This window comes from Yinghuangia sp. YIM S09857, assembly GCF_051388915.1.
GTDB lineage: Bacteria > Actinomycetota > Actinomycetes > Streptomycetales > Streptomycetaceae > Yinghuangia.
Genome location: NZ_JBPKBH010000020.1, coordinates 36,202 through 79,629, shown reverse-complemented (window position 1 = coordinate 79,629; position 43,428 = coordinate 36,202). Strand labels below are relative to the sequence as shown.

Here is a 43,428-nt window from a genome sequence, read left to right as displayed (position 1 = left end):
CCCCCCCCCCACTTGCGTGCGGCGGTGGGGCGGCGGGGCCGCCTCAGTACCTGCGGTCCACCACCGCCCCGGTCGCCGCCGTCCACACGATGTACCCGCCCTGGAAGTTCGACCGCCGCCCGCCCGGCACCGCGAACTCGTCGCTGGTCGGGAACCCGAGGTAGGACCGCTCCGCGCCGCGTGCCGTCCACCGGGTCTGGATCAGCCCGTGCACCTCGTGCGCGCCGGACGGGGGCGACCAGTGGACGACGCCGCCCTCGAACGCGTTGTAGCGGCCCCGGCCGTCCGACGTGGGCGCCTCGTCGGTGGTGGGGAAGCCGAGGAGGCCGCCGTCCCAGCCGAACTGGCCGTACTTCGTGAAGATGGCCCCGTACACGCTGTGCGCGCCCGTCGAGGGCTTCCAGTAGATCGCGCCGTTCTGGAAGTTGTTGTAACGGCCCACCCCGCTGCGGGTGGTGCCCTCGTCGGTCGTCGGGTAGCCGTTCGGCCCCAGCTCCCAGCCCATGGCCGCCCATCGGGTCCGGATCGCCCCGTAGACCAGGTGCGCGCCGGTGCCGGGCGTCCAGTACGACGAGGCGCCGTTCGCGAAGTGGCTGAACCGCCCGATGCCGTCGGGGGTGCGCGTCTCGTCGGTGACCGGCGCGCCGAACACCGGGGCGCCGCCGCCCGCAAGGTAGTTCGTGAGGATCATGCCGTGCACCTCGTGCACGCCCGCCGCCGGTGTCCAGTAGGCCCGCCCGCCGGTGAAGTCCCGGTACCGCAGCGCGGCGTCGCCGGTCTCCGGCCCGGTCGGGGCGCCGAGGAGCGTGCGGAAGCCGGCGTCCGCCGCGTACCGCCGGTCGATCGGCGTCCGGTAGGTCGTGGTCAGCGTGACGTCGCCGTCCGGCATCACCAACTCGCGCGACCGGGGCGCGCCGTCGGTCCACGACGCGAACGTCGCGACCCCGTCGACCGCGACCTCGGGGGCGATCACCGTGACGCGCGCCCCGACCGTGAGCGGGACGCTGCGCACCGGCATCGCGTTGACCGTCACCGCGGCGGGCGTCTTCCCCGCGATCGTCAGTGTGCGGAGTTTGGGCTTGGCCGTGTAGGTGGTGCGGGCGACGACCCCGTCCGCGTCCGTGGCGGTCGCGGTGATGACCAGGCTGGTGTTGTCGCCGTGGTCGGTGAACGGCTCCGCGTACGCCGGACCGTCGTACGACGTACCGACGTGGTCGTGGCAGTACGGGCCGCTGCAATGCAGGATCGTCGACGTCCAGCGGATCGCGAGCGGACCGCTCTCGACGTCGGTCGCCGTCGCGCTCAGGCGCACCGGATCGCCGACCTTGAACACCGTTCCCGGCGGCGGCGCGGTGAGCGTCAGCACCGGGGCGTTGTTCGCCGGGACGACGGTGACGTCCGCGGTGTCGGCGGCACCGGAGGGGTCGCGCACGGTCAGCCGGGCGGTCAGCGGGCTGGTGCCTGGCGCCGCGTACGTGTGGTTCACGCGCATTCCGGTCGCGGTCGTACCGTCGCCGAAGTCCCAGGTGTAGGTGAGCGGGTCGCCGTCCAGGTCGGTCGATCCGCCGCCGTCGAAGGTCACCGTGCGGGTGGCGGCGTCAGTGGTCGTGGCCGCCTGGGCGGTGGGCGCCCGGTTGCCCGGGGCGTAGACGAGGCGGCGCATCTTGGCGCCGACGATGTCGGCGTACACGATGTCGCCGTTGACCGCGGTGCCGAACTTGACCGGGGCGCCGATGCCGGAGCCGAAGCCGCCGGGCTCGGGGGCGCGGGTGAGGTTGCCGGCCGCGTCGTACCTGAGCGTGTAGAGGCGGTTGGAGCTGTAGTCGCCGAAGAAGTACGCGCCGCGGTAGGCCGCGGGGTAGCTACTGCCGGTGTAGACGACTCCGCCGGTGACGGCGGTGCCCTGCGGGCCGTGCACGTACGTCCACAGCGGCTTGGCGCCGCCGACGCCGCGGCAGGCCGCCAGGTCGGTGTACCCGGGTGCGGCGGCGTCGCCCTCGCGGCACGGCCAGCCGTAGTTGGAGCCGGGCCGGATCAGGTTGACCTCTTCCCAGGTGAAGTAGCCGACGTCGCCGAGCAGCGGGGCGCCGGTGGCGGGGTCGAGGCTGAAGCGGAAGGGGCTGCGGAAGCCGTACGCGTAGGTCCGGCTGCGCCACGACGAGGGGTTCGCCGCATCGTAGAAGGGGTTGTCCGGCACGCCGCGCCCGTCCGGGTACATGTGGATCAGCTTGCCGTAGCCGGTGGTGAGGTCCTGCGCGCGGAAGGCGAGCGGATCCACGAAGCGGTAGTCGGCGCTGTCGCCGATCGACACCCACAGCGTGCCGTCGGGAGCGGCCACGATCGTGGTGATGGTGTGCGTGTGCGAGTTGGCGACCAGGTCGATGAGGATGCGCGGGCCGGTGAGCCCGGTCGGCTCCCCCGTACCGGCGACCGTCCATGCCTCCAGGCGCAGGTGCCACACGCCGCCGACGGTGACGACGCGCGAGGTGTAGATCGTGCGCGAGGTGCCGTAGTCGTGCGCGACGGCCAGGCCGACGAGACCGAGGTCCTGTTCGGTCTCCACGTCGAGCTGGGCGACGGTACGCGCGGTGCCGGCCGCGGAGACCCACGCGATGCGGCCGTTCTTGCCGGTGGTGAAGTAGCCGCCGTCGGGCGTCCAGGCGAAGTCGGTGAGCAGTTCCGATTGGCCGGTGGGCATGTCGCGCAACTGGAACCCGGCCGGCAGCGCGGGCGCCGCCGAGGCGGTGCCGCCTCCCCTGAGGACGACGAGGGGGATGGCGAGGAGCGCCGCGAGCAGGAAGGTGAGGACGGTGTTTCCGGGTCGTCCACCGGATATTCGGCCGGTCTTTTCGTCCATGGAGGCCCCCAGTAAGGACATACGCCTGCGTAGTGCGTATGACGCTCCTGGTGGGGCGCAGGGTTGTGCTGGTCCGGGCGGTTTCGCCGGTACGCGCCGGTAGCGGCTGCCGGCCGGTGGCGGGTTCGGTCAGCCGACGGGCACGGATCGGGCCGTCACATGGGACGCTGCCGCCGCCGTATGCCGGGCGGCGTTGCGGCGGTGCAGGGCGCCCACCCAGTCCGCCGCCGCCTCCGCCTGCCGCATCGCGCTCGGGGCGACGCCTGGATTGCGGATCAACTCCCGTACACCATGGTCCAGTTGGGTTCGCCAGGCGCCGAACAGAACGGTCGCGCTCTGGAACGCGGTCGGGACGGAGTGACCGTACTCCCGCATGAGCACCGCCACGAGCGACAGGCGCCGGCCCGTCTCGACGGCGTGCGGGTAACCGGCCAGATCCTCGTCCACCCCGTTGAGCAGAGCGGCGAGTTCGCCGAGCGGCGGTACGCCTTCCGCCTCCCGCCCGCCGGGTCCGCCGGGTCCGCCGGGTCCGCCGAGCGCGGGATCGAGGCGGTGCAGCACGGTGAGCGTCGGCACGGTCGTACGGTCGGCCCGGTTGTCGAGGAACTCGGCCAGGCCCGGCGGCGTGTCGGCGGACAACCACTGCTGCTCGCGGCAGGCGGCCGCGGTGTGCCGGGCCAGCGCGTCCGCGAGTTCGGGCAACAGGGCGGCACCGTCGGCCGCGACGATGCGCTCGTGGATGTCGGTGAGGGCGAAGTGCAGCGCGTCGGCGCCCGTCGTACAGCCGTCCTCAAGCACGGAGACGAGGGAGGCGCTGTAGTCGGCGTCCCATCCGGCGGTCTCCGCGCGGTCGGCGAGTACCGCGAGCCAGGTCGCGAACAGCGCTCCGATGCGCAGCACGCCCACGGGAGCGTCGCGCATCACCTCGGCCACCGGGGCCACCGGGCGCGTACGGTCCACTTCACCGCCGTCGGCCGCCGCGTGCAGTCCGGTGCGCTGCGCCCACGCGCGCGCCTCGACCGCCACCGTCTCCGCCGCGGGATGCGGCGCAACGCGCGGACACCGCGCGCCCACATGCGCCATCGCCTCGGCGACCAACGACTCGACGTCGCCCCGAGGCACGTTCAGGCCCTTCTTGCACTGATGGCCGGCTTCATGGCCAATGCCCTGCCACAGCTACGCGCCCCCGAAACAACCCAAGCCAAGGACACACTCGTCCGGCCCAACCCGCGCCATCCCCCAAGACGCCAACCGGGCGACCCTGCTCCCCCACCCCAACTCGCACTCGTTCCTCAAAGCCGCGCCAAAACCTCCTCCACCGCCCGAGCCACGGCAGCCTCCGAACCTTCCCGATCCTCCCCCTCCCCCAGGACCGCGTCGGGGAGTTCCGCCGCCCAGGTGACGGCGGCGGCGGGGAGGTCGCCGTACAGGTGCGGGAACAGCTCGCCGCCGCGCGACGGTTCCCAGCGCAGGCCGTCGCCGAGCCGGTCGGCGTCCACCGCCAGGAGCGTGAGCCCGGTACGTCCGCCGAAGTGGCGGCGCGCCGTCCCACCCAGCTGCGAGGCCGTCGAGAAGTGGATGAAGCCGTCCTCGCGATCGACCTCCGATCCGCCGAACACCCCGGCGGCTTCGGCGGATTCCCACTCCCGGGTGGACAGCAGTTTGTAGATCAACGAAGGGTCCATGAACGGAGCGTACGGCGTATGGTTCGGCCATGGCTTTCGACCCTGCGGAGACCGAGCGCGAGTTGGCGCGGCTCGGTGCGGCGAAGTATCTGCTCCTCACGACCTACCGCAAGGATGGCAGCCCCGTGCCGACACCCGTATGGGTGGCACGGGACGGGCAGACCCTCGTGGTCTGGACCCGCACCGTCACGGCCAAGGTGCGCCGACTGCGCCGCGACCCCCGAGTCGAGTTGGCCGAGTGCACCTTCAAGGGCGCCCCCCTGGGCTCCGGCATCGCCGGCACCGGCCGAGTCCTCGACGACCCGGCCGACTGCGACAAGGTCCGTGCCCTGATCAAGAAGAAGTACGGCCTCACCGGCTGGCTGACCGTACAGAACAGCGTCCTATGGCGAGGCCGATCCGGAACCTTGGGCATCGAGCTGACCCTCACCCCCTAACCCCACCTGCCCCCACAACAATCGTCACCCCCCGGCGCGCGGCCGCCCCCCTCCGACCGCGCGCCACACCCCCCAAAGACGCCAGCCGCTCCAAGGCCCCATTCTTGAGCGGACACACAAGACCAGCGTCGCGCAGATCATCAGGATTGCCGCGGTTCGCCTGCCGCATCCCGGAAAGCCACGGTCAGGGCGGTCACGGGCGTCAAGTCCTGACCACGCTCCGGGGGGACGACCCACCGCAGCGCCTCCCCCGCAACGCTGCCGACCCAGACACCGGCAAGGCGCCCCGGTTGTCGATGTACCGGCACCAGCCGCGCACTTGCGCATCCGGGGCACCGCCGACGGTGCGACACCACGCGTCCTCCGACCCCGGGCCGACCAACCACGCCCGGCGCCGGGAGCGCGCAGCAAGGCGTACCGCCGTTGGGAACCTATTGGGTGAGTTCTTCGTGGATGGCGGTGGCGAAGGTGTCGACGTCGGATTCTGTGGTGTCGAAGGCGGTCATCCAGCGGACTTCGCCGGTGGATTCGTCCCAGGTGTAGAAGCGGAAGCGCTTCTGGAGGCGTTCGGTCGCCTCGGCGGGGAGGGTGGCGAAGACGGCGTTGGAGCGGACGGGGCGGGTGAGGGTGACGCCGGGGATGGTGCCGACGGCTTCGGCGAGGCGGGTGGCCATGGCGTTGGCGTGGGAGGCGTTGCGGAGCCAGAGGTCGCCGGCGAGGAGGGCCTCGAACTGGACGGAGACGAAGCGCATCTTGGACGCGAGCTGCATGGAGAGTTTGCGGAGGTAGTCGACGCCGCGTACCGCGTCCGGGTTGAGGACGACGACCGCCTCACCGAACATGAGGCCGCTCTTGGTGCCGCCGAAGGACATGATGTCGACGCCCGCGTCGGTGCTCAGGGCGCGCAGCGGTACGTCGAGGGAGGCGGCCGCGTTGGCCAGTCTCGCGCCGTCGAGGTGGACGAGCATGCCGTGGTCGTGCGCGTGGCGGCAGATCTCCGCGATCTCGTCGGGCGTGTAGACGGTGCCGAGTTCGGTGCTCTCGGCGATGGACACCACGCGGGGCTGCGCGCGGTGCTGGTCGCCCCAGCCCCAGGCCTGACGGTCGATCAGGTCGGGGGTGAGGCGTCCGTCCTCGGTCGGCACGGTGAGGAGCTTGAGGCCCGCGACCTTCTCGGGGGCGCCGCATTCGTCGACGTGGATGTGCGCGCTCTCGGCGCAGATGACGGACTCCCAGCGGCCGGTGACCGCCTGGAGCGCGACGACGTTGGCGCCGGTGCCGTTGAAGACGGGGTACGTCTGGGCACTCGGGCCGAAGTGCGCCCGGAACACGTCCTGGAGGTACGCGGTGTAGGCGTCCTCGCCGTACGCGACCTGGTGGCCTTCGTTGGCGAGGGCGATGGCCGCGAGGATCTCCGGGTGCACGCCCGCGTAGTTGTCGCTCGCGAAGCCGCGGGCGGCGGGGTCGTGACGGCGGCGGGCGTCGGTCCGCCCGAAGGGCGCGGTGTCGGTCCGCCCGAAGGGCGCGGCGGCGGTGCGGTTCGGGGTCCGCGCGCCGGGAGTCGCACGAGGCGCTGCACCGGGAGTCGTACCGGGAGTCGCACCAGGGGTCACTGCGTCAGGCACAAGCGCTGTCCGTTCACGTCGTCGGTGGGCCGGTCCCACAGGGCGGCGATTTCTTCGGCGAGGTCGGCCACGTCGGTGTAGCCGGGGAACTTGGCGTCGGGACGCTCGACCCGCAGCAGCGGCCACACGAGCGCCTTCACGACGAGGATCGCCGCCGCCGGGCCGTCCAGGGGTTCGGCGCCCACGCCGTCGCCCGCGGGGCCGTCCACGGCGCGGTCCTTGCGGAGTCGGCGGAACGAGTCGGCCATCGCGAGGGTCCACGCCTCGGCCGCGGCCTTCGCGGCGGCGTACCCCGCGTTCCCGGCCGTCGGCTTGGCCGCCGCGGTCGCGGAGATCAGCACGAAGCGGCCGTGCTGGGCGCGCGCCAGCGCGTCGTGGAAGGCGAGCGAGGTGTTCTGGACGGTACGCACCAGCAGACGGTGCAGGAACTCCCAGTCCTCCAGCGTGTTGTCGGAGAAGTCCTTGCCTCCGCGCCAACCACCCACCAGGTGCACCAGGCCGTCCACGCGCCCGTGCCGCTCCTCGATCTCGTCGGCCCACGCCCGCGTCGCCGCCGGGTCGGTCAGGTCGACGCTCGTGCCGTGCGCCCGCCCCCGCGGCGCCAGCGCGACGGCCTCGTCGAGCCGGTCCCGGGCGGCGTCTGCGGCCTCGACGACCGCGCCGGCCCGGGAGAGCCGCCGTACGGCCGCCTGCCCGGCAGGTCCGCCGGCGCCGGCCACCGCGATCACGGAGCCCTCGGGCAGCAGTCGGAATCCGTCGGGGGTCATCGGTCGGTACCTCCCACGATGCCCCGAGTGGATGCGATGACGTCGGCGAGCCTGCGCCGCAGGCCCTCGTAGAACATGCTCAGCGGGAACTCGTCGGGCAGGACGGCGTCGACGAGGTGTTTGGGCGGCCCGTCCAGCGGCAGCGCGTCCGGCCCCTTGGCCCAGGTGGAGCCGGGGTGCGCGGGGACGTACGCCGTCACCAGCTCGTAGGCGGCCATCCAGTGCGCGACGCGCGAGCGGTCCACACCGCGACGGTACAGCTCGTCGACCTCGTCGCCGAGCGCGATCACGGCGGCGGTGACCTTGTCCCAGCCGACGGTGAGTTTGCCGTCGTGCCACTCGACGACCCCCGCGCGGTGGAGGTACGCGAACAGGAGCTGCCCGCCGAGCCCGTCGTAGTTGCGTACGCGCCCACCCGTCACCGGGAAGCGGAACAGCCGGTCGAACAGCACCGCGTACTGCACGTGCCGCGCGGTCGTGATGCCGACGCCCTGCCGCTCCAGCGCGACCGCCTCGCGGAACGCCGTGAGGTCGCAGCGCAGTTCCTCCAGCGCGTACATCCAGAACGGCATGCGCTGCTTGATCATGAAGGGGTCGAACGGCAGGTGGCCGCGGCCGTGCGTGCGGTCGTGGATGAGGTCCCACAGCACGAACGCTTCCTGCGCGAGTCCCTGATCGTCAATCAACTCGGTGGCGTCCTCGGGCAGTTCGAGACCGAGGCTGTCGGACGCGGCGCGCGTGACGCGGCGGAACCGGGCCGCCTCGCGGTCGCAGAAGATGCCGCCCCAGGTGAAGCGCGGGACTTCGCGCACCGCGATGGTCTCGGGGAAGAGCACGGCCGAGTCGGTGCCGTAGCCGTCGGTGAAGTCGACGAAGGCGATCGGCACGAACATCGGGTTGTCGTACTGCGTGGACTCCAGCGCGGCGAGCCATTCCGGCCACACGACGCGGACCAGGACGGCCTCGAAGTTGCGGTCCGGGTTGCCGTTCTGGGTGTACATGGGGAAGACGACAAGGTGCTCCAGGCCGTCGCGGCGGTCCAGTTCGGGCCGGAAGGCGAGGAGCGCGTCGAGGAAGTCGGGCACCGCGAAGCCGCCTTCGGCCCAGCGCCCGAGGTCTCGGACGACCGCGTCGAGGTACGCCGCGTCGTGTGGCAGCACCCCGGACAGCTCCACGACGGCGCCGCTGATCTCCGCGGCCAGCTCGTGCGCGCGGCCCAGATCCTGCGCCGTCCCGTCGATCGAGCCGTCCGCGGACTGCATCGCGCGCAGCTCGGCGACCGCCACCTTGAGGCGCGGCCATGCGGAGTGTGTCGCCGCGGATCCCGTCGGGGCGGGCCGGACGGTTGTTGCTGTGACCATGACACCCCTCGTAAGCACATCGACAGATTGTCGTCAAGGAATCATAAATCCGAAGATTCTTCGGTTTCAAGTCGCTATAACGGATAATTCTCTTGCCAAAGCCGCCTGCGACAGTCAAGGCGAAGCAATACCCCCGATGCGGCCGGGCCTTGCGCACCCGAACACCTGACGACTTCTTGACGACTACTTACAGTGAACGGGCCGCACGGCCGCCCCGCGCGCGCTAGGCAGCCGTGGGAGTGAACAGCGCACTCGCGGTCACCGGACGCAGCCCTCGCCCCCGCAGCCCGTCGAGGAGTGCGGGCAGTGCCGCAGTCGTGCCGTCGTGCCCAAAGTGCAGGCTGACCACGTCCCCCGCCGCCACCTGGTCGAGCACGTTGCGCACCACGGCTGCCGGGCCCGGCTCGGTGTGGTCGCGCGAGTCGAGGCTGTACGCGAGGCACGTCGGATACCCGGCGCGGGCGGCCTGCGCCTTCACGACGGCGTTGGCGTACTGCGTCTGCGATGGCCGGAACCAGCGCCCGCGCGAGCCGGTCAGGGCGGTCAGCCGGTCGGCGCACGCGGCGATCTCGCGGTACGCGGTCTCCGCGTCCATAGCGAGCATGTCGAGGTGGTGCTCGCTGTGGTTGCCCAACTCGTGCCCGCCCGCGAGCACCCGGCCGGCCATCGCCGGGTACTCCCCCAGCCAGGTGCCGACCGCGAGCACGGTGATCCCGACGCGTGCCCGCTCCACCACCGCCAGCAGCCGCTCCACTCCGGCCGGGTCGCCCTGGCCGTGGAACGTGAGAGCCACCTCCGGCCGCCCGGTGGCGGCCCGGGCCACCTCGGGGGGCATGGCGGCGGGCAGGGGCGGGAGGTCGTGCGGGCCGGGGGCGTCAGCCGCGGCGGGCGGCGGGGCGGAGGTGCCGGGGTGCGGAGCGGCAGGGTGCGGGGCGGCGGCCGAGCGTACGGAGTCCGGCGTACCGGACGCCGCCCCGCCGCCCCGCCCGGCGGCGGGGTCGCCGGACCCGCACCCGGCCGCGACAACCCCGGCAGCCGCGGCCGCAGCACCCTTGATCAGACTCCGTCGGTCGACACCCATGCCGGAACGCTAGGCGCCCCGCGCGGCCCGGCCCCCGCGACACGGCCTGCCCCGGCGCGCAGATCAGCCGAACGAGTCCACGGCCGTCACTGCCCACCGCCGCGCCGCGGGGTCCATCGCCGACGCGGTTGCCGAGCCTGCCGCCACCGGGGGCGTTCGGATCGACGGCGTGAAACCCAAGAATGTCTGCACATCCCCGTCGGGTTGCCTGCGGGCCGTGGTGCGTGTGCTCGCAGGGCGCGGCCCGCGGCTCGGCCTGGGTTTGGCTTGGATTTGGCCTGTGTTTGGCTTGGGAGGCCGTCAGAGCCCGGCGGCAAGGGTCGTAACGCCGCGGGCGGGCGTGCCACTTGGGAAGGCCGTCAAGGCCCGGTGGCATACCACGGACCGCGCGCCCGGCGGGGCTGCGACAACACGACCCGGCGCCGGCGTGCACCCGCAGGGCTCGTCGAGCAGTGGAGCGTCAGCCGTCGACGTCCAGCGCCGTCCCGTACAGCCGCGCCGCCTTGAGGCGGATCACCACGCGCCGTTCGGCCACCTGCTGGGCGAAGAAGTCCGCGGGATCGGCCGGACGGGCCGCATCCGGGAGCATCGCGAGCAGTTCGCGCCCGATCTCGTCCCCGGGGACCGAGGACGGCCCGGACACCTCTGCCTCGCCCTCCGCGACCGCGAACTTCCAGTGGTCGTCGGTGGATACGTGTACCGCGGCGCGCGGGTCGGCGCGGATCTGACGGACCTTCACGCGGTCTGCGGTCGTGGAGAAGCGGACGATCCGCGCGTCCGGGTCCCAGGCGTACAGCATCGTGGTCAGGTGCGGGTGGCCGTCGCGCCGGACGGTGGCCAGCGTGCCGAACTGCCGCTGGGCGAGCAGCGCGGAGAGCGCATCGTCGGCCAACGCGCGTGGGGCGGGGCCGCCTTGATCATCAGTCATACCGACCGGCAACCGCCCGCCGCCGGGGGCTATTCCGGCCGTCCGGAACGCGCGGGGCCGATCGTCTTCTCGAACCAGTGGTGCGCGTACGGCTCGTCGTTGAACGCCGGGACGTCCCGGAAGCCGAACGAACGGTAGAGGCCGATCGCGGCGGTCAGCGTCTTGTTGGTGTCCAGGCGCAGGACGTCGCGGCCCTCGCGCACGGCGCGCTCCTCCAACTCCGCGAGGAACCGGCGTCCCAGGCCCAGACCGCGCGCCTGCGGGGCGACCCACATGCGCTTGATCTCGGCGGGGGCGTCGGCGGGCAGTTTGAGGCCCGCGCAGCCGATGGCCACGCCGCGCAGCCGGGCGATCACGAAGACGCCTTTGGGCGACCGGAGTTCGCCGGCGTCGGGGAGCAGACTGCGGTCCGGGTCGAAGCCGGTGTCGAAGCGTTCACCGAGTTCGGCGAAGTACCGGCCGAGGCAGACGTGGGCGTCCGGGTGGTCCGGGTCGACGTCGTCCAGGACGACCGTCGCGGCGGTCAGGAGCCGGTCGACCTCGGCCATCGCATCGACGAGCCGGGCGCGCTGGGCCGGGTTGAGCGGGCGCAGCAGCGAGGCCGCGAGGGCGTCGCTTCGGACGTCCAGTGCGGCGCGCTCGGCCCGGCCCGCGTCGGTGAGGCGGACGGTGCGCACGCGCCGGTCCCGCGGGTGCGGCGAGACGGACACCAGGCCGTCCGCCTCCAGCGACCGCAGGAGGCGGCTCACGTACCCGGAGTCGAGGCCGAGTCGTTCGCGCAGGCGGCGTACGTCCTGCCCCGCCTCGCCGACCTCCCACAGCAGCCGCGCCTCCCCGATCGGCCGGCCCCGACCCAGGTACTCGTCGTGCAGTACGCCCACGCGCTCGGTGACGGTGCGGTTGAAGCGCCTGACCTGATCGATCTGCTCGCCGTCCATTCTCTGACTCTAGTCAGAGAATGGACGGAAGGCATCCCCGTCCCGCCTCCTTCCGTCACCGAAACCGCGCCAGAGCCGGCGCGCACGCCAAAACGGGCGCCCGCTGCCAGACCGGCGCCTTTACGCCGGCGATGCCCGGCGTGTTGTGCCGGGCGAGCAGGCCCGAGAGGATCGCGGCGTCACCAGGCCGGTGCCTTCACATTGGCGATGCCGAGAGTGTTCGTGCCGGGAAGCAGCCCCGAGAGGATCGCGGCCGTCAGCAACGGGACGTTGAGCTCGATCAGCCGGTCGATCTCCGCCGGACCGAGCACCCGCCAAGGTGCGGAGGCGAGTTCGTCCGTGCGGCGCTCGATCCGGTCGCGCAGTTCGCGGCCCTTGTCGGTCGCCGCGCCGTCCGCGTCCACCATCCCCCGAGCCCGCAGCCGGTCCGCGGCGGCCTGCCATTCCTCGTCGCTCCACTGGCGGCTCGCGAACGTCTCGACCGGCGCGGCGCCGATGGCCGCGAACGACACCAGCGCCTCGCACCCGTCGAGATCGTGGTCGACGAGGCTCGCGATGTGACCGTCTCCGCGGTGCTCGCGCAGCAGCGAGATCGCCTGCCACAGGACCAGGTGCGGCTCGTCGGGCCACGGCAGGTCGGCCGTCGCGGCGGCGAGCGGGCGGCCGACCGTGTCCGCGGACTCGGCGGCGCGGCGTACCAGCGCGGCGAGCTCCGCCAGCCCCGGCGTGTCCAACTCGTCGGGCATCATCGCCCGGTACATCCGGTCCACACCGCGCAGCCGGGCTTCCAGGACCCGCGCGGGCTCGGCGACGTGCCACGCCGACTGGACGTGCTCGGCCACCATCGCGGGGCTGAAGCTGTAGAACGCCGCGGTGACGAGGCACGGGCCCGCGGCACCGAGCGGGGCGGCGCGGAAGGGGAAGTACGCCGGCCAGCGCGTCTCGGTGGCGTAGCCGAGCCCGGCCGCCTCCTCGAACACCTCGGGGGCGTAGAAGAACGGGGCGAACACCGGTTCGAGCTGGTGCCAGAGCCGCCGCGCGGACTGCCAGTAGTAGACGTCGTCGGTCATGCGGTGGGCCTCGCAACGGGAGAGTGCCGGGGATGGTCCGGGGCCGGTCGCCCGTGACCGATTCTGCAACCTGATGCGGCGGCGGCATCCGAACACACACACGCGTATGTCCACAAAACGCGGACTCCCCGCGCCGGAGGCGCAGTGGGCGCGGCGCCGAGGCCGTGCGCTCGGGTGCCGGGCCCGGGTGCGGCAGTCAGGCCCCGAGCCCGGGTGCGGCAGTCAGGTGCCGGGCCCGGGTGCGGCAGCTCAGGTTCCCGGGGCCGCCGCCTCAAGCTCGGCGACGCTGCCGGACATGATGGTCCGCACGTGCTCGGTGATGTGCTCGGCGGGCCAGTCCCACCAGGCCACCGCGAGCAGGCGCTCGACGTCGTCCTCACTGAAGCGGGTGCGGATGACGCGCGCCGGGTTGCCGCCGACGATGCCGTAGTCGGGGACGTCGGCGGTGACCACCGACCCCGAGGCGATGATCGCGCCGTGGCCGATCCGCACGCCGGGCATCACCATCGTGTTGTAACCGAACCACACGTCGTTGCCGACGACGGTGTCCCCCCGGTCGGGCAGGCCCGTGAGCAGGTCGAAGCGCTCGGCCCAGGAACCGCCCATGGTCGGGAACGGGAACGTCGAGGGGCCGTCCATGCGGTGGTTGGCGCCGTTCATGATGAAGCGCACGCCGGTCCCCAGCGCGCAGAACCTGCCGATGACGAGCTTCTCCGGGCCGTAGTGGTACAGCACGTTGCGCGTCTCGAACGCTGTGGGGTCGTCCGGGTCGTCGTAATAGGAGTACTCGCCCACCTCGATCAGCGGGGACGTCACCAGGGGCTTGAGCAGCACCACCCGCGGCTGCCCCGGCATCGGGTGGAGTTGCGTCGGGTCGGCGGGCACGGGCACGGCGGTGGATCCTCTTCGGTGGTACGGGGTGGGTTCGGTTCTGATGATCACCGTACTGCGGCCGCGGGCGAGCCCACCTCGGGATTTCCGCCGCCTCGGCTTTTGCCCGCTCGACTTCCGCCGCCTCGGGTCCCGGCGCCCCGAACCGGCGCCCCAGGCCCGGCGCCCCGAACCCTGCACCCGCGGTCAGAGGCCGTACGTCTTGGCGATGATCTCCCGCTGGATCTCGCTCGTGCCCCCGTAGATGGTCGAGACGACCGTCGCCCGGACGTGCCGCTCCATGTCGTACTCCGTCGCGTAGCCGTAACCGCCCATCATCTGCATGCCCTCCAGGGCGATGCGCTTGGCCGTCTCGGTCACCTTCAGCTTGACCATCGACGCCTCGCGCGGCAGCAGCCGTGCCGGGTCCTGGTCGACCTTCGCGGCCACCGAGTAGACCAGCAGCTCGCAGCACTCCAGTTCGGTAGCCAGGTCGGCTATGCGGTGTGCGAGCGCCTGGAAGCTGCCGATCGGACGACCGAACTGCTCGCGCCCGCGCACGTATTCGAGGGTGTCGTCGAAAGCGCGCCGGGCGGTGCCGAGCATCATCGCGGCCAGGATGAGGCGTTCGGTGTTGAGACCGCCCATGAGCTGGCGCCAGGCGTGGTCGACCTCGCCGACGACGGCGTCCGCCGGGAGCTCGACGTCGGTGAAGAACAGGTCGTTGACCTCGCTGCCGCCCATGGTGTCGATGCCGCGGACGTCCAACCCCGTTACCCCGGCCGGTACGTGAAACATCGTCAGGCCCTCGTGCTTGTCGCCGCCGGTCCCGGTCCGGGCGATCAGCAGGATCGAGTCCGCGAAGTGCGCGTTGGAGCACCAGGTCTTCTGCCCGTTGACGCGCCAGCCCTCCGAGGTGCGTTCGGCCCGGCAGGTGAGCGCGCCGACGTCGGAACCCGCGCCCGGCTCGGACATCGAGATCGAGAGCACAGCGCCGTCGCAATAGCGCTTCAGCACCGCCTCGCGCTGGGCCGCGCTGCCGAAGCGCTGGTAGACGCCCGCGGTGATGCGGGACGGCCCGTGCCCGCCGATCGGGGCCATGCCGTACGCCGTCTCCTCCAGGAACAGGCAGGCGTCCACCATGCCCCCGCCGGCACCGCCGAACTCCTCGGGCAGGCCCACGCCGACCCAGCCGAGCCCGGCCATCTTGCGGTACAGCGCGTCGTCGTGGGTACGCGTGCCTCCGCCGGTCAACTCGCGCCTTCGTTCGCGCGAGCCGCACTCGCGACGCACGAAGTCCCTTATGGCGTCGACAAACGCCTGCTGCTCTCCGGTGATGGTGCGTGCCATGATCGCCCCCTGGTCGCCGTCGGCCGTACAAAGATACATTCGGCGTTGACTTGTGTCATCGTGCCGCGGACGATGAATGCGTGGGTCCGACGTGGGCCCGAAGTTCACCCGACTTGGGCCCGACGGACCGTCAGAGCACATGCTGAACAAGGAAGTTGGTGGCCATGCAGGACGATGCCGCCCCGCGGCGCGGGTCCGAGGTGTGGCGCCGCTTCGGTGACATACGCGGACTCGGGCTGACCGCCCACGTCCTGGCGATGCAGATCGCGCACCCGGTGGTCGGCGCCGGGGTGGTCGACCACTCCGACTACCGGAGCGACCCGTACGGCCGCTTCAACCGCACGTACCTCTCCATCACGACCGTCGTCTACGGCGGCCCCACGCGCTCGGCCGCCGAGGCCGAACGGCTCCGGATGCTGCACCGCCGCATCCGGGGGACGGATGAACACGGCCGGAAGTACCACGCATTGGACCCCGGGGCGTACGCCTGGGTCCACCTGACCCTCGTCAAGGCGGTCGCCGACGCGCACGCCATGTTCGGGCGGCCCATGACCCGCACCGAACTGGCCGTCTACTACGCCGAGAACATCCGCCTGGGACGCCTTCTCGCTGTGCGCGCCCAGGACATGCCACCGACCTGGCCGGAATTCCTCGACTACTACGACGACATGGTTGAACACACCCTCGAAAACACGCGGGCGCTCCGCGAGTTCCTGGACACGCTGCGCCGCCCTGCCAAACCGAAGGCGCTGCGCCGCCTCCCCGACGAGCGCTGGCGCCAACTGACCGGCCCCACCGCCCGCATCACCTACCTGACCACCGTCGCCGCGCTCCCCGAAACCCTGCGCAAGCGCTGCGACCTGCACCTGACGCCGGAGGAGCGCCGCGAGGTCGAACGTTTCGCCCGGCGCGTCCGCACCGCCACCGGCCTCATCCCGGCCCCGGCCCGCCGGGCGCCGGCGGTCCTGGTGCCGCGCATCCACCCGCTGCTGCCCGGGCAGCGCACGCGAGCCGACGCATCAGGCCGCAGTACCATCGGGAGCCGATGAACACCTCGCGCACCGCCGTTCTCGCCGACGCGCTCGCGGCGGGCGACTCACCGGACCCCACCACCGAGCGCATCCTCGACGCGGCACGCGACCAGTTCGCGACCTTCGGCCTGCGCCGCTCCACGGTCGAGGACGTCGCGCGCCGCGCGCGGGTCGGGCGGGTCACCGTCTACCGGCGCTTCGACACCAAGAACACCCTCGTCGAAGCCGTGCTGGTACGCGAATGCCGGCGCTTCCTCGCGGCGTTCGACGCCGAGGTGGCGGCGCTGCCGACGATGGAGGAACGCATCGTCGCGGGGTTCGTGGTGGCGCTGCGGGACGCGCGGACGGCGCTGATCGGCCGTCTGATCCAGTTGGAGCCGGAGACCGCGCTGCCCTTTCTGACGACGCGCGGCGGTCCGATCCTGGGGGTGATCCGCGACTACCTCGCCGCGTCGTTCGGGCGGGCGCCGGACGCCACCGCGGTCGACGCGGAGGAGGGCGCGCAGGTGGCGGAGATCTTCGTACGGCTGACGGTGTCGTTCCTGCTCACTCCGCAGAGCATCGTGCCGGTCGACGACGAGGCGCAGGCCCGCGAGTTCGCCCGGCGGTTCCTGGCGCCGATGGTGACCGGACCGGCGAACGGCCGGGCCCGGCCGGGTAGAAGGACCGGCAAGCGGTCCGGCGACTGAAGCCGCGTCGAATCCGCGGTCGGATCCGCGGGTCGGGTCCGCGGGTCGGGTCCGCGGGTCGGATCAGGGGGTCGGATCCGGGGCTGGGATCCGGGGTCGGATCCGAGATCGGATCTGCGGTGCCGCTCGCTTCAAGGCTGCGCACCGATCTGCCGCAGGCCAAACGTTCCGCCTCCGCGGGCGTCCGGCCGAGGCGTCGTGAAGGCCCGTCGGAAGCTGCGGCGGCACGTCCGCTTTCCTCCTGGAATCCCCCTGAATTGCCGTGCGGAGAAGGGGTTCTCCCGCTCAGCGGCAGGGTCCTGATCATCCGTAGGATCCTCCCCCGTGATGACATCCAAGAAACGAAGGATCGCGGCAGGGTTGGGGGCCCTGCTCATGGCCGCCGCCCTGGGCGGGGCGACCCCCGCCGCCGCCGACCCCGACAACGGGCCCGGCACCGCGCCGCCGCCCAAAGTGGACCTGGTCCTCGACCTGAGCGGGTCGATGAACCAGAACGACGCGGGCGGCGAGACCCGGATCGCGGCCGCGAAGAAGGCGTTCAACGAGATTCTGGACTCGCTGCCGGACGACGCGCTGGTCGGCCTGCGGGTGCTGGGGCAGGGGAACCCCGGGAACAACAAGGCCGCCGGCTGCCAGGAGACGATGCAGCTCGCGCCGGTCGGCAAGCCGGACAAGGCGGCCATGAAGACCGCCGTCGCGGCGCAGCGGCCGACCACCGGCTGGACACCCATCGGCCTCGCCCTCAACAAGGCCGCCGAGGACCTGGGCAAGGAGCAGGGCAGCCGCCGCATCATCCTCATCACGGACGGCGAGGACTCCTGCGCGCCGCCCGACCCGTGCGACGTGGCAAGGCAGTTGGCCGCACAGGGCCTCAACTTGGTGATCGACACGCTCGGCCTGGTACCGGACGACAAGACCCGCAAGCAGCTCACCTGCATCGCCAACGCCACCGGCGGGACGTACACCTCCGCCAACAACGCCCAGGAACTGTCGGAGCGCGTCACGCAGTTGGTCGACCGCGCCGTGGAGAAGGCCGAAGAGGTCACCATCCCCACGGTCGTGCACGGCAGTCCGAACGGCTGCGCCGACGCCCCGCTGCTGGGCCCGGGGGTCTACAACGACCGCGAGGAGTTCGCGCAGCACCTCTGGTACAAGGTCCCGCAGTTGCCGGGCCAGGAGTTGCGCGCTTCGGCGACGGTCGGCATAGACCGTCCGGTCGCCCGCGACTACGACGTCACCATCACGGCGGTGACCGAGGACGGGCGTGACCTCGCCCGGCACACGGACGCCGGCAGCGGACGCATGGACGCCCAATCGGCCGGCCTGCGCTACTCGTTGCCACTCAAGGGCGACGACGACCCGGAGCCGAAGGACGCGAAGATCACCTGCCTGATGGTGAGCACGGCGTTCCACGGCGGACCGGGCGCCGCGCAGAGCCCGGGCATGCCGGTCGAGTTGCTGATCGACCTGGTGAAGGCGTCGGACGCGCAGGCGGCCGACACCCACGGCCTGGGCCGCGGCTGGATCTTCCTCGGCGTGCTGGCCGGCGTCGGCCTGGTGGCGGGTCTCCTGTTCGGCTGGATCGTCCGCTTCTTCGCGGGCATGCGGAGGGCTGTGTGATGCGTAACCCGAACAACTCCACCTCTGCCGAACGGCGTTCCCGCCGAGCGAGCACGCGCCGCGCCCGCGTGCTCGGACTCGCCTCCCTGGCCGCGGCGTTCGCGCTGACCGGCGGTCCCGCGGTGGCGGCGACCGACGACCCCTCGCCCGGCGGCTCGGGTTCCGGACCGGGCAACGGCACGTCCGCGACCAACGTCCTGCCCGGCACGTCGTTCCTGACGGCCGGGAAGATGGAGGCCGACACGTCGACGACGACCTCGGGTTCCGTGGGCGAGTACATGTACTGGTCGTTCCCCGCGCTCGCCGAGCAGGACGTGGCCGCCAAGGTGACGCTGACGCTGCCGAACGACCTGAGCTCGGCGACCACTTGGCGCGTCGACGTCTTCGACGGCATACGGCGGCACCAGCCGTGCGCCTCCGGGCGTCCGCAGGTCTCGGCGCCGCCGCCCGAGACCGAGGTGCGGATCGACTGCGGGCCGCGCACCATCCGCCCGTGGTCCGAGGCGTGGTCGGCGGATCCGCTGCCGGGCACTTACTACGTGCGCGTCTCCGCCCTGGAGTTCGACGAGAAGGACGTCGGCCGCAAGATAGGGGTCAAGCTGGAGCTGTCCGCCAAGGGCGGCGGCGACTCGGGGCCGGACGCGGGCCAGGACGACGCGCTCAAGGCGCCGCTCGTGCCGGTCACTCAGGCGGGCAAGCCGCTCCAGCCGGGGCAGGTCGCGGAGACCCGCAAGGTGACGTTGGCCGGGTTCGACAGCGGCGACGACGCGTGGCTGTCGGGTACGACGGGCCGGTGGGTCTGGACGTCCGCGGGCGGCGTCGTCGCGATGCTGCTCGGCGTCGGCGGCTACCTGTTCTCCCGTCACCCGCGGCGCTGGTTCCGGTAGTCGACGGCACGAGGTAGCTAGACGCCCGGGCGGGAGGCCACTTCGGCCTTCCGCCCGGGCGTCCTTTCGTCCGGCCCGCGCCCGGACGTCTCCGCGCACTCAGATGTCGCCGGATTCGCGCACTCCCCCGCGCTGCGCGAACTCCAGGAATGTGCGCGCCTGCCGGCCGGTCGCCTCGGCGGTGTGCACGAGCGCGACCGCCCGCAGCAGCGGGGGGTCGAACGAGCGGACCACCGCGGACTCGCCGAACACCCCGAGGGCGATGTCGCGGTACCAGAGCATCGAGCCCTCGCCGTTGAGCACCGAGGCGATCCAGTGCACACGGTCGTCGGTCTCCACGACCGCCACCGGACGCACCCACAGGCTGGCGAACATGGCCTCCATCTCGGAGCGCCGCCCGCTGCCGCGCGTCGGCATGGCCATGCGCAGCCCGTCGAGCATGGACCACGGCATCGGGTCGGGCAGTTCCTCGGACGGCGGCGAGACGAGGACGACTTCGTGCTCGGCGAGGCGGTGCGAGCGCAGGTCCTGCGGCAACGGGGCGTCGACGAGGCCGAGCGCGCTCAAACCGCTGCGGACCGACTCGAAGACGTCCTCGCGGCTGAGGCAGCGTACGACGTCCACCGAGACCCCGGGGGTCTCCGCCTCGAACGCCGGGACGATGCGGCCGGTCAGGTCGACGGCGAGGGTGTGCGTGGTGGCGATGCGCAGGCCGTTGACCCGGGCCGCCTCGGCGGCGCGGCCGACGTCCTCGATGGCGCCGACGGTGTCGAGGACGGTGCGGGCCAGCCGGACGACGCGCTTGCCCTCCGCGGTGAGACCCACGCTGCGTCCCTCGCGGACCAGGAGTTCGCCGCCGAGCTCGTGCTCCAGCGCCTTCAGGGCGCGGGAGAGCGCCGACTGCGCGACATAGAGGGCTTCGGCCGCCGCCGTCATGGTGCCGTGGTCGGCGACCGCTATCAGGTAGCGCAACTGCTGAAGAGTCACATGTCGCAGATTAACGCGTCGTCCTCGCCGACAAACAGGTTTCCGGGAATTCACCGAATATTTGCGGAGCGGCCGCCCGGTTCCGTACGGTGGCCCGCGACGGACGCCGGGTAATCGTCGGCAGGCGATAAACGGCACGCATTTTGGGCAACGAACCATGCCCGGAATGCATAGATCACCGGGCGGTTCGGGATGGCCGGCGGCCTGCGGCGGTGCGCTGCCGCAACGCCGCCCGACTCGCGACATACGCATGCGTATGGTCGCCCTCGCGTTTGCCCTGGTCAGAACGTGTTCTAGTGCGAATGCCCTGGTGGGACTCGGGTATCCGGTCCGACCGAGGTGGTCGCGGGGCGGTCGGCCCCGGTCCGGCGGGTGGTTGCGGACGGGGTCGCGGGACCGCCCTTGACAGCCCCGGACGCCGCCCGCACGATACTTCGTGCCGATCCGACGAAAACGATTCCGGTTAATCCGCGCACCATCCAGAAATGCCACCGCACCATGCACACCGTGTTTATCTCGGGGTGCCCGGTGTTTGTTTGAGCGCTGTTTTTCCCCATGAGCCGTCGCCGACTCGCGAGCCATTCGTGAAACCCGGCGCACGGCCGCCGTGCACGCCCGGGAAGGAGCCGCACCCATGGCGTCGGAGACTCTGCGTCGCAACCTCGTCCTCGCGATCGGACCGTTCGAGGAGCCGAACGGACCGCTCGCCGCCGCAGCCCACCGGGCCGGCGCGCTCGGCGTCGTCGACCTCGGACGGGACCGGGCGAGGGCGCTGTCGGCCATCGCCGAGGTGACGCGTCGCCCGGACCGCTCGTTCGGCGTACGGGTGCCCGTCGGCTGCCCGGTGGCGCCGACCGAACTCCCGGACCCCGCCGATGTGGTGGTCCTCGCGCACGGCGCCCCGTGGCGGGTGGCCGACGCCGGACCGGGCCGTCGGGTCCTCGTCGAGGTCACTTCGCCGGCCGAGGCGCGGGCCGCGGCGGCCGAGGGCGCGCACGGCCTCGTCGCGGTCGGCCACGAGGCGGGCGGGCGGGTCGGAGACCTGACCACGTTCGTCCTCCTCCAGCACCTGCTGGCGGACCCCGAACTGCGGCTGCCCGTCTGGGCGAAGGGCGGCATCGGCCCGCACACCGCCGCCGCCGCGATCGCGGGCGGCGCGGCGGGGGTCGTGCTGGACACGCAACTCGCCCTGCTCGCGGAGTCCGCACCGTGCCTGCCGGACCCGGTGGCCGCGGCACTGCGGTCGATGGACGGCGGGGAGACCGCCGTCCTGGAGGGACACCGGGTGTACACCCGGCCGGATCTGCCGCTGCGTCGGCTTGCGGACGCGGCGGCGGCGCTCGACGGCGTCGGGTCGGCGTTCGGGGCGCGCGGCCTCGATCGGCAGTTGCTCCCCGTGGGACAGGACGGAGCGCTGGCCCGACGTTTCGCCGAGCGGTACGGCACGACCGGACGGACCGTACGGGCCGTCCGGTCGGCCGTCACCGCCGCCCTCGCCGCCGCCGTGCGGCACCGACCGCTGCTGCCCCGACCGGGCGGCGAACTGCCCGTCGTACAAGGACCGATGACACGTGTGAGCGACCGTGCGGCGTTCGCCGCCGAAGTCTCCGCGGGCGGTGGACTGCCGTTCCTGGCGCTCGCGCTGATGGACGGCGCCGCCACCCGTGCGCTCCTGGAGGAGACCGCCGAACGTCTGGACGGGCGGCGCTGGGGCGTCGGTCTGCTCGGCTTCGCCCCGGCCGAGCTGCGCGAGGAGCAGTTGGCCGCGGTCGCCGCGGTGCGCCCGCCGTTCGCCCTCATCGCGGGCGGACGCCCCGACCAGGCGGCGCCGCTGGAGGCCGCCGGGATCCGCACGTACCTGCACGTCCCGTCACCCGGACTGCTCGACCAGTTCCTGCGCGCGGGCGCCCGCCGCTTCGTCTTCGAGGGCCTGGAGTGCGGGGGCCACGTCGGGCCTCGGGCGAGCTTCCCGCTGTGGGAGGGCCAGTTGGACCTGTTGCTCGAGCACGCCCGGCGACACGGGAGCGCGGCGGATCTGGACCTGCTGTTCGCGGGCGGCATCCACGACGCCCGGTCCGCCGCGATGGCCGCCGCCGCGGCCGCACCGCTGGTCGAACTCGGGGCGCGCATCGGTGTGTTGATGGGCACCGCCTACCTGTTCACCGCGGAGGCGGTGGCGGCCGGGGCCATCCTGCCCGGCTTCCAGGACGCAGCCGTCGCATGCGAAGCGACCGAACTGCTGCAAACCGCGCCGGGCCACGCGACGCGCTGCGCGGGGACTCCGTTCGTGACCACGTTCGCGGACGCACGGGCCGCGCTGGAGGAACGCGGCGTGCCCGCCCGCGAGATGTGGGCCGAGTTGGAGGAACTCAACCTGGGCCGCCTGCGCATCGCCAGCAAGGGCGTCGTCCGGGGCGACCGGGGGCTCGTCCGCGTCGATGCGGAAACCCAGCGCCGCGAGGGGATGTTCATGCTCGGTCAGGTCGCCGCGTTGCGGTCCGGCCCGACCACGGTGGCCGCCCTGCACACCGAGGTGACCGAGGGCGCGACCAGCCATCTTGCGGAGTGCGCGGCCGCTCTCGGAATCGTCGAGGAGGAACCGGTGCCCGAGGCCGAACCCGTGGACGTGGCCATCGTCGGCATGGCGTGCGTCCTCCCGGGCGCCGCCGACCTGGACGCGTTCTGGCGCAACGTGCTGCTCGGCGCCGACGCCGTGACCGAAGTCCCGCGCGAACGCTGGGACCACGACAAGTACTTCGACCCCGAGGCGGTCCGCGATCCGCTGGGGCGGACCCCGTCCAAGTGGGGCGGCTTCGCCCCCGCGATCCCGTTCGACGCCCCGGCGTACGGCATCCCGCCCGCGTCGCTGGCCGCCATCGAGCCCGCACAACTCCTCGCCCTGCACGTGGCGTCGCGGGCGCTGGACGACGCGGGCTACGGTGGGAGCCGGGAGTTCGACCGCAGCCGCACCTCGGTGGTCTTCGGGGCGGAGGCCGGGACCGACCTTGCCGGGGCGTACGGCTTCCGCTCGCTCTACCCCGCCTACTTCGGCGACCTGCCGCCCGACCTCGACGCGCAACTCCCCAGACCCACCGAGGACTCCTTCCCCGGCGTGCTGGCCAACGTCATCGCGGGCCGCATCGCCAACCGTCTCGACCTCGGCGGGGTCAACTACACCGTGGACGCCGCCTGTGCGGCCTCGCTCGCAGCCCTCGACCTGGCCTGCAAGGAACTCGTGCAGGGCGGCAGCGACGTGGTGCTGTGCGGCGGGGTCGACACCCACAACGGCATCAACGACTACCTGATGTTCTCGTCGGTGCACGCCCTTTCGCCGTCCGGCCGGTGCGCGACCTTCGACGCCTCCGCCGACGGCATCGCCCTCGGGGAGGGCGCCGCATGCCTCGTGCTCAAGCGCCTGGCCGACGCCGAGCGCGACGGCGACCGCGTGTACGCGGTGGTCAAGGCCGTCGGCGGCTCCAGCGACGGGCGTTCGCTGGGCCTGACCGCGCCCCGGCCGGAGGGCCAGAGGCGGGCGCTGGAGCGGGCGTACGCACGCGCCGGGGTCTCACCGGCCGACATCGGTCTCGTCGAGGCGCACGGGACGGGCACGGTCGTCGGCGACCGCGCCGAACTGGAGACGCTGACCGAGGTGTTCACGGCGCACGGTGCGTCGCCCGGCAGTTGCGCTCTCGGATCGGTCAAGTCCCAGATAGGCCACACCAAGTGCGCGGCGGGACTCGCGGGACTGATCAAGGCCGCGCTGGCCCTGCACCACGGCGTACGCCCGCCAACCCTGCACGTGCGCGAGCCCAACGCCGCGTGGGACGCGGGTTCCAGCCCGTTCTTCTTCGACGGCCGGGCCCGGCCGTGGGCCGAGGATGATCCGACCCGACGCCGCGCGGGGGTCAGCGCGTTCGGCTTCGGGGGCACGAACTTCCATGCTGTGCTTGCTGGGCACGCGGCCGCGGCGGGCCAGTGCGGGGCGGGGCCGCTCGGCGGTTCCGTGATGACCGACTGGCCCGCCGAACTCTTCTGTTTCGCGGGCGAGGACCGCGCGGCCGCGGAGCGCGCCATCGACGCCTTCGCTGTACTGCTGGACGACCGTGCTCCGCGGACACTGCGCGGACTTGCCGCGCTGGCGGCGGAGGCGGTCGGGTCTGCCGGGACGCCCGTGCAGGTCGCGCTGGTCGCCGGGGACCTGGACGACCTGCGGGTGAAGCTGGGCCGGGCCCGCGACGGCGCGGACGACCCGGCGGGTGAGGTGTTCCGCCGCCGCGGCGACCGCGAGCCGGGTCGCGTCGCGTTCCTCTACCCGGGGCAGGGCAGCCAGCGGCCGGGCATGCTCTCCGACCTGTTCGTGGCGTTCCCGGGGCTGCGGGACGTACTCGTCGAGGCCCCGTCCGCGACGGTCGAGGCGATGTTCCCGCCCGCCGCGTTCACGGCGGCGGCGCGCGAGGCGGCGCACGTGCGGATCACCGACACGCGGACCGCACAGCCCGCGCTCGGGGTGGCCGAGGTGGCCCTGACCCGGCTGCTGGACCGGCTCGGGATCCGGCCCGACCTCGCAGGCGGCCACAGCTACGGCGAGTTGGCGGCGCTGTGGGCGGCGGGGGCGTTCGACAGCGCGACGCTGCTGAGGCTCTCCGCCGCGCGGGCCGACGCGATCCTCGGGGCGGCGGGCGACGATCCGGGTGCGATGGCCGCCGTCAACGCGCCGGCGGACCGGCTGGCGCCGGTGCTGACCCTGCTCAACCTGAACCACAGCCTGTCGCCCGGCGGCAACGGCGCCGGACCGCGGGTCGGCGTGGTGGCGGCCAATATGAACACGCCTTCACAAACTGTGATCTCCGGCCCGACACCGGCACTTGAGGCGGCGGTCGCCGCGCTGGAAGCCGAGGGGGTCCAGGTGCGCCGGCTGCCGGTGGCCTGTGCCTTCCACAGCCCGGTCGTCGCCGGCGCGTCCACCGAACTCGGCCGCATGCTGGCAGAGTTGCCGGTGTCGGCACCGTCCTTCCCGGTGTGGTCCAACGGCACGGCCGCCGCCTACCCGGCGGACCCGGACGGGGTACGGGCCCTGCTGGCCCGTCAGGTCGCCGAGCCGGTGCGGTTCGTGGAACAGATCGAGGCGATGTACGCGGCTGGGACGCGTACCTTCGTCGAGGCGGGCCCGGGACGGGCCCTGACCGGAATGGTTCGGGCGATCCTCGGGGACCGCCCGCACACCGCGGTCGCCTGCGACGTACCGGGCGAGTCCGGGCTGCGGCGACTGCTCGCGGCGTGCGCCGAACTGGCCGTCACGGGAGTGCCTGTCGCGCTCGGCGAACTGACCCGCGGCCGGGTCACCGCCGCCGACACGCACCCCGCACCCCTGCCCGCGTGGCGGGTGGACGGCCACCTGGTGCGCACCGCGGACGGGAATCCGGTCGCGGGCGGGCTCCGCCCGGCGGAACCGGTCGCGCCTCCGGTGGTCGTGCAGGCCGCCGGAGGCGCGACCGGGGCCACCGCCCGGGACGCGCGCGAGAGCGCCGTACTGGAGTACCTCGCCGGGGCGCGGGAGTTGGTGGCCGCGCAGCGGGACGTCCTGCTGGGGTTCCTGGGCGCGGCACCGCAGCCGCCCTTGAGCGCGCTGCCGACTCCGGTGGCGACGGCTGTGACCGGTCAGGCTGTGCGGCCTGAGGAAGCCACCGTCGTGCGGGCCGCCCCCGCAGCCTCCTCGCCGGATGGCCCGGCGGTTGCGGCGGCCGCGGAACTCCTGGACTCCGAAAGCGCGTTGGACGCCGTACTCGATGTGATCGGCGCACGGACCGGCTACCCGCGCGACATGCTCGACACCGGCCTCGACCTGGAGGCGGACCTTTCCGTCGACTCGATCAAACGCACCGAGATCATCGGCGAGTTGGCGGTGCGGCTCGACATGCTCGACGAATCGCTGGTCGAACGGCTCGCGCGGGTGAAGACCATCAGTGCGATCGTCGAGGGTCTGGTCGAACACGCGGGAGCCGGGCGGTCGGATGCGCCGAACGGGTCGGACGGGTCGGACGAGCTGCGCGGGACAAGTGGGGGATCGTCCGGTGGTCGCGTGCCTGATGCGTCCACCGTACTGTCCACCGCCCTGGTTGAGCTGGAACAGCCATCTGTGGCACCGGACTTCCATGCCCCTCCCCGGTCCGCACCGGCGACCACGAGCCGGTGGTTCGCGGACCCGCGTACCACCACCGACGGGGCCTCCCGGAACCGGGCGTTCGGCGGCATGCCGACCGAACGAGCCGCAGAAGACGGCAGCGACGACGGCGTCCCGGTGCGGCACGTGGTCGAGGTCGTCGAGTACAGCGTGACTCCCCCGGACGCCGACCGCATCGCCGAAGCGATCGCGGGACGTTCCGTCGTCCTCCTGGCCGACGCACACGGCATCGCGCTCGCTCTCGCCGACCGCCTGGAACGCCTCGGTGCGGCGGTGCGCATCGCCGAGCCCGGCCAGCCGCTGCCCGGTCCGGGGGTGGACGCGCTCGTCCACCTCGGGGCTCTGCGTGCCGACGAAGTCCCGGTCATTCTTGATGACTTCGCGCTGCTGCGCGACGCGCTCGAAGGCGGCGCGAGCCATGTGCTGCTGGCCACCGGCTGGGGCGGGACGTTCGGCCGGGCGGCAGGCGAGGGCGGCGCCTCGGACGCGGCGTGCGCCGGAATCGGCCTCGCCGGGTTCGGCCGTACGGCCGCGCAGGAGTACCCCGAGGCGGTGGTCCGCGTCGTGGACGTGGACGCGAAGGACGAACCCGACCTGATCGCCGGTCGACTCCTGGCGATGCTGGCGGAGTCCCCGACGCCGGGGGGCCCGGTGGTCGTCGGACTGCCCGCGGAGACCGAGGACGGTTCCCGCGGCTCGGTTCGGCGCGCCCTCGACGTCCGGCCCGCCCCGCTCACCGACGGCAACGCCGTCCTCCCCGGCCTGACACGCGACTCCGTGCTCCTGCTGACCGGCGGTGCGCGCGGCATCACCGCCCGCGTGGCGGCCGGGCTCGCGGCCTCGTACGGCTGCCACGTCGAACTCGTCGGCCGCACCGCCGACGCCGGTCCCGAGGACCCGGCGATCGCGGCGGCGGCCGACCGGGCGGGGCTCCGGGCTGCGCTCATCGCGGCCGGGATGCGGAAGCCCGCCGAGATCGAGGCCGAGACGGCGCGGGTCCTGGCCCGGCGCGAGGTACGGGCGACGCTGGACTCCCTCGCCGGAGTGGCCGCTTCGGTGCGCGTGCACGCGGCGGACGTCCGGGATGCCGTGGCCATGCGGGCGGTGGTGGATGACGTGTACGCCCGGCACGGCCGCCTGGACGGTGTCGTGCACGGCGCGGGCGTCCTGGACGACCGGCTGCTGAAGGACAAGACCGAGGAGGCGTTCGCCCGGGTCTTCACGACCAAGGTCGTGGGCGCCCGTGCCCTGGCGGACGCGCTGCGCTCGCACGCGGCGAGCGGACGCCCCAAGTTCGTGGTGCTGTTCGGCAGTGTCGCGGGGGTCTTCGGCAACCGTGGCCAGGCCGACTACGCGGCGGCCAACGACGCGTTGGACGCTCTCGCCCACATGTGGCACCGCTCGGCCGGGACCGACGCGGTCGCCGACCGGGTCGTCAGCATCGACTGGGGGCCGTGGGCGGCCGAGGGCGGCGGCATGGTGACCGCCGAACTGGAGCGCCACTACGAGCGCATGGGCATGCCGCTGATAGCCCCGGACGCCGGGGTCGCGGCGTTGCTGGCCGAACTCGCGTCGGGCGGAGCCGCCCAGGCGGTCTACCTGTGCCCGCCTCGCCCCGGCGCGGGGGACGTGGCCATGGCCTCGGCCACCCCGAGCGAGGATTCGGAGGCCGGACGATGAGGCCGCGCGGTACGGGCGTCGGGCGTCGCCGAGGCGCGTGGGCCGGGCTTATCTGGGCCGGGCATACGCGGGCCGGGCGTGCGCAGGCCGGGCGTACACGGGCCGGGCATACGCGGGCCGGGCGTGCGCAGGCCGGGCGTACTTGGGCCGGGCGGGCGCGGGGTGCGGCATGAGCAATCGCCGCAACCGCGACGGCGGTCCGAAGCCGACCGACGCGGCGATAGTCGGCATCGGCGCGGTATTCCCGGCGGCACCGAACGCCCCGGCATTCTGGGCCAACATCGAGAAGGGCGTGGACGCCATCACCGACGTCCCGCCGAACCGCTGGGACCCGGACGTGTACTTCGCCCCCGACGCGGCCGTCGGACCGGTGCACGCCGACCGGTTCTACTGCCGGCGCGGCGGATTCGTGGACGACTACGCGGCCTTCGAGCCCACCCGCTTCGGCATCATGCCCTCCGCGGTGGACGGTGCCGAGCCGGACCAGCTCCTCGCGCTGCGCACCACCGCCGAGGCTGTCGCGGACGCCGGAGGCGAGGCACGCCTGCCCGACCGGGAGCGGATCGGCGTGGTGTTCGGACGCGGCGGCTACATGGGTGTGGCCACCGCGCGGCTGGACCAACGGGTGCGTACCGCGCACCAGTTGGTGTCGGTGCTGCGGCAGGTGGCGCCCGAGTTCGACGAGGCCCGGCTCGGCGCCGTCCGCGAGGCGTTCCAGGCGGCGTTGGGGCCGGAGCGCCCCGAGTCGTCCATCGGGCTGGTGCCGAGCTTCACGGCGTCCCGCATCGCCAACCGCCTCGACCTGGGCGGTCCCGCCTACACGGTGGACGCGGCCTGCGCCACCTCGCTCCTGGCGGTCGACCACGCCGTGGCCGAACTGGCGTCGGGGCGCTGCGATGCCGTCGTCGCGGGTTCCGTGCACCACTGCCACATCGCGACGTTGTGGAGCGTCTTCACCCAACTGCGGGCGCTGAGCCCGGCGATGCGGATCCGACCGTTCGACCGGTCGGCCGACGGCACGCTGATCTCGGAGGGCACGGGCGCCGTGGTGCTCAAGCGCCTCGCGGATGCCGAGCGGGACGGCGACCGGGTGTACGCGGTGGTGCGCGGCGTCGGCGTGGCCAGTGACGGCCGGTCCGCGAGCCTCATGAGTCCCCTCGTGGACGGCCAGGTGCGGGCGCTGGAACGGGCCTGGCGCATGGCGGGGTTGGACCCGGGATCGCCCGGCGCGCTCGGCCTGCTGGAGGCGCACGGCACGGGGACGCCGCTCGGTGACGAAGTCGAACTGGAAACCCTGGCACGAGTGTTCGGCAAGGACGGACCGAGTGTGGTCCTCGGTTCGGTCAAGTCGATGATCGGCCACGCGATGCAGGCGAGCGGCATGGCCGGACTGCTGAAGGCCGTGTACGCGGTGCACCACGCGACGCTGCCGCCCACCCTGCATGTGCAGGACCCGCATCCCGGTCTCGCGCGCACGCGCATGCGTACGATCGACGCGGCCGAGCCGTGGCCCGCCCGGTCGGGTATGGTGCGCCGGGCCGGGGTGAACGCGTTCGGCTTCGGCGGCGTCAACACACACGTGATCGTGGAGGAACCGCCGGCCACCCGGGCGGCGGCGCTCCCGACCACGGCACTGAAGCCGTCGCCGCAGCCGCCCGCGGCTCCGGTTCCGGTTCCGGGTGCGCCCGTCATTCCCGGCAATTCCCGCCTGGTGACCTTTGCCGCCGGGGACCTCGGCGAACTTACCTCCCTGTTGGACGACTTCACCGCACGGATCACCGCGGGCCCGGTGCCCGGGTCGACCGGCGAGGCAAGCGATGGTTCCCCCGGGGGTGTTGCGCTCGGCAGCGGACCCTGCCGACTCGCGGTGGTCGACCCGACGCCCCGGCGCCTTGAACTCGCGTCGCGCGTGGTGGCACGCGGCGAACCGTGGCGCGGTCGTAGCGACGTATGGTTCACGCCGCGTCCGATGCTGGGCGGAACGTCCGGACCCGGCGGCGACGCGCTCGGGCAACCGGGGAAGGTGGCGTTCCTGTTCCCGGGCCTGGAGCCGGAGACGCAGCCGCCGCTGCACGACGTGGCCGACGCGTTCGGCCTCCCGCGCCTCGCCGAGCACGACACCGACGAGATCGTCGGACGTGCGCTCGACGCGCTGGGCAGCGGCCGCCTCCTGGCGGCGGCACTCGAACGGCTCGGCGTGGAGCCGGACGTCGTCGCCGGGCACAGCCTCGGCGAGTGGACGGCCATGGTCGTCGCGGGGATGTACCCCACGGCCGCCGTCGACGTGTTCCTGGACTCGCTGCGGCCGGGTGCACTGACGGTGCCCGACCTCGTCTACGCCGCCGTCGCGTGCGGAGCGGCCCGGGCGAGCACGGCCTGTGAGGCGGTGGGGGGCGTCGTGGTGTCCCACGAGAACTGCCCGCATCAGTGCGTCGTCTGCGGTCCGGCGGAAGGCGTGCGGCGGGTGCTCGACCGGTTGCGCACGGACGGCGTGCTGGGCCAAGAGCTGCCGTTCCGCTCGGGGTTCCACACGCCGATGTGGGAACCGTACCTCGGCCAGGTGCGCGACGCGTTCGGACGCCTGCCGCTCCGCGAGGCGCGCGTGCCGGTGTGGTCCGCGACGAGTGTCGCCCCGTACCCCGTCGAGGCCTCCGAGGTACGCGATCTGACGGTCCGGCACCTCCTGGAGCCGGTGCGGTTCGGAGCGCTGGCCGAGAGCCTGTACGACGCGGGGGTCCGTGCCTTCGTCCAGGTCGGGGCTGGCAGCCTCGGCGGATTCGTGGACGACACGCTGCGCGGCGCGGACGTTCTCACGGTGGCCGCGCACGACCCGCGGCATCCGGGGTTCGCGGGACTGCTGCGGGTCCGGGCCGCGCTGTGGGTGGAGGGGCGCGACGTGGCCGCCGCACCGGATTCCGCGGCTCGCGCCCCGACCAGAACACCGGAGAAGGAGCGGCCGGGACGCGCGGCACCGGTCAACCCGGCAGCCCACGCGCCACGCCGGGCGGGCCCGACCGTACAGCTCGACCTCGGTTCGCCGATCGTCCGGCTCGCCCCGGAGAACCTGCCGGTCATCCAACCGCCTCGCGGGTCACGGCCGCTGACGAACGATCAGTCCGACGATCCCGTCCTGGCCGCCTTCGCGGCGGCCCTCGACGAGGCGGGCGACGCCGTCATCCGCACGGTGGACGCCTGGCGGCCCGCCGCACCCGACAAGCCACAATCGCAACCGCCGCCGCCCCTCTCCCCTGTCCCCGCCCCCGCCCCCGCCCCCGCAAGTCCCCAACGACGCACCCAACTCCGTGAGTTCTCGCTGCGCAGCCTCCCCTACGTCGCCGACCACTGCATCTACGAGCAGCACGACGCCTGGCCCGAGGACTCCGACCGCTTCCCGGTCGTACCGATGACCACGCTGCTGGAACTCACCGGCGAGGCGGCCCGCACACTGGTGCCGGGCCGCGTGGTCGCCGGGTACCAGGACGTCCGGGCGCTGCGCTGGCTGCCCGTCGCGCCCGCGACGAACGCCGAGGTGACCGCGACGCGACTGGACGGTGACCGCGTCCGGGTGGAGATCGCCGGATTCACCTCCACGGTCGTCCGCCTCGCCGCATCCCCTCCGGAGCCGATCGCCCCCGACCGGACACCGCTGACCGGTGAGCGTCCCGCGCCCGTCCGGGCCGCGGCCCTCTACTCCGACCGCTGGATGTTCCACGGCCCGGGGTTCGCCGGTGTCGACGAGGTCACCGCGGTCGCCGAGGACGGCATCCGCGGGGTGCTGCGCAGCCTCCCCGCGCCGGGCGCGCTGCTCGATGCCGCCGGTCAACTCTTCGGCCACTGGATGCAGTTGAGCCTGCCCACCGACCGACTGGTCTTTCCGGTCTCAATCGAAGAGGTGCGGCTGTACGGGCCGCCGCCACGCACCGGCGACCGCCTTCTCGCGACCGCGCGGATCCGGCGGGTGACCGCCACGACCGTGCTCGGCGACGTCGAACTCCGCGACCCCGGCGACGGGTTGGTACGCGCGCAATTGCTGGGATGGACGTACCGCCGCTTCGCCGCCGACGAACGCGTGTGGCCGATGAAGTTCACCCCGCACACCACCGGTGTCGGCGAACCGCAGCCCGAGGGCTGGTGCCTGGTCCGCACGCGCTGGCCGGACGCCGCCTCCCAGGAGTTGGTGATGCGCCGCTACCTCGGGGCGGACGAGCGCGAGGAGTTCGCGACCAGGCGGCCGCGCACCCGGTCGGGGTGGCTGCTGGGCCGCATCGCCGCGAAGGATGCCGTGCGCGGCCACCTGTGGGCACGAGGCGAAGGCCCCATCTACCCCGCCGAGATCCGCGTGCGGAACGACGGCGACGGACGTCCGCTCGTCGAACGCCTGCCGGTAGGTGAGGAGTTCCGGTCGAGGCATCATGCCCTGCACGTATCGATCGCGCACAAGCACCGCCTCGCGGTCGCCCTGGCGGACCGGGTCCCGGTCGGCATCGACATCGAGTCGCTGTCCGAACACCCCGAGTCCCTGGAGCGGGTCGCGCTCGCCCCGACCGAGCGCGACCTGCTCGACCGGATCGCCGCGGACGACCCCGGCGCCCGGAATACGTGGCTGGTGCGGTTCTGGTGCGCCAAGGAGGCCGCCGGGAAGGCGTCCGGCACCGGACTCGCCGGCCGCCCGGCGGACGCACGCGTCGTACGCGTCACCGAGGACCGTCTGTTCGTCGCAGGCCCCGATGACACGCTGCACACGGTCCGCACCCGGATCGTCGCCGACGACGGCGATCGCCACGTCGTCGCCTGGACCGTCCCGCACAACCCCGTCCCCTCAAGCCCAGTGGAGTCGCCGTGACCACGCAAACCGCCGAATCCCGTGCCGAGACCGCCGGAAGCAGCGCCCGCGCCGACGCCATCCTCGCCGACGTGGTCGGCCTTCTGGTCGAGGTCGTGGGCGACGAGATCCTCGTCGCGACCTCGATCGGCCGCGACAGCGCGTTCAACGAGGACCTGGCCGTCGAGAGCATCGAATTCGTGGCGCTCGCCGAGAAGTTGGAGCAGCGGTACGGCACGCGCGTCGACTTCATGGCGTTTCTCTCGGAGTTGGAGATGGACGAGATCCTGACGATGACCGTCGGCACCCTCGTCGACCACATCGCCGCCTGCCTCGGCAACGAACCGGACCGCATCTCCGGGGAGGTGTGAGGCGTGGCCGACGTCCAGGCGAACGGCCTGCGCTTCCACGTCCAGCACCTGCGCGGCGGTCGGTCGGCCACCGACCCCCCGACCGTGGTGCTGCTGCACGGACTCGTCCTCGACAACCTGTCCAGCCTCTACTACACGCTCGCGCCGCCCATCGCCCGCGCCGGGTTCGACGTCCTGCTGTACGACCAGCGCGGCCACGGCCTGTCCGACGGCTCACCGAGCGGCTACGACGTCGACACGGCCGTGGACGACCTCGCGGCGGTGCTGAAGGCGTGCGGCGTCACCGGCCCAGTGCACCTGCTCGGCAACAGCTACGGCGGTCTGATCGCGCTGCACGCGGCATACCTGCATCCGGAGTTGGTGCAGAGCCTGGTGCTGGTCGAGGGCCAGTGCCTGGATCCCGCGCACAGCGGGCACCTGCCCGGCGCCGAGGGCTATGCGGGCGGCTGGGTCGAGGACGTCGCGAACACGCTCAACCTCATCGCTCTGGGACTGGAGTGCAATCCGCTCGACGGCGATCTCGCCTCTCGCGGCGCGCGCAAGGCCGCGCGGATGCGGGCGGGTGCGGACTCGCTGCTGAATCGAACCACGTTGATCGAGGACATCTCGACCGTTCGGCTGCTGACCCCGGGCGAGTTGGCGCAGGTGCGGTGCCCGACGCTCGCGCTGTTCGGCTCCGCGTCCGACCTCGTGGCGTCCGGGCCGGTGCTGGCGTCCCGGCTGCCGAACTGCACCGTGGAGGTCTTCCCCGGGGCCGCGCACGCGCTGTTGCGGGACGCGCCAAAGGAGTTGCTCGCCTCGGTGCTGCGCTGGCTGGAGACGCACTCGCCCGCCCCGGCCCGAGCCGGGGCCCTCCGCGATCCCGGCGGCTTCGGCGGGCCGGGCCCGAAGGCGTCGGGCGAGGACACGGCATGAGATGCCTGTTCGTCGTGCCGCCGTTCGCCGGGCACGTGAACCCGACCGTCGCGGTCGCCGCGGAACTCTCCGGCCGCGGCCATCAAGTGGCCTGGTGCGGACCCCCGGAGGTACGGCGGATGCTGCCGCCGGACGCCGTCCTGCACCCGACCGGCGGAGCGCCGGAAGGGGGTTACGCGCACCTGCACGGCCGGTGGAGCGACCACCGCGGGGTGAACGCCCTGCGGTTCCTGGTCGAAGAGGTCCTCGTCCCACTCGCCGAACAGATGCGCCCCGGCGTCGACGACGCGATCCGGGCGGTACGACCGCACGTGGTGGTCAGCGACCAGCAGGCGTTCGCGGGGGCGATCGCCGCCGAGCTGCACGGGCTCCCGTGGGCGACCTCGGCGACGACCTCGGTCGAATTCACGCGTCCCTTCGAGGGGTTCCCGAAGGTGCACTCCTGGGTCGGCGAACGTGTGCGGGCGGTGGCCGCGGACGCGGGGCTGGACGACGGCTGGGACCCGCGCTTCTCCGGACACCTGGTGCTCGTGTTCTCGACCCCGGTGCTGGCCGGCGCGGACGACGCGTTGCCGCCCCACCACCGCTACGTCGGACCGGCGTTCGGCGCGCGACCCGCTCCTGTCTCCTTCCCCTGGGAGCGGCTCGCCGCCGACCGCCGCCGCGTCCTGGTCTCCCTGGGAACCCTCAACAGGGAGGCCGGGACGCGGTTCTACCCGGCCGTCGCGGAGGCGACGCGCTCGCTGGCGGACCGTGTGCAGGTCGTCATGTCGGTGCCGGGCGGCCTGCTGGGCACGTACGACGGGCACGTGCTGGCCCGGGAGTTCGTCCCGCAGCTCGACCTGCTCCCGCACCTGGACGCGGTGGTGACGCACGGCGGCCACAACACGGTGTGCGAGGCACTGGCGTTCGGCCTGCCGCTGGTCGTCGCGCCGATCCGCGACGACCAACCGCTGGTTGCCCAGCAGGTGGTGGCGGCCGGGGCGGGCGTGCGCGTGCGCTTCGGGCGCGCGCACGTCCCGGAGATCCGCAAGGCGATCAGCGACGTGCTGGACAAGCCCGACTACCGCGCGGGCGCCTTGCGCGTGCGCGATTCCTTCTCCCGGGCAGGCGGCGCGAGTGCGGCGGCCGACGCCTTGGAGGAACTGGAGGCCCTGCCGTGAACACCGGTTTCGACCCGTTCCCGTGGCTGGCGCTGATCCTGCTTGCCGTCGTGGTGCTCGGTACGCTCCGCGCCCGGCGGCGGCTGCGTGCGCTGCCGAGCCTGGCGGCGGAGGCGAATTCGCAGCAGAAGCCTTCACCGAGCCTCACCACAACCGAAGTTGACGACGCGTCGGCGGCGGACGAGTACCGGTGGCTCACCGCCGCCGGGGTGCGCCCCGGCCGGGAACTCACCGCGGCGGCCGCCGCGTACGCGCGCCGCGAGGGCCTTCTCGTGCTCGACCTCGTCCCGGCGCACCTGCCCGTCGAACCGCTGCTCGACCTGCTGGGCGACGTCGACCCGGCGCGGTTCCGCGACGATCCGGTGGCGACCGGGCGGGGTGCGTACCACGCCCTGCTCGTCCACCGGAGTGTCCTGGAACGCGCGTTGATCACCCCTGAAGACGGCCTTGAGTCGACCGAACTCATTGACACGACAGCCCTGTTGAAGCAGTTTGCACCGCGGGAGATGGGCCACGTCGTGGCGCCGGGGATGACCGCGGGGGCGCCGGATCCGCGTGCCGCGAAGGCCCGCATGCGGGCGTTCGGGGCACCGCCGGCCATCGCGTTCACGACACTCCTGGGCCAGGCGGGTGCGTTCGCCGGGGCGACGTACGCGACGCCCTTCTGGGGGCTGCTGGCGCTCGCCGCGTGGTGGGTGCAGCCGTACGCGGTGCTCGTCGGCCGTACTCCGGCGCGGCCGCGGGGCGTCCATCGCGACGTCCCGGCCCGCCCCGCACTGGCCGTGTACCGGTGGGTGCGGGGTGTGACCGGCCCCGCCGCCCCGGCCGAGCCGACGCCGGAGGAACTGGCCGCGATGCGCGCCCGCTACGCGGCGGACGTCGCGGACGGCACCGGCCGCTTCTTCGAGGAGCGCCGCGACACCTGCCCGTGGTGCGGCTCGAACCGCCTTGCGGTACGCGTCCGCACGAAGGACCGCCTCCAGGGGAAGCCGGGGCGCTTCACCCTCGAACAATGCCGCGGCTGCCGGGTGGTCTTCCAGAACCCGCGGCTGTCGCCCGACGGACTCGACTACTACTACCGGGACTTCTACGACGGTCTCGCGGCGCGCGGCGCCGCGGCGATGTTCGCGACCATGTCCCGGCAGTACCTGGGACGGGCCCGACTGGTGCGGAGGCATGCCGCCCCGGGCCGCTGGCTGGACGTCGGAACCGGGCACGCGCACATGTGCCTGGTCGCCAAGTCCGAGCTGCCGGACACCGTCTTCGACGGCCTCGATCTGGGCGGCGGCGTCGAGGAGGCGGCCCGGCGCGGGTGGATCGAGCACGCGTACGTCGGGCAGTTCCCCGACCACGCCGATGCGCTCGCGGGCGCGTACGACGTGGTGAGCATGAACCACTACCTGGAGCACGCGCGCGACGTGTTCGCCGAACTCGACGCCGCCGCAAAGGTCGTGCAGCCCGGCGGCCACCTGCTGGTCGAGATCCCCGACCCGGAGTGCTGGTACGCGCGGCTGCTGCGGCGGCGCTGGCACCCGTGGTTCCAGCCGCAGCACCAACACCTCGTGCCGCTGGTTCGATTGACCGAGGCGCTGGCGGCACGCGGCTTCACGGTGGTCGAGGTCGAGCGCGGGCCGGCGCACCAGGGCGGCATGTTCGTCGCGGCGGTCAGCCACACCGTGACCGCCGTCGCGCCGAATCCGCGGCAGCCGTGGATCCCGGCCCGCCCGACGCTGCCGCGCCGGATCCGACGCGTGTTCGGCGTCGCCGTGTTCGTCCCGGTCTACATGGCGGCCGGGGTGCTGGACGCGTTGACGTCCCTCGTCGCGCGGAAGTTCGGACGTGCGGGCGGGAGTGACGCGTACCGCCTGCTGGCCCGCAAGGACCCGGGCTGAGTGCGTCGGCGCGCGGCGCGGTCCCGACTCGGAGAATCCCTCGTCCCCTCGGAAGGAACGTCCCGATGCAACTGATGGATCAGCGGGATGCGGAACCGGTCCTGCGGGTCGTCCCGTACACCTTCGCCCAGGTCTTCGGATACGCACCCGCGGGGGTGTGGACCGCCCCGTACGCGCTGCGGCTCGCCGGGGTGCCGGGCCGCGGCGGCATCGTCGCGGCGGTGGGGTGGCAGGTGGTGGTGGCCGCCGCGCCGCGCACGGACGGGAGGCTGCGCGCCGGTTCACTCAACCGGCCCGGCGACGCGGTGGAGGTCGAGGCGCGGCGCTCCGGCGACCGTCAGGTGCCGCCCTGGGCGGCTCCCCTGGTCGAGGCCGTGCACGCTCTGGCGGGCATCGCGCCGCCGGACGCGGGGCTCGACCTGATCCTGCACGCGGACCTCCCGGAGGCGGCGGGCCTCGCGCCGTCGGCCCCGCTGACCTGCGCGGCGGCCCTCGCGTGGACGTCCTTCCACGGCCCGCAACTGCCCGTCGCGGCGCTCGACGCGCTGCTGCGCAACGTCGTCGGCGCCCCGGACGACACCGCCGACGCCGAGGCCCTGCGGTCCGCGGTGCTGTACGGCCGGGACAACCGCGCGCTGATCGTGGGACCGGTCGGTCCGACCGGAGAACTGCCCCTCGACCTCGCCGCCGCGGGGCTGCGGGTGATGCTGGTGATCCCGCGCGACCGGGCCGTGCCGCAGACCGGAATGGCCTCCGTCGTCGAGTCGTTGCGCGGCGCGCGGGACGAGACGGAGCGCGCGCAGCGCATGGAGGCGTACCTACGGGACCGCGAACTCCCGCGGGCGCTCAGCCTGCTGACGGCCTCTCACCTGTCGCGTGTGCCCGGGTACGGCACCGGGTGGGCGGCGGCCGACGCGACCGTGGACGCGGTCAAACTCGCCGGCGCGGTCGGCGCGCGCCTCGCGGGCGGGGTCGGCAGCGCGGCGGTGGCGGCGTTCGTCCCGGCGTCCCTGCTGTCCGGGGTGCGGGCGGCCGCGGTGAGCACGTTCCGCGAGCGGGGCCGCCTGACCCCGCGGTTCCTGACCGCGGCGGGCGGGAGACCGGCCGGGACGGTGACATGAGCGCCGGTCCGCCGCCGTCCTTGACTTTCCTATCGGGAAAGTGAGACGCTCACTTTCCTAACGGGAAAGTGAGGACCTGCCGTGGACATAACACCGGAACAGGCAGCAAGCGCCCTCGACGACGCCGACCGGGCCCGGCGCCGGGTCGCCGACGAAGTCGGCCTCCCCCGCGCCTACTGGTGGGTCATGGCCGCCGCCTGGGTGCTGCTGGGCGTCCTGGGCTCGGTCGGCCCGCGGTGGCTGGCCGGGATGGCGACGGTCGTCGTCGGCAGCGCACACGCCATCGCGGCGTCGCGGCTCCTCGGCGGACGCCACGGCACCGGCGGGCTACGGGTCAGCCGTGCCGTCGCCGGTCCGCGCGTCCCGCTCGTGGTGGTCGGCATGCTGGTCGCCCTCGTCGCGGTCACCGTCCTGGCCGCGCTCGTGCTCGACGCCGACGGGACCGAGCACGCGTCGATCTGGGCCGCGGTGCTGGTCGCCGCCGTCGTCGGATTCGGCGGGCCGGAGATCCTGCGCGTACTGCGACGGTGGGCCCGGGCATGACGGAGGCGCGCTTCGACGAACTGATCCACCCCAGCACGCGCCTGACGCTGATGGCCACGCTGGCCGCGGCCGACTGGGCCGAGTTCGCGTACCTGAAGGACCGCCTGCAACTGTCCGACTCGGCGCTCTCCAAGCAGCTCGCCGCGCTGGAGGCGGCCGGCTACCTCAACACCGAGCGCCGCCTGAGCGGCAGCCGCCGCAAGCTGTACGCCCGGCTCACCTCGTTGGGACGCGAGTCCTTCGACGGCCATATCGCGGCGCTCCAGGCCATCCTGGCGGACGCGGCGGCTGCCGCGCCGCAGGCTGCGGAGCCGTCCGCCGACTGACGGCGGGCGGGGTCGGGCGAGCCCGCCCGCGACGGCGTCCTCGACCGGCCGGGTGAGCGCAGGGACGGGCGGCAGGCAGACCCCTGCCGCCCGGCCCCACTCTGCTCATCCGGCCGTCAGAACCACGTCACCATCCAACTGAACGCGGTGGTCCCGGTCTTGCCCGCGCTGTCCCGGGCCGTGACCGTCACCTGGAAGGTGCCGACGCCCCAGACCGATCCGGTCACCGCACCCGTACTCGCGTCGACCGAGACACCGAACGGCAGCCCGGTCGCCGAGTAGGTCAGGCTCGCCCCCGGTGTCGAAGGGGTCGCCTGGATCCGGAAGTCGGCCTTCTGGTTGAACTTCGACGTCTTGTCGCCCGGGTCCGTGACGACGACCTCGCCGCCCGGTGCCGGGGCCACCGTGAGGGTGACGGGCACCGACGCCGTGCCGACGCCGTTGGTGGCCGTGAAGACCGCGTCGGACGTACCGGCGGCGGCCGGCGTACCGGACAGCACGCAGGCGGGCGAGAACGTCAGCCCCGCCGGGAGGCCGGTCGCCGAACAGGTCGGCGCGGGGTTGCCGGTCACGGTGAACGGGACGTTCACCGGCTTGCCGACCTCAAGGCCGGTCACCGGGGGCACGGTGATCGCGGGTGGCGTGGTCCCCCCTCCGCCCGGGGTCACGGTCCACACGAACGCGCGCTGTGCGGTGCCGACCGAATTGCTCGCGGTGAGCACCACGTTGCGGGTGCCCTGCGAGGTCGGCGTGCCGGCCACCAGGCACGACGGGCTGACGGACAGGCCGTCCGGGAGTCCGCTCGCGGTACAGGTCGGGGCGGGCGAACCGGCCACCTGGATCTGGAGTTCGACGTTCGCGCCGACCGAGGTCACCTGGTTGCCGGGCGGGGTGATGACGGGCGCCCGGTCGCCGCCACCGCCGTCACCGGGGATGGCCTCGGGTGGCAACGGCACCTTCCACACAGGGCTGTTGGCGCCCTCGGTGCCGACCAGAAGGGCCATGCCGTCGGGTGTGTACGTCAGCGACTCGCCCTGCGACACGCTGGGCAGCGCGAACTGGGCGATCTGCACGCCGGGGGCGGTGAACACGTACGCGTTGCCGTAGTCGCGGATGGTGAAGGACCTGCCGTTCGGCGCGAAGCCGCCGTCCGTGCCGGTGAGCGGCGCGTCGCCGACCCGGGTGAAGGTGTTCGTGCCGGACGCGCTGAGCGTCGCCGGACCCTGGTAGACGCCGCTGGCCCCGGTGCCGAACAGGATCTTCGTGGCGATGTAGAGCCGGTTGTCGCGCGGGTCGATCATGAGCGTCTCGGCGTCGTGCCTGCCGTCGGCGTACGAGACCGCGAACGTCGTGGGCGTCACGGTCTGGTTGGTGAGCGTGTCGGGTTCGGCGAACCGGTGGATCCTCAGATCGGAGCGGGCCGAGAGGTTGTCGCCGATGTCGCCCACGAACACGGCCGGACGGCCCTGGTCGTCCTTCCCGACGCTCATCGCCTCCCAGTCGGAGTTGGTGGTTCCGGCGACGGTGAAGACGGCGCGGACCGCGCAGGTTGCCGCGTCGAGGGCGAAGACCTCCGTGGAGTTGCCGCTGTCACCGTGGGTGTACATGACGCCCGGGTGCTTGAGGCTCATCGCAAGTCCGCTGGACTCGTCGATGCGGGCGTCCCCGATGGTGCACACGGTGGCGGGCGGGTCGGCGGCATGCGCCGGCGCCGCCCCGAAGGTCGCGCCCGTGAGGGCGGCGACGACCAGAACGGTGAAGCTGCGCCCGGCCGTTCGGCCGGTGCGTCTGCGGTGCCCGGTGTGTTGTGCCATGGCTCCAAGGGAATGAGCCCGCGCTCCTCCCGGTCCAATGCCGGTCCCGCATCGACCCATGACGGCGCCTCATGGGTTCCGGAAGGCGGAACCGGGTGTGACCGTTTCGGCATCGGTGCATGTCGTCTCGGTCGGGGTGCCCTCCGGCCGTGGGCGAAACTCCTGGTCAGAGCGCCGGGTTCGGGAGGGCTCCGGCGGTCCGCGAATTCCCGTCGTTGACCCGGCACGCGGTCCGCACGACCATGCCCGCGGTGGCCTGGCCATCCCTCCGCCATGCCCCGGCGCAGCCTCCGTCCGGCGCGCACGAGCAATGTCCCCATGCCCGTTCGCAGTGCCAAGCGATGTCACGGGCGACCCGACCGGGTCGCCCGGAAGGTCATCATCAAGGAGGCAACCGTGCTCAGACGAGCGCGCCGGTCGTGGTACGCGAAGGTGACGGCCGTCCTGGCCGGAACCGCCGCGGCGGCCACGGCAGGCATCGTGGCGCTGACGGCCGCACCGGCCTCGGCAGCCACCATCCCGCAGTTCGACCACGTGGTGATCGTCGTCCACGAGAACACCAACTACGAGGATGTCGTGGGCAACACGCGCGAGATCCCGTACATCAACACGCTCATCGGCGGCGGGGCGTCGTTCACGAACTTCCACGGCGAGGTGCACCCCAGCCAGGGCAACTACTTCGCGATGTTCTCCGGAGCCACGCAGGGCGCGACGCTCGACCAGTGCCCGGAGCCCGGGTCGCCGTACACGGCCGACAACCTCGGACGCCAACTCCTCGACAAGGGCAAGACGTTCGGCAGCTACAACGAGGACTGGGACGGCAATCCGGCGACGTGCAAGGTGGACAAGTACGCGCGCAAGCACAATCCCTGGTTCGCGTTCAGCAACGTGCCCGTCGGCACGGCCAAGAAGATGTCCGACTTCCCCAGCGACTACAGTCAACTGCCCACCGTGTCCTTCGTGATCCCGGACCTGTGCAACGACATGCACGACCTCGGGTGCCGGACCACCGGTGACACCTGGACGAAGAACAACCTCGGCGGCTATGCCGAATGGGCGAAGAACAACAACAGTCTGCTGATCGTGACGTGGGACGAGGACGCGTTCCGCTCGCAGAACCAGATCGCCACGGTCTTCTACGGCGCCCATGTGAAGCAGGGCACGTACGGCACCAACTACAACCACTACAACATGCTCCGCACCCTCCAGGACATGTACGGGCTGCGGACGTCGGGGCAGTCGACCAACGTCCCTGCCATCACCGAGGTTTGGGAGACCACGCCCACCGATCCGCCGGTCGTGGCCAACCCCGGACCGCAGGCGTCGTCCGTCGGGCAGTCGGTGAGCCTGCCGCTGCAAGTCTCCGGCGGGACCGCGCCGTACACGTGCACGTTCACCGGGCTGCCGCCCGGGCTGAGCAATCCCGGCAACGGCTGCACCGTGCAGGGCACGCCGACGGCCGCGGGCACGTCGAATGTGTCGGTCACCGCGAAGGACGCGCAGAACGTCGGCTCGGCGGCGGTGTCCTTCCCATGGACCGTCTCCAGCGGTCCGGTGGCGCCTACCGTCACCAACCCGGGGCCGCAGAGCAGTTCGCAGGGCCAGCCGGTCGACGTGCAGGTCCAGGCGTCCGGCAACCCGGCGCCGACGTGCACCGCGACGGGGCTGCCGACCGGGCTGTCGATCAGCCCGTCGTGCCGGATCACCGGGACGCCGACCATTCCCGGTGACAGCAGCGCGACGGTCACCGCGACGAACAGCCAGGGCAGTGACAGCGAGACGTTCACGTGGTCGGTCACCACGGGCGGCGGAACCGCGCCCACCGTGACGAGCCCCGGCAACCAGTCGACCCAGGTCGGCACGGCCGTCAGCCTCCAGGTGCAGCGGACCGGCACGCCCGCGCCCACCTGTACGGCGACCGGCCTGCCCGCCGGACTGTCGATCAGCGCGGGCTGCCTGGTGACCGGCACGCCGTCCACCGCGGGCAGCTCGAACGTCACCGTGACCGCGGCCAACTCGGCGGGCAGCACCAGTGCTTCGTTCACGTGGACGGTCACGCCGGCGCAGACCGGCGTCCAGGTCGCCGATCCGGGCGACCAGACGTCGAAGTTCAACCAGAAGGTGGACCTCAAGCTCCAGGTGAGCGGCGGCACGGCGCCCTACACCTGCTCGACCTCGGGGCTGCCGTCCGGTCTGTGGCTCAATCCGTGGACCTGTCAGATCAGCGGAAGTGCTTGGGGCGTCGGCTCGTTCACGGTGAAGGCCACCGCGAAGGACGCAGCGGGCGCAACTGGCAGCACGTCGTTCGGGTGGACGGTGGCGTGGTTCTGAGCGCTTGTGGGGCTCTGACCGCGCAACTCCCCTGACTCGACCCACCCGACGCCGCCGGCCGGTGCGCGGGGCCGTGCCACGGTCCC

The 43,428-nt window shown here is 72.9% G+C and carries 29 protein-coding genes; 15 read left to right on the top strand and 14 right to left on the bottom strand.

What is annotated here, in order from left to right:
- Positions 1–43: 43 nt before the first annotated feature.
- The 3 genes from ACRX5S_RS32130 to ACRX5S_RS32120 all read right to left on the bottom strand — a co-directional run bounded on the left by ACRX5S_RS32130 (position 44) and on the right by ACRX5S_RS32120 (position 4,542).
- Complete coding sequence (locus tag ACRX5S_RS32130) at positions 44–2,857, bottom strand: PQQ-dependent sugar dehydrogenase (protein ID WP_436776695.1); 2,814 nt, start codon at positions 2,855–2,857, stop codon at positions 44–46.
- Between the two features lie 129 nt (positions 2,858–2,986).
- Entirely contained in the window at positions 2,987–3,979 is a 993-nt protein-coding gene (locus tag ACRX5S_RS32125; protein WP_436776694.1) for a terpene synthase family protein, read from the bottom strand.
- A gap of 170 nt (positions 3,980–4,149) precedes the next feature.
- Positions 4,150–4,542, bottom strand: a complete 393-nt coding sequence (locus tag ACRX5S_RS32120; RefSeq protein ID WP_436776693.1) for a DUF952 domain-containing protein — start codon at positions 4,540–4,542, stop codon at positions 4,150–4,152.
- Positions 4,543–4,571: 29 nt separating this feature from the next.
- On the opposite strand from ACRX5S_RS32120, the gene ACRX5S_RS32115 reads away from it, so the two are divergent.
- Positions 4,572–4,979, top strand: a complete 408-nt coding sequence (locus tag ACRX5S_RS32115) for a PPOX class F420-dependent oxidoreductase (RefSeq protein WP_436776692.1) — start codon at positions 4,572–4,574, stop codon at positions 4,977–4,979.
- A 431-nt stretch (positions 4,980–5,410) separates the two neighbouring features.
- Here ACRX5S_RS32115 and ACRX5S_RS32110 read toward each other — a convergent pair whose 3' ends face one another.
- The 9 genes from ACRX5S_RS32110 to ACRX5S_RS32070 all read right to left on the bottom strand — a co-directional run bounded on the left by ACRX5S_RS32110 (position 5,411) and on the right by ACRX5S_RS32070 (position 14,969).
- Positions 5,411–6,604 (bottom strand): threonine aldolase family protein, encoded by a 1,194-nt coding sequence (locus ACRX5S_RS32110; protein ID WP_436776691.1) that lies wholly within the window; start codon positions 6,602–6,604, stop codon positions 5,411–5,413.
- Positions 6,589–7,371: an SDR family NAD(P)-dependent oxidoreductase gene (locus ACRX5S_RS32105; protein WP_436776690.1), complete on the bottom strand. Its 783-nt coding sequence runs from the start codon at positions 7,369–7,371 to the stop codon at positions 6,589–6,591. Before ACRX5S_RS32105 ends, ACRX5S_RS32110 begins: the two co-directional genes overlap by 16 nt.
- Positions 7,368–8,732 (bottom strand): DUF6421 family protein, encoded by a 1,365-nt coding sequence (locus ACRX5S_RS32100; protein WP_436776689.1) that lies wholly within the window; start codon positions 8,730–8,732, stop codon positions 7,368–7,370. Before ACRX5S_RS32100 ends, ACRX5S_RS32105 begins: the two co-directional genes overlap by 4 nt.
- 223 nt (positions 8,733–8,955) lie before the next feature.
- A complete protein-coding gene (locus tag ACRX5S_RS32095; RefSeq protein ID WP_436776688.1) occupies positions 8,956–9,813 on the bottom strand; it encodes a polysaccharide deacetylase family protein in 858 nt (285 codons plus the stop codon).
- Positions 9,814–10,273: 460 nt separating this feature from the next.
- On the bottom strand, positions 10,274–10,741 hold the full coding sequence (locus ACRX5S_RS32090; protein ID WP_436776687.1) for a pyridoxamine 5'-phosphate oxidase family protein: 468 nt from the start codon (positions 10,739–10,741) through the stop codon (positions 10,274–10,276).
- Positions 10,742–10,770: 29 nt separating this feature from the next.
- Entirely contained in the window at positions 10,771–11,679 is a 909-nt protein-coding gene (locus ACRX5S_RS32085) for a GNAT family N-acetyltransferase (RefSeq protein ID WP_436776686.1), read from the bottom strand.
- Positions 11,680–11,858: 179 nt separating this feature from the next.
- Positions 11,859–12,749 (bottom strand): SCO6745 family protein, encoded by an 891-nt coding sequence (locus ACRX5S_RS32080; RefSeq protein ID WP_436776685.1) that lies wholly within the window; start codon positions 12,747–12,749, stop codon positions 11,859–11,861.
- A 249-nt stretch (positions 12,750–12,998) separates the two neighbouring features.
- Positions 12,999–13,640 carry a CatB-related O-acetyltransferase gene (locus ACRX5S_RS32075; RefSeq protein ID WP_436776684.1) on the bottom strand — a complete coding sequence of 214 codons (642 nt, stop codon included), beginning with the start codon at positions 13,638–13,640 and terminating at the stop codon, positions 12,999–13,001.
- A 186-nt stretch (positions 13,641–13,826) separates the two neighbouring features.
- Positions 13,827–14,969: an acyl-CoA dehydrogenase family protein gene (locus ACRX5S_RS32070; protein WP_436776683.1), complete on the bottom strand. Its 1,143-nt coding sequence runs from the start codon at positions 14,967–14,969 to the stop codon at positions 13,827–13,829.
- A 164-nt stretch (positions 14,970–15,133) separates the two neighbouring features.
- On the opposite strand from ACRX5S_RS32070, the gene ACRX5S_RS32065 reads away from it, so the two are divergent.
- The 4 genes from ACRX5S_RS32065 to ACRX5S_RS32050 all read left to right on the top strand — a co-directional run bounded on the left by ACRX5S_RS32065 (position 15,134) and on the right by ACRX5S_RS32050 (position 19,196).
- Positions 15,134–16,018 (top strand): oxygenase MpaB family protein, encoded by an 885-nt coding sequence (locus ACRX5S_RS32065; RefSeq protein ID WP_436776682.1) that lies wholly within the window; start codon positions 15,134–15,136, stop codon positions 16,016–16,018.
- A complete protein-coding gene (locus ACRX5S_RS32060; protein WP_436776681.1) occupies positions 16,015–16,689 on the top strand; it encodes a TetR/AcrR family transcriptional regulator in 675 nt (224 codons plus the stop codon). The genes ACRX5S_RS32065 and ACRX5S_RS32060 overlap by 4 nt, the downstream gene beginning before the upstream one ends.
- Before the next feature lie 327 nt (positions 16,690–17,016).
- Complete coding sequence (locus ACRX5S_RS32055) at positions 17,017–18,309, top strand: VWA domain-containing protein (protein WP_436776680.1); 1,293 nt, start codon at positions 17,017–17,019, stop codon at positions 18,307–18,309.
- A complete protein-coding gene (locus tag ACRX5S_RS32050; protein WP_436776679.1) occupies positions 18,309–19,196 on the top strand; it encodes a peptidase in 888 nt (295 codons plus the stop codon). The genes ACRX5S_RS32055 and ACRX5S_RS32050 overlap by 1 nt, the downstream gene beginning before the upstream one ends.
- 99 nt (positions 19,197–19,295) lie before the next feature.
- Here ACRX5S_RS32050 and ACRX5S_RS32045 read toward each other — a convergent pair whose 3' ends face one another.
- Positions 19,296–20,183 carry a LysR family transcriptional regulator gene (locus ACRX5S_RS32045; protein ID WP_436776678.1) on the bottom strand — a complete coding sequence of 296 codons (888 nt, stop codon included), beginning with the start codon at positions 20,181–20,183 and terminating at the stop codon, positions 19,296–19,298.
- Between the two features lie 634 nt (positions 20,184–20,817).
- On the opposite strand from ACRX5S_RS32045, the gene ACRX5S_RS32040 reads away from it, so the two are divergent.
- From ACRX5S_RS32040 to ACRX5S_RS32000, 9 genes are all read left to right on the top strand, one after another.
- Positions 20,818–28,044 (top strand): SDR family NAD(P)-dependent oxidoreductase, encoded by a 7,227-nt coding sequence (locus tag ACRX5S_RS32040; RefSeq protein WP_436776677.1) that lies wholly within the window; start codon positions 20,818–20,820, stop codon positions 28,042–28,044.
- A 169-nt stretch (positions 28,045–28,213) separates the two neighbouring features.
- Positions 28,214–32,887 (top strand): beta-ketoacyl synthase N-terminal-like domain-containing protein, encoded by a 4,674-nt coding sequence (locus ACRX5S_RS32035; protein WP_436776676.1) that lies wholly within the window; start codon positions 28,214–28,216, stop codon positions 32,885–32,887.
- Positions 32,884–33,237, top strand: a complete 354-nt coding sequence (locus ACRX5S_RS32030) for a phosphopantetheine-binding protein (protein WP_436776675.1) — start codon at positions 32,884–32,886, stop codon at positions 33,235–33,237. Before ACRX5S_RS32035 ends, ACRX5S_RS32030 begins: the two co-directional genes overlap by 4 nt.
- Positions 33,238–33,240: 3 nt before the next feature.
- Entirely contained in the window at positions 33,241–34,152 is a 912-nt protein-coding gene (locus ACRX5S_RS32025) for an alpha/beta fold hydrolase (RefSeq protein WP_436776674.1), read from the top strand.
- A complete protein-coding gene (locus tag ACRX5S_RS32020) occupies positions 34,149–35,315 on the top strand; it encodes a glycosyltransferase (protein ID WP_436776673.1) in 1,167 nt (388 codons plus the stop codon). The genes ACRX5S_RS32025 and ACRX5S_RS32020 overlap by 4 nt, the downstream gene beginning before the upstream one ends.
- The gene (locus ACRX5S_RS32015; RefSeq protein ID WP_436776672.1) at positions 35,312–37,207 is read left to right on the top strand and encodes a methyltransferase domain-containing protein; all 1,896 of its coding nucleotides are present in this window, start codon (positions 35,312–35,314) and stop codon (positions 37,205–37,207) included. Before ACRX5S_RS32020 ends, ACRX5S_RS32015 begins: the two co-directional genes overlap by 4 nt.
- Before the next feature lie 65 nt (positions 37,208–37,272).
- Positions 37,273–38,328, top strand: a complete 1,056-nt coding sequence (locus tag ACRX5S_RS32010) for a hypothetical protein (RefSeq protein ID WP_436776671.1) — start codon at positions 37,273–37,275, stop codon at positions 38,326–38,328.
- An 81-nt stretch (positions 38,329–38,409) separates the two neighbouring features.
- A complete protein-coding gene (locus ACRX5S_RS32005) occupies positions 38,410–38,871 on the top strand; it encodes a hypothetical protein (RefSeq protein ID WP_436776670.1) in 462 nt (153 codons plus the stop codon).
- Positions 38,868–39,197 (top strand): transcriptional regulator, encoded by a 330-nt coding sequence (locus ACRX5S_RS32000; RefSeq protein ID WP_436776669.1) that lies wholly within the window; start codon positions 38,868–38,870, stop codon positions 39,195–39,197. Before ACRX5S_RS32005 ends, ACRX5S_RS32000 begins: the two co-directional genes overlap by 4 nt.
- A 116-nt stretch (positions 39,198–39,313) precedes the next feature.
- Here ACRX5S_RS32000 and ACRX5S_RS31995 read toward each other — a convergent pair whose 3' ends face one another.
- Positions 39,314–41,011 (bottom strand): putative Ig domain-containing protein, encoded by a 1,698-nt coding sequence (locus ACRX5S_RS31995; protein WP_436776668.1) that lies wholly within the window; start codon positions 41,009–41,011, stop codon positions 39,314–39,316.
- A 396-nt stretch (positions 41,012–41,407) separates the two neighbouring features.
- Between ACRX5S_RS31995 and ACRX5S_RS31990 the strand changes: the two genes are divergently transcribed.
- On the top strand, positions 41,408–43,342 hold the full coding sequence (locus tag ACRX5S_RS31990) for a putative Ig domain-containing protein (RefSeq protein WP_436776667.1): 1,935 nt from the start codon (positions 41,408–41,410) through the stop codon (positions 43,340–43,342).
- Positions 43,343–43,428: the final 86 nt, after the last annotated feature.

Excerpts from the sequence above, each read along its gene's own strand:
- ACRX5S_RS32130 (WP_436776695.1), bottom strand. The coding sequence starts at position 2,857 with ATGGACGAAAAGACCGGCCGAATATCCGGTGGACGACCCGGAAACACC.
- ACRX5S_RS32120 (WP_436776693.1), bottom strand. The coding sequence starts at position 4,542 with ATGGACCCTTCGTTGATCTACAAACTGCTGTCCACCCGGGAGTGGGAA.
- ACRX5S_RS32115 (WP_436776692.1), top strand. The coding sequence starts at position 4,572 with ATGGCTTTCGACCCTGCGGAGACCGAGCGCGAGTTGGCGCGGCTCGGT.
- ACRX5S_RS32105 (WP_436776690.1), bottom strand. The coding sequence starts at position 7,371 with ATGACCCCCGACGGATTCCGACTGCTGCCCGAGGGCTCCGTGATCGCG.
- ACRX5S_RS32100 (WP_436776689.1), bottom strand. The coding sequence starts at position 8,732 with ATGGTCACAGCAACAACCGTCCGGCCCGCCCCGACGGGATCCGCGGCG.
- ACRX5S_RS32095 (WP_436776688.1), bottom strand. The coding sequence starts at position 9,813 with ATGGGTGTCGACCGACGGAGTCTGATCAAGGGTGCTGCGGCCGCGGCT.
- ACRX5S_RS32090 (WP_436776687.1), bottom strand. The coding sequence starts at position 10,741 with ATGACTGATGATCAAGGCGGCCCCGCCCCACGCGCGTTGGCCGACGAT.
- ACRX5S_RS32085 (WP_436776686.1), bottom strand. The coding sequence starts at position 11,679 with ATGGACGGCGAGCAGATCGATCAGGTCAGGCGCTTCAACCGCACCGTC.
- ACRX5S_RS32080 (WP_436776685.1), bottom strand. The coding sequence starts at position 12,749 with ATGACCGACGACGTCTACTACTGGCAGTCCGCGCGGCGGCTCTGGCAC.
- ACRX5S_RS32070 (WP_436776683.1), bottom strand. The coding sequence starts at position 14,969 with ATGGCACGCACCATCACCGGAGAGCAGCAGGCGTTTGTCGACGCCATA.
- ACRX5S_RS32065 (WP_436776682.1), top strand. The coding sequence starts at position 15,134 with ATGCAGGACGATGCCGCCCCGCGGCGCGGGTCCGAGGTGTGGCGCCGC.
- ACRX5S_RS32060 (WP_436776681.1), top strand. The coding sequence starts at position 16,015 with ATGAACACCTCGCGCACCGCCGTTCTCGCCGACGCGCTCGCGGCGGGC.
- ACRX5S_RS32055 (WP_436776680.1), top strand. The coding sequence starts at position 17,017 with ATGACATCCAAGAAACGAAGGATCGCGGCAGGGTTGGGGGCCCTGCTC.
- ACRX5S_RS32050 (WP_436776679.1), top strand. The coding sequence starts at position 18,309 with ATGCGTAACCCGAACAACTCCACCTCTGCCGAACGGCGTTCCCGCCGA.
- ACRX5S_RS32040 (WP_436776677.1), top strand. The coding sequence starts at position 20,818 with ATGGCGTCGGAGACTCTGCGTCGCAACCTCGTCCTCGCGATCGGACCG.
- ACRX5S_RS32035 (WP_436776676.1), top strand. The coding sequence starts at position 28,214 with ATGAGCAATCGCCGCAACCGCGACGGCGGTCCGAAGCCGACCGACGCG.
- ACRX5S_RS32020 (WP_436776673.1), top strand. The coding sequence starts at position 34,149 with ATGAGATGCCTGTTCGTCGTGCCGCCGTTCGCCGGGCACGTGAACCCG.
- ACRX5S_RS32010 (WP_436776671.1), top strand. The coding sequence starts at position 37,273 with ATGCAACTGATGGATCAGCGGGATGCGGAACCGGTCCTGCGGGTCGTC.
- ACRX5S_RS32000 (WP_436776669.1), top strand. The coding sequence starts at position 38,868 with ATGACGGAGGCGCGCTTCGACGAACTGATCCACCCCAGCACGCGCCTG.
- ACRX5S_RS31995 (WP_436776668.1), bottom strand. The coding sequence starts at position 41,011 with ATGGCACAACACACCGGGCACCGCAGACGCACCGGCCGAACGGCCGGG.